This window comes from Prevotella sp. P2-180 (genome assembly GCF_002251435.1).
Taxonomy (GTDB): Bacteria; Bacteroidota; Bacteroidia; order Bacteroidales; family Bacteroidaceae; genus Prevotella.
In genome coordinates this window covers 1-57607 of sequence record NZ_NPJI01000028.1, presented here as the reverse complement: position 1 = coordinate 57607, position 57607 = coordinate 1, and the positions used below count along the sequence as shown (strand labels likewise).

Sequence of the window (57607 nt, the reverse complement as noted above, 5' to 3'; positions counted from 1 at the left end):
GGGGGCCCACCTCTTCCCATTCCGAACAGAGAAGTTAAGCCCGCTTGCGCCGATGGTACTGCAATGCAATGTGGGAGAGTAGGAGGCCGCCTTCTTTTTAACAACAGTCCCGAGGATAGCAATATTCTTGGGACTATTTTTGTCTTATTTCATTAATCCCTGTATTATGTCCTTAAGATTTTTATACCATCTATTTATTAAATGTGCAAGGTTTGGTCGAAGCAAGGGATTTGGTATTCAATCGCCTACGCATTATTCGTTTGTCAGATATGTTATCAATGAACGATATCCTTATTATGCGTATAACGATTTAAAGGATATGTTTCCAGAAGTGTCGAAAATCGACAGAGCACATTTAGAATTGCTATTTAGATTATCCAATTGGAGACAACCAAGTATTGTTACTTTATTAGGTTGTGATACTCACATATACAGAGAATATATACATAGAGGGTGTAATAAATCCTTGATTCATGATTCATTTCAGGATAGAGCTATTTCTGATTATGTTATAATATCAGCAAATGTTTTGGATGTTTGTCTTGACACATTATTATTATATATATCAGATAACTCAATATTGGTGGTTGAAGGTATTAATACCATTCACGCCACTTTATGGAACGATATAACAAAATGTAAAAGAGCGACGGCTTGTTTCGATCTTTACTTTCTTGGAATTGTTTCTTTTTCCAATAGTCCATATAATAAACAATATAAACTTAGTCTACAATTATGAAGATAACGAAAGTATATACTAAAACAGGCGACAAGGGACTGACAAGTCTTGTAGGAGGTGTTAGAATAAGCAAATCTGATGTCAGATTAGATGCCTATGGGGCTATAGATGAACTTAATTCATTTATAGGTTTGCTGCAAGTGTATGTTTCAGATACCAAGGTAACTGAGACCTTAACCCGAATACAGTCGAACTTATTTGTTGTAGGTGCACATTTGGCAACCGACCAAAACGTTACGCCCCTCTACGACTCTGCCAAATTGTCTTCCAATGAAATAGTTTTTATCGAAAAGGAGATAGACACGATGCTATCCGAATTACCGGAAAAATTAGGTTTCGTGCTGCCTGGAGGTGGACATGCTGGTGCAATGGCGCATGTTTGTCGTAGCGTTTGTCGTCGGGCAGAACGATGTATTGTTGGATTGTCCTCAAATTCTATCGTTGGCGATGAAATTATTCAATATGTGAACAGATTATCAGATTATTTCTTTGTTTTGGCAAAAAAATTAAATATTATTGATAATAAAGCAGAAAAAATTTGGTCTAAACCTTGTAAATAAAAAATAATTTATTACTTTTGCGCTCAAAAAATAACAATAATCTCATAATAGTATGTATTGGACACTTGAATTAGCATCAAAATTAGAGGATGCGCCCTGGCCTGCAACCAAAGACGAATTGATAGATTATGCTATTCGTTCGGGCGCTCCATTGGAAGTATTAGAGAATTTGCAGGAGATAGAGGATGAGGGTGATGTTTATGAGAGTATAGAAGATATCTGGCCTGATTATCCTACAAAAGAAGACTTCCTGTTTAACGAAGACGAGTACTAAAAGAAAGCAGAAGAGGGCCGCTCCTATTTATATAGGACGACCCTTTTATTCTTAAATTCTATATTGTGGTTTTACGTAGGTATATTATATTGTTTTTGTCTTTCGTGGCTTCACTTGAGGTCATGGCACAATATGATGCGCATTTTTCACATTATTGGGCTATGGAATCGTCGTTTAATCCTGCAGCAGTGGGCAAGACAGACAAGGTGAATGTGGTGGCAGCTTATTCCATGTCATTGACCAGTTATGAGAATAGTCCGAAAACGATGTTTGCCGGTGGAGATTTGCCTATAAAAATGAATCAATCTGCCCATGGTATAGGATTAACTCTGTTGAATGACGATATCGGATTGTTTTCCCATAAAAATATGGCGGTACAATATTCGTATCGACATAAGTTGTTCGGAGGATTTCTTAGTGGAGGTCTGAAAATAGGCTTTTTAAGTGAAGGGTTCAAAGGTTCTGAAGTGGATTTGGAGACACCCGATGACCCCGCTTTTACCAAGACAGATGTAAATGGAAGTAGCGTGGATTTGGGATTTGGTATTTACTATTATAACAACATATGGTATGCAGGATTGTCTGCCCAACACCTTAACTCTCCAAAGATTGAAATAGGAGAAAAACAAGAATTTGATGTTTCAAGTATATATTATTTTACGGCTGGATACAATATTCGAATGAAAAATCCGTTTCTAACTATACAACCATCGGCACTTTGTCGTACAGATGGAGTGGCCTTCAGGGCTGATATAGGAGGCAGACTTACATATTCTAATGACAATAAACTCTTTTACGCCGGATTGTCGTATAGTCCAAATAACTCTGTTACAATATTGTTAGGAGGGAATTTCCATGGAATATCTGTTGGCTATAGTTACGAGGCATATACATCTGCCATAAGTCTCGGTAATGGAGGACATGAGATATTTATTGGTTATCAGACAGATGTAAATCTTGGCAAGAAAGGAAAGAACTTGCATAAAAGTGTCAGGTTGTTATAGTATCTATTGAGAATTATAAGAAAATATATAATATGCGGAAAAATATATCGATAATCTGCCTATTTGTTCTGGCGATGATTGTCAGTTCTTGTTTAGGAGGAAAGGCAGTGTCTGCCTCAGGCGGAGAAGTAACTGGCGTGTCAGGGAAAGCGTTTACAGAACCCACTCCATACGGGATGGTTATGGTTAAGCGCGGTCACCTTCATATGGGTATTGACAAACCTGACAGCCTATGGGGACGTCCTACGCCGGTAAGGGATATCTCTGTTGAAGGCTTCTGGATGGACGAACGGGAGGTTACTAACTCACAATACCGACAGTTTGTGAACTATGTCAGGGATTCCATACTTAGGGAACGTCTTGCCGACCCCGCTTATGGTGGCGATGAGACATACAAGATAGAGGAAGATAAGAACGGAGAACCTGTAACCCCTCATCTGAATTGGAAGAAACCACTTCCACGTAAACCCAATGAGGATGAGTTGCGAGCTTTTGAGAGTTTGTATGTTACAAATCCGGTGACTGGTGAAAAACTGCTTGATGCAAGCCAGCTTAACTTCCGATATGAGATATACGATTATGCTGAAGCTGCGAAACGTAAGTATAGGATGAATCCGGCAGAACGCAATCTTAACACTGATGTTAATGTTAATCCTAATGAGGAAATATGGATTTCAAAGGACACTGCGTATATTGACGAAGAAGGAACAATAATACGGCAGACTATCAACAGGCAACTCACCGGTCCATGGGATTTTCTTAACACGTATATAGTCAATGTATATCCCGACACCACATGTTGGGTGAATGACTTCCCCAATGCAGACAACGAGGTGTATATGCGCCATTATTTCAGCAATGCAGCCTATAATGATTATCCTGTTGTAGGAGTTACTTGGGAACAGGCCAATGCTTTTTGCGCTTGGCGCACTGACTATTTGCTGAAAGGCCTAGGCTCTGCTGCAAAATATGTGCAGCGCTATCGTCTTCCCACTGAGGCGGAATGGGAATACGCTGCACGTGGAAAAGACCAAAACGAATTTCCGTGGGACAACAACGATGTGTCAACAGGTAATGGTTGCTTCTATGCAAACTTCAAACCAGACAGGGGTAATTATACAAAAGACGGAAACTTGATAACCAGTCGTACAGGAATATACCAGGCAAATTCAAATGGTCTTTATGACATGGCAGGAAATGTGGCTGAATGGACCAGTACTATTTATACTGAAGCTGGTGTTGAGGCCATGAATGATATAAATCCGCAGTTAAAGTATAATGCAGCAAAGGAAGACCCTTACCGATTGAAGAAAAAAAGTGTAAGAGGAGGATCGTGGAAAGACCCAGAGTCGCATATCCGTTCAGCATGGAGGTCGTTTGAATATCAAAACCAACCACGCTCGTATATAGGCTTCAGATGTGTGAGGAGTTTAGCTAACACAACAAGTCAGAAATCTAAAAAATCGAAGAAATAATGACAGAGTATAGTAAATATAATATTGTCTATCGTCTACAGAAATGGATGGACAGCGTCATAGGACAGACGTTCTTGAATTACGCCTACAGTTGGGGCGCTTCTGTCGTGATATTGGGTACGCTTTTCAAACTTACCCACCTTCCGGGAGCAAATCTCATGCTATATCTTGGTATGGGTACTGAGGTGCTTGTTTTCTTTCTGTCGGCTTTCGACCGGCCTTTTGACAAGACAACCATAGGCCTTGATTTAACCACAGGAACAGATGCTGCGAAAGAAACTGAGGTGGATGAGAATATGTCTTCTCAGGGTAATGTCTCGTCTGAATCTTCTGGTAAGGTGATTATTACAGGCAATGTACAACCGATAGCACAAGGAATGCCAATGCAACAAAGCATTGCGGTTGTTGGAGGTTCTGCGGCTGTTGGCGGTTCTGTATCTGCCGAATCAACACAAGAGATGGAAGAGGCGACAAACAATTATGTAGAAGAATTGAAGCGCTTGACAACCATGCTTTCTGCTGTCGCAGACCAAAGCCAGCGTTTGACACGTGATTCTGAAGAGATGGAAAACCTTAACAGGACACTTACCGGTATTAGTCGCGTCTATGAGATGCAACTGAAGAGCGCAAGTGCCCAAATGGGTACCATAGACGAGATTAACGAACAGTCTAAACGTATGGCGGAACAGATAGCCGAACTTAACAAGATCTATGCGCGTATGATAGAAGCGGTGAAGGTCAGGGCATAATTCCCGGTTTTCACTAGTTTTTTAAACTAAATAGGATTAAGAACAATAAATAAGTTGCATTTAAATGGCAATAAAAAAACGTCCTGTATCTCCACGTCAGAAGATGATAAACCTAATGTATGTCGTCTTGATGGCAATGTTGGCACTTAATGTGTCAACAGAGGTACTTAATGGCTTTTCTATTGTTGAGGATAGTATAAACCGGACAACGGCCAATGCCTCAAAGGAAAACCAACGAATATATGACTCTTTTGTGGAACAACTGAAGTCTAATCCGGCCAAAGTACAACAATGGTATGAAAAAGCTCAGGAAGTGAAAATGATGAGCGACTCCTTGTATAATTTTGCAGAGGAACTGAAGATAGCAATAGCAAAAGAGGCCGATGGTGCAGATGCCGATATACATAATATCAGGAATAAGGAAGACCTTGAATCTGCTAACCAAGTTATGCTGGGTCCAGGGCGTGGACGTGGCAAGGAACTCTATGAAGCTATAAATTCATTCCGTGAGCGAATACTTTCCATGACATCTGATGAATCTCAGCGCAAGATAATCTCAAGCAATCTTACTACAGAACTGCCCCAAAATGCATTGTCGATGGGAAAGAATTGGCAGGAGTATATGTTTGAAGACATGCCGGTTGCAGGAGCTGTCACTCTCTTGTCCAAGTTGCAGTCTGACATCAGGTATGCAGAAGGAGAGGTGTTACATTCACTCGTGTCAAATATTGACATGAAAGATATAAGGGTGAATTCTCTCAAGGCATTTGTCATACCAAATGCTCAGACAATAGTAAGAGGCGACAAATTTTCTGCCCATATAGTTATGGCTGCTGTTGACACTACCCAAGTGCCGGACATATATATAGGTAATAGAAAAATGTCGTTGAACGACGGATTGTTTGAGACCATTTGTGGACGTACGGGTGATTTTACACTTGCCGGATATATAGAGATGCTAAACGGAAGCGGTGAAAGAATTAGACGTGACTTTAGTCAGAAATATACTGTTGTAGACCCATCTGCAACAGTGTCAGCCGACCTGATGAATGTCCTTTATGCTGGTTATAACAACCCGATAAGCGTCAGCGTGCCTGGCGTGCCATTAAACAAGGTTCAGGCGACGATGACAGGAGGAACGCTTCAGCCAGTGGGTGCCGGAAAATATATCGCCCGTCCATCTTCGGTAGGAAAGGATGTTACAATCACGGTTTCTTCTACCAATACAGGAAGAGCGCAGCAAATGGGGCAGTTTACTTTCCATGTTAGGAAGCTGCCGGATCCTACCGCATATATTGCCATGAATGATGAACATGGAAATCCTACACGTTATCGTGGCGGAGCAATGTCAAAAGCCAACCTTATGGCCGTTGAGGGCATTGGCGCGGCCATTGATGATGGTATCCTGGATATAGGATTTAAGGTGTTAAGTTTTGAGACGGTATTCTTCGACAATATGGGTAACGCGGTACCTATGGTCAGTGAAGGGGCTCGTTTCTCTGCACGTCAGAAAGATACATTCCGCAAGTTGCAACGTAACAAACGATTCTATATATCCAGAGTCACGGCAATAGGACCTGATGGAATACAGCGAAAGCTAACAACATCAATGGAAGTTATTGTCAAATGACAATCAGTATTGATGACCGGCTAATGAATAATGAATAACGATAGAACAATATGAAGAGAATAGTCCTTTTAATAGCAATCATATTCGCATTCGGTGCCGCTATAGCCCAACCGAAAGCTCGTAAGAACGACACAAAGAAAAAAAGTACGTCAACAAGTGGTATGACATTGAGAGCTCGGGAGATGTTTCCAACGGCCGTTGAAATGCCAGAGAACGTTGTATGGCGACGTGACATTTATCGCGAACTTGACCTTACTAAGGAGGCCAATGCATCATTGTATTATCCTGTAGAGCCCGTAGGCAAAGAGATGAATCTCTTTACGTATGTCTTCAAGTTGGCTCTTTTTGGCTATATCCCGGTTTATGAGTACAGACTTGACGGAAGTGAAGTGTTTAATGATTCATCAAAAGTGAATATTAAAACAATATTGGACAACTATCATATCTTCTATGAAATGAAAGACGGGAAAGTGCGCGTGGATAATAGCGATATCCCGTCTGCGGAGGTTAAACTTTATTATCTGAAGGAAAGCGCATATTTTGATGAGTCAAACTCTACTTTCCGACGTAAGGTACAGGCTTTCTGTCCTATCATGGTGCGTGATGATGACTTCGGTGGAGAGCCTTCGAAATATCCTCTATTTTGGGTGAAATATAGCGATGTGGCATCCTATCTAAGTCGCCAGTCTATTCAGGCAAGTAGCATAAACAATGCGACCACCATGAGTATGGAAGACTATTTCACCCTTTCTCGCTATGAGGGCAAGATATACAAGACGAATAACCTCCTTGGCAGGACTCTTGCACAGTATTGTCCTACCGACGAGGCAATGGCAAAGGAACAGAAAAAAATAGAGGACGAGCTTGCCGCATTCCAGAAAAATCTCTATGGCGACCAAGCTAAGAAAGACTCTTTGGACAGCATAGCGAAGCTCGACCCTAAGGTAATGAAGTCGAAGAAGGCAAAGACCTCTGCCACCAAGACAAAGACCACCAAGGTGAAGAAGGCAAAGACTCCAAAGAGTTCGTCTTCTGGTGGAAGCGGCGCGGCAAGAGTTACCGTAAGAAGGGAAAGACATTGAAAATGAAGAATGAAGAATGAAGAGTGAAGAATAATAAAATAAAAAAGGTATGAAAAATAAAAGACTGATTATTGCGGTTGCTGTCGTGCTTATGATGATGGCAGCCATTCCTTCTATGGCACAGGTTAAATTCGGTGTCAAGGGAGGTCTTAATGTTACGAAAATGAGTGTGTCGTCTGATGTCTATTCTGCCGACAACAACAATGGCTTCTTTATTGGTCCTACTGTGAAGTTCACGCTCCCAATAGTTGGCCTTGGCATTGACGCCGCTGCCCTATACGATGAGCGCAAGGGAACTCTCTATATTGAAGATATGGTTGGTAAGAAAAGTAATGACGTGAAGTTCAAGAGCATTAACGTTCCTGTAAACCTGCGTTGGAATATCGGTCTTGGCAGTCTTGCCGGCATATATCTTGCCGCAGGTCCACAGTTCGGTTTCGCCTTGGGCGACTTCAGCGACGCTTGGGACAGCAGCTTTTACAAGAAGGAGAATATGAATGTGAGCATCAACCTTGGTGCAGGACTCAGCCTGCTGAAACATCTTGAACTCGGTTTCACATATAACATCCAGACTAAGGACAGCTATACCATCACCGAAGACTATGCCGGTGGCAACCTAGGTCGAGAAATTACCAACATAAAAACTAATGCATGGCAGATTTCTGCCGCTTATTACTTCTGATTTAGTTAAATAAATATAAATATTTAGGACTGCAAGGGTATATTCTTTTTCTATTATGTGAAAAGTTTGTACCTTTGCAGTCCGATTATTAGGGGAAGACTTAGAGCCCCACGGATTGTTGTGTTAATAGCTGTGCCTTTGGCCGGACGCAGTGGTTAGTGAATCAGCATCCAAAAAGTAAGAAAATGTTTTTTAGTAGTAAAATTTAAAATTTAAAAATGAACACTTTAAGTTACAAGACTATTTCCGTAAACAAGGAAACAGCTAAGAAAGAGTGGGTAGTTATCGACGCTACCGACCAGATTGTTGGTCGTCTCTGCTCAAAGGTTGCCAAGCTCCTTCGCGGAAAGTACAAGCCAACTTTCACTCCGCATGTTGATTGTGGAGACAACGTAATCATTATCAACGCAGCTAAGGTTGTGTTCTCTGGTAAGAAAGAGACCGATAAGGTTTACACTCGTTATACTGGCTATCCTGGTGGTCAGCGATTTAATACACCTGCCGAACTCCGTAAGCGCGTAGGTGGTGTTGACAAGATCATTCGCCACGCTGTAAAGGGCATGCTGCCAAAGGGCCCTCTCGGACGCAGTTTGATGGACAACCTCTATGTTTTTGAGGGAACTGAGCACAACAAAGAGGCTCAGAAGCCAAAGTCAATAGATATTAACCAGTATAAATAATTAAGGTAGAATGGAAATAGTAAATGCAATTGGTCGCCGCAAGAGTGCTGTAGCACGTGTTTACGTCAGCGAAGGTACTGGCAAGATTACGATCAATAAGAGAGACATAACAGAGTTTTTCCCATCAGCTATCCTTCAGTATGTAGTAAAGCAGCCCCTTGAACTGCTTCAGGTAGCTGAAAAATACGATATTAAGGCAAACCTCGATGGTGGTGGCTTTACCGGACAGAGCCAGGCACTTCGTCTCGCTATCGCTCGCGCATTGGTAAAGATTAACGCAGAGGACAAGAAGGCACTTAAGGTTCAAGGCTTCCTTACCCGTGACTCACGTTCTGTAGAGCGCAAGAAGCCAGGACAGCCAAAGGCACGTCGTCGCTTCCAGTTCAGCAAGCGTTAATATCAGCTATCGTTTAGTATCTAAACTGGAGAGACTCCTTGATATAATCGGGAGAGGACTACTCGCCGGTTGGTTCTAACAAAGAATTAAAAAGAAAGTAAACAACAAATTAAAACATTTAGACATTATGTCAAGAACAAATTTTGATATGCTGCTGCAGGCTGGCTGCCACTTTGGCCACCTTCGCCGCAAGTGGAATCCAGCAATGGCTCCATATATTTATACCGAACGTAATGGTATTCACATCATCGACCTCCACAAGACAGTTGCTAAGATAGATGAGGCTGCAGAAGCTTTGAAGCAAATTGCAAAATCAGGAAAGAAGATACTGTTCGTCGCTACTAAAAAACAGACTAAGGACGTGGTAGCTGAAAAAGCTGCTAGCGTAAATATGCCTTATGTTATCGAGCGTTGGCCAGGCGGAATGCTTACCAACTTCCCTACAATTCGTAAGGCTGTAAAGAAAATGGCGAATATCGACAAACTGATGAACGATGGCACTTATTCTAACCTTTCAAAGCGTGAGTTGCTTCAGGTAACTCGTCAGCGTGCCAAGTTGGAGAAGAACCTTGGTTCTATCGCCGACCTTACCCGTCTGCCTTCAGCCTTGTTCGTAATCGACGTTTGCAAGGAGTCTATTGCAGTGAAGGAGGCCAATCGTCTTGGTATTCCTGTATTTGGAATTGTCGACACTAACTCTAATCCTAAGGATATCGACTTCATCATCCCGGCAAACGATGATGCAAAGGACAGCGTAGAGGTAATCCTTAACGCATGTTGCGCTGCTATAGCCGAGGGTATTGAGGAGCGTAAGGTTGAAAAGGCTGACGATAAGGCTGCCGAGGCTCAGGCTGATGAGGCTGCTGAGGGCAAGAAGCGTAGTGCCCGTAAGGCACGCAAGGACGCTCCTGCCGCAGAAGCAACTGAAGAGTAATATTTTTAAATTTCTTATAAAAGATAATTATGGCTTACAAACCAAATATGGAAGACATCAAGAAACTCCGTACCATGACCGGTGCAGGACTCGCTGATGTCAAGAAAGCTCTTACCGAGAGTGAGGGTGACTTCAACAAGGCAATGGAAATCATCCGTGAGAAGGGTCAGGCTATCGCAGCAAAGCGTTCTGACCGTGAGACTTCTAATGGTTGCGTGCTCGTGAAGGCTGTTGAGGGCTTCGCAGCTATCGTTGCCTTGAAGTGTGAGACTGACTTCGTTGCCAATGGTGCTGACTACATCAAGCTGACTCAGGACATCCTCGACGCAGCTGTTGCAGCAAAGGCTAAGAGCCTCGACGAGGTTAAGGAACTGACAATAGCAGACGGCACCAAGGTACAGGACGCTGTTGTCGCTCGTTCTGGTATCACTGGTGAGAAGATGGAGCTCGATGGCTACAACTTCATCGAAGGTGACAATGTAGAGGTTTACGACCATATGGGCAAGCACACTCTCTGTACAATGGTTCAGACCAACAAGGCTGCTCAGGAGCAGGGTCACGCTATCGCAATGCAGGTAGCAGCCATGAAGCCTGTAGCCCTCAATCAGGAGTCTGTTCCTCAGTCTGTTATTGACGAGGAGATTCGTGTAGCTGTTGAGAAGACCAAGCAGGAGCAGGTACAGAAGGCTGTTGAGGCTGCTTTGAAGAAGGCAGGCATCAACCCAGCTCACGTTGACTCTGAGGACCACATGGAGTCAAACATGGGTAAGGGCTGGATCACCGCTGAGCAGGTTGCCCAGGCAAAGGAGATTATCGCTACCGTATCAGCAGAGAAGGCAGCAAACCTCCCAGAGGCAATGATTCAGAACATCGCCAAGGGTCGTCTGAACAAGTTCTTCAAGGAGTCTTGTCTGCTTAACCAGGAGTTTATCCAGGACAGCAAGCTTTCTGTAGCTGACTATCTGAAGGCTGCCGACAAGGATCTGACAGTGGTTGACTTCAAGCGTTTCACACTTGCAGCTGAGTAATTTATAACACTTGCATATATTTAAGGAGGCTGTGTAATCCATTTCTTTTGGAGTATAGCAGTCTCCTTTATTGTTTCTGTTCACTTTATTACTTTTTTAGCAACTACTTATGATATGGAGCGTTGAGAATTGAGTCAAAAAAGGTCAAATGATAAAAGATGTTAAATATTTGGGGGGGGGGTAGTGCTAACTACTATATTTTTATTACCTTTGTATCCGATATTCTTAAAATGATTAAATAATCAACTGGGATTAATACTTTTCAAGGCGTTGTTGCCCGATTATAACAAATAATATTATGCTACACATAGGAAATAGGATTAAAGAAGTGCTAACATCAAAAGGTGAAAGTGTTAATTGGTTGGCAGAAAGAATACCTTGTGAACGTTCGAATGTATATAATCTCTTTCGGAGGCAAAACATAGGTGTTGATCTATTATTTAAGATTTCACTTGCACTAGACCATGATTTCTTTTTAGATTTATCTAATGACTTGAAAACAAAAGACTGAAGACATTCACCCTCATTCTAAGCAAATATGCCAGGAGTGAGGGTGAATGTTTCTCTATATGTATTCCTTTGTCTGTATTTCACCTTTCAATACGCCAAAGGCATTGTAAGCCAGCGATTCGATTTCGTTTTCTCCAGGCATTATGACAATATTTCCTAAAAAGTCAATCCGTTTTTCCAGTAATGCCATGCAGTATTTGCTATGAGCGATACCGCCAGTGAGGATAATGGCGTCAACATTTCCCTCGAGAGTAACAAACATAGCTCCTATTTGTTTAGCAATGGTATATATCATTGCATTAAGCACGTTGACATACTCCTTTTCGCCATTTTCAGCTATAGATGATATGGTTATCATGTCGTTGTTGCCGAAGTAAGCCGTCATACCTCCCCTTCCATGTATTAGTTTCATAATCTGTTGTTTGCTGTATTTTCCACTGAAGCAGAGGTCGACGAGTTGTCCGGCAGGAATAGTACCGGCTCTTTCAGTAGAGAAAGGTCCTTCTCCGTTCAATGCATTGTTTACGTCCACAACGCGTCCCCTTTTGTGAGCACTAACAGATATGCCACCACCTATGTGAGCCACGATAAGATTAAGGTCCTCATATTTTTTTGCAATGGAAGCAGCATATTTTCTTGAGCATGCTTTACTGTTTAGCGCATGGAAAACCGATATGCGTTTTATTTCAGGTATTCCTGTATACCTTGAGACACAGTCCATTTCATCCACCACGACCGGGTCGGCAATGAATGCCTTGCAACCACACTCTTGAGCAATGGCATCCGCGAGTAGTCCTCCAAGGTTGCATGCATGATCCATGGGAGCGTTTCTCAGGTCTTTTTTCATGTTTTCGTTAACAAGATAGACCCCTCCCTCGAGAGGTTTTAGCAATCCGCCTCGCCCAATTACTGCATCAAAGTCAAACACAATATTTGACTCCGACAGTCTTTTCCTTATGAAATCCATTCTGTAAACATATTGTTCCGAAGAATGGTGGAAAGATGCCAACTCCTTTGCGGGATGATGAGCACCAGACATCCAAATCGGTTTGCCGTCCTCATAGATTGCAAGCTTTGTGGATGTAGAACCAGGATTAATAATTAATACCTTCATAGTATATAGATTATGTTACAGTCAATAGTCATTATTACTTAGAAAGCAAGCTAATGCCAAACTGAAATATTTCGACTCAACAGAGTCAGCCCTTGATGATACGACCACCGGAACGTCAGTGCCTTCCAGCCATCCCGCAGTTGTAGCGTTGGCAAACAGGCTTATTGTTTTATAAAAAGTGTTTCCGCTTTCGATGTTAGGGAATATTATTACGTCAGCATTTCCCGCCACAGGCGAAATGATACCTTTTATTTCACTGCTTTCGGTGTCGCAGGCCGTTTTGACATCCATAGGTCCGTCAACAATACAATTCCCATATTCCCCATTTCCCGCTCTTCGTATTATTTCCTTGTAGCTGATTGTGTGTTCAAATTTTGGATTTGTCTTTTCCGAAAAATGAGTTAGTGCAATACTCGGAGTCTCTATGCCCAGTCTTCTGCAAGCCTCCGCAGTATATCCCACTATGGCATGAAACTGTTCAAGAGTAGGATGAGGTATTACAGCTGCATCAGAAAACATCAGGAGTTTTTTGTATCCTTGTATTTGTGCCATTGCGATGTGTGTCATGACACGTCCTTTTTTCAGTATCCCCGATTGTTTGTCGAGTGCTGCGTGAAGGAGAACGTCAGTGTTGAGTGTTCCCTTCATCAGGATGTCAGCTCTCTTTGCTTTAGCAGTTTCCACCGCCACTCTTGCCGCCTCCTCGTCGTTTCCGCACTCTATCAGTTTCACGTGTTCCTTATGGCGCTCAATGATAAGGCTCAGGTTTTCGTCCACTTGTCTTCCCGCCGTGAGTATAAATTCGGCAATCCCGTTGTCCAGTGCCATGTTGATTACTTTTTGCGTATGACTGTCATGAGGGCATGCAAGCGCAACAATTTTCTTTTTGTCAGTCTGTCTTAAAGTTGTAGTAAGAACAGAAAAATCAGTAAAATGTTTCATGGAAGTATCTTTTTGGTGCAAACTTACATAAATTATTTGAATTAATATAGTTAATTTCTGATAAATCCGTCTTTTTTGGAGGAAAAATCATTAATTTTGCCCATTGATATTAAGATGATCATTAATTATGTCGTGTATTTTACATATAGAAACCAGCACTAATGTGTGTTCAGTAGCTGTCAGTGAAGATGGGCAGTGTATTTTTAGCAAGGAAGATTTTCAAGGCCCTAACCATGCCGTGACGCTTGGAAAGTATGTTGATGAGGCTCTTTCCTTTGCCGATAGTCATGCTATTCCTGTTGATGCTGTTGCTGTAAGCTGTGGTCCTGGTTCTTACACTGGTTTGCGAATAGGAGTGTCTATGGCTAAGGGCATTTGTTATGGTCATTCCATTCCGCTTCTGTCGGTTCATACCTTGAAGTTGATGTGTGTACCTGTTTTGCTTCGCGAACTGGTTTCAGAGGAAAACGCCTTGCTTTGCCCAATGCTCGATGCGCGTCGAATGGAGGTTTATGCTGCATTATACGACCGCAGTTTAAAGGAGGTGAGAGCTACTCAGGCCGACGTAGTGGATGGTGAGACATACTTGCCTTACCTTGAAAGTCGCCCTGTATATTTCTTTGGAAATGGTTCAGACAAATGTCGCGACGTGTTGAGTCATCCCAATGCTCGCTTCATCAGCGACATCCATCCTTTGGCAAAATGGATGATGCCCTTGGCTGAACGCAACATGATGAATGAGGAGTTTGAAGATGTGGCATATTTCGTGCCTTTCTATCTCAAGGATTTTGTTGCCAAGCAACCAAAGAAACTTATTTGAACAATTTTTGGAAGTTAAGGAAGAAGTTTCTTTGAACTCCAATATAATATAAAACAGAAACTTGAATAATATATGGACATAGAAGGATTAGATTATAATACCCAACGAGAGGGACTCGTAATGCCGGAGTATGGCCGTGAGATTCAGAATATGGTTGACTATGCCATTACGATTCCTGACAGGTCAGAACGTTTGAAGTGTGCCAAAACCATTGTAAAGATGATGAGTACCAAAAATACCCAGAATCTTGAAGAGCAAGAATATGAAAAAACTCTTTGGGATCATCTTTACCTGATAGGACGCAAAAAACTCGACATAGACTGGCCCTTCGACGTAAGTGACGCTGAGAAGATGTTAGAGCGACCAGAGCCAATGCCTATCCCGGGCAAAACCCACACTATACGCTTCCGCCATTATGGTCATTTGGTAGAAGAATTGTTAGAGAAACTCAAGACCATGGAACCGGGAGTGGAACGTGACCAGTTGGTAAGCAAGACCGCAAATCAGATGAAGCGCGACCTTGCCCTTTGGGGTCATGGGTCTATTGCCGATGAGAAGGTGGCCGACGACATGGCACGTCTTACCGATGGTGTAATACAGTTGGATCTGAACATGTTCCGTTTCGAGAAGGTACGTGTCGACAATTCAAACGGTACGTCTTCAAAGAAGAAAAAGAAGAAATAAGATACTCAATTCGCATACCTTTTTTATATATTAATATGGCAGCATTTATTATAGAAGGTGGACATCCTCTCAGCGGCACCATTACACCTCAGGGAGCCAAAAACGAAGCTCTTGAGGTTATTTGTGCCTCATTGCTTACTTCCGACGAGGTTGTGATAGAAAATATTCCCGATATTAGAGATGTCAATAATCTTATACTTTTGCTGAAAGATATGGGAGTGAAAGTCACTCGTTTAGAGAAAAACAAGTATTCGTTTTTGGCAGACGAGTTGGATCTCGGATATCTTCAGAGCGACGAGTTTGTAAAGAAGTGCTCGTCGCTACGAGGCAGCGTACTAATGTTCGGTCCGCTTCTCGCCCGTTTTCATAAGGCTGTCATAGCTAAACCCGGTGGCGACAAGATAGGTCGTCGCCGCCTCGACACTCATTTTCTAGGTTTCAAATATTTAGGAGCCAAATTCCGCCATGTTGACGACAGAAACGTCTTTGAGATAGGAGCCGAACGCCTTAAGGGTTGTTATATGCTGCTTGATGAAGCATCTGTAACAGGAACAGCCAATATCGTTATGGCCGCAGTAATGGCAGAAGGCACCACCACGATATACAATGCGGCATGCGAACCATATATCCAGCAGTTGTGTAAGATGCTGAATTCCATGGGCGCACGAATAAGCGGCATAGCCAGCAATCTTCTCGTAATAGAAGGAGTGAAATCGCTGCATGGCACCGTGCACACCATACTTCCAGATATGATAGAGGTGGGGTCGTTCATAGGAATGGCAGCTATGGTTGGCGATGGCATACGCATCAAGGATGTGTCGTTGCAGAATCTTGGAATCATTCCCGATGCTTTTCGCCGTTTAGGTGTTAGGGTAGATGTGGAAGGCGACGACTTGGTCATTCCTCACCAGAGACATTATGTGATAGACTCGTTTATTGATGGTACGATCATGACATTGTCAGATGCCCCATGGCCAGGGCTTACCCCAGACCTTTTGTCTGTTCTGATAGTAGTGGCCACCCAGGCCCGTGGCAGTGTATTGTTCCATCAAAAGATGTTTGAGAGCCGTCTATTCTTTGTAGACAAGCTGATTGATATGGGAGCTCAGATAATTCTTTGCGACCCTCATCGTGCCGTTGTGGTAGGTCACGACCACCAAGTTACCCTAAGAGGCGGCAGAATGGCAAGTCCCGATATCAGGGCAGGTATAGCACTTCTGATAGCAGCCATGAGTGCCAATGGCAAAAGTCGCATTGACAACATTGAGCAAATCGACCGTGGTTATGAGAATATCGAATCTCGCCTAAATGCTCTCGGGGCAAAGATAGAGAGGGTAAACTAAGGTTTATGATAAGACAAGAAGAAGTATTCAAAATAGGAAAGATTGGCAAGCCTCACGGAGTGAAGGGCGAGGTGGCCTTTCGGTTTAGTGACGATGTCTTTGACCGTGTCGACGCAGACTATCTGATACTGGAAGTTGATGGGATACTGGTACCGTTTTTCCTTGAAGAGTATCGTTTCCGAAGTGACGAGGTCGCATTGGTGAAGTTTTCAGGTGTCGACACAGTTGAACGTGCATCAGAACTGACAGGTTGTGACGTATGGTTTCCACGAAGTCTTGCCTCTGTTGATGATGAAGAGTTGACTTGGAGTCAAATAGTGGGCTATGAGCTGCGTGATGTCAACAACCATGGTAATGAGCATATTGTAGGAAGCATAGTAGATGTTGACGAGTCGACGGAGAATGTGCTTTTGACCCTTGATAATGGTATGTTAGTGCCTGCGGCCTACGAACTGATAGTAGACATAGACCATTCGAGGCAATGTCTGTTGATGAACTTGCCTGATGGATTGTTGAATTTATAGACCATTCAAAAAAGAAAATAATGACAGACGGAAGAAAACAGATAGCCATTTTGGGGTCTACAGGCTCCATTGGCACTCAAGCCCTTGAGGTTATCGAGGAACATAGTGACTTGTATGAGGTATATTGCCTCACTGCCAACAACAAGGTGGAGGAACTGGCCGCTCAGGCATTGAAGTTTAAACCTGCCGCAGTGGTAATAGCCAATGAGGCACATTACGACCGGCTAAGGCAAATGCTGGCTACAGAACCTGATATCAAGGTATATGCAGGCGCTCAGGCTATCGACGAGATTGTAGAGTCAGGACCCATCGACATGGTTCTCACTGCCATGGTCGGGTTTGCTGGTCTTTCTCCTACCATTCATGCCATAAAGGCAGGTAAGACCATTTGTCTTGCCAACAAGGAGACACTCGTTGTGGCAGGAGCCTTGATATGTCAGTTGGCACATCAGTATCATACCCCCATTATACCTGTAGATAGTGAGCATTCAGCCATATTCCAATGCTTGACAGGCGAAACTGGCAACGACATAGAGAAGATATTGTTGACTGCCAGTGGCGGCCCCTTCCGCACATTCGACATCACCCGTCTTTCTCAGGTAACAAAGGCAGATGCCCTTCGCCATCCCACATGGAATATGGGTGCAAAAATCACCATCGACTCCGCCACAATGATTAATAAGGGCTTTGAGGTTATCGAGGCAAAATGGCTTTTCGGTGTTGAGGCCGATAATATTGAGGTATTGGTTCATCCGCAGTCTATTGTGCATAGTGCGGTGCAGTTTGCCGACGGAGCGGTGAAAGCTCAGTTAGGCGTGCCCGATATGCGTCTGCCCATCCAATATGCTTTTTCATATCCCGATCGTCTGACGCTTTCTTCCAGTCGTCTTGACCTTTTCGCCCATCCTTTAGAGTTTTTCCGTCCCGACCTGGAGAAGTTCCGTTGTTTGGCGTTGTCGTTTGAGGCAATAAAGAAGGGAGGCAATATGCCTTGTATACTAAATGCAGCCAATGAAGTGGTAAACCGTGCATTCCTCGACGACCGTTGTGGCTTCCTTCAGATAGCAGATACTATTGAGCGCACTATGAATAAGGTTGCGTTCGACCCGAGTCCAGATTACGACATATATATATCCACCGACCGTGAGGCGCGTCGTGTTGCAGCAGAGATACTTTGTTTATGATTATTAATATATTTATTTTTCAACAGTGGAAATATTTCTTATAAGAGCGTTACAGTTTGTGTTGGCCATCTCGATACTAATATTAATTCACGAGGGAGGCCATTTCATGTTTGCCAAGATGTTTGGCATACGAGTAGAGAAATTCTTTATCTTTTTTGACCCATGGTTCCATCTCTTTCAGTTCAAACCGAAGAAGAGCGACACTACATATGGTGTCGGATGGCTGCCCCTTGGCGGCTATTGCAAGATTGCGGGAATGATTGACGAAAGCTTCGACACCGAACAGATGAAGCAACCTGCACAGCCATGGGAGTTCCGTACCAAGCCCGCTTGGCAACGGCTTTTGGTCATGATAGGAGGAGTGCTTTTCAACTTCCTTCTCGCCCTGTTCATCTATGCCATGATCCTCTTCACATGGGGCGACATCTATATTCCCGTGAAGGACATGACCCACGGCATGCGCTTCAACACTGAGGCAAAGCAGCTCGGATTCAAGGACGGCGATATTCTTGTGGGCACCGACAACGGCGCGTTCAAGGACTTTAGCGCTGACCTCTACCGTCAGCTCTCCGAGGCTACCTATGCCGACATCGTTCGCGACGGCAAGCCCATGCGCATCCAGCTCCCGGGCGACATCAATCTCCTCGGAATGTTGAAGAACGACCCGCCTTTTGTGCGTCCGCTCATTCCTTGCAAGGTCGATTCCGTACTCCCCGCATCGCCAGCTTCTAAGGCAGGCATGACAAAGGGTGACCGCATCGTGGCATTTAACGGCAACGTCATCGGCTCGTTCAACGAGTTTACAGAGCAGATAGGACGTCTCAGCGACGTGATTGCCCTGGCGAAGTCACCTGCCGACAGCATGAAGGTACGCAAGGCGACCATTGTCGTCGAGCGTGAAACGACACTGTCTCGCGATACTCTTTCCATTGTACTTACTCCGGAGTTGACGGCAGGTTTCATGACCCCTTCGCTTGGCATGCTCTACAAACCAGTGACCGTCGAATACGGTTTCTTCGAAAGTCTTCCTGCAGGAGTGTCATACGGAATAGGAGTGTTGACCGGCTATGTCGACGACATGAAATACGTCTTCTCTGCAGAAGGGGCAAAGTCTCTTGGAGGCTTCGGTACCATAGGCAACCTGTTCCCCGCCGAGTGGGACTGGTACGTGTTCTGGAAGATGACCGCCTTCATCAGCATCATGCTTGCTTTCATGAATCTCCTTCCTATCCCAGCTCTTGACGGAGGCCACGTGTTGTTCCTCATCTATGAGATTATTACACGTCGCAAGCCAAGTGAGACGTTCATGATACGGGCCGAATACGTAGGCTTCGCCATCCTAATCGTCCTCATGCTTGTGGCTAATCTCAACGACGTCCTGCGTTGGTTAGGCTATATGTAAATTTATTATTCCGATTATGAAACCAACACGGCAGACCATTGAAACATCTCCAGCCCGTAAGGCCTTCATGCAACTCCATCTAAGCGTGTTGCTTGCAGGCTTTACAGGCCTTTTCGGTAAACTGATAACGCTTAACGAGGTAGATATCGTTTGGTATCGTATGTTTTTCACATCAATGATACTTGTTGTCTTCACCGGTCTGCCACGTGTCGGGTGGAAGAAGTTTCTGCAGATAGCAGGTTGTGGAGCTCTCTTGGGTCTTCACTGGATGCTGTTTTATTGTTCCATCAAGGCAAGCAACGTTTCCATTGGTGTTGTCTGCTTTGCTCTGGTAGGCTTTTTCACAGCACTTTTTGAACCTGTGATATTTCGTCGTAAGGTTTCTTGGGCCGAGCTTCTTCTTTCGCTTATCACCGTAGCAGGTCTTCTCTTTATCTTTTCCTTCGATGCCCGTTATCGTTATGGCATTACCATTGGAGTTGTTTCTTCGGCGGTGTGTGCCCTCTATGCCATTTTTAACAAGAAGGTAAGCGTAGGCGTTCGTTCCCGCACCATGCTGATGTATCAAATGAGTGGAGGCATAGTTGTCGTGAGCCTTATCATCCCTTTTTATCTAATGATATTTCCTGCCGGACAGGACGTGATGGTCGTTCCTACAGGTTCCAATCTCTGGTGGATGCTATGCCATGCGTTGTTCTGTACCATAGGCATGTATCTCCTTCAGATACAGGCATTGAAGCAGTTGTCAGCCTTTACTGTAAATCTCACATATAATCTTGAGCCTTGCTATACAATAATCCTTGCATTCCTGTTTTTCGGTGAGGCGCGTGAACTGAATCTCTCTTTTTATATAGGCATAGCCTTGGTTGTTGTTAGCGTCTTATTACAAACTTGGAGAGGAAGAAGATGACCCACATATTAGACAATGAATCATATTTGCCCCTTTTTCATTATTCTTCAACATTAATAGTGATAATCACCTCACTTTATTGTTGTATCGTACGTAATTTCCACTTGTGTCGTCCGTTTGACAAACAAGCCGACTATTTTTATCCGTCACGCAAGATAATCTGCTGGTACTTTTTGGTAATACTCTTCCTCGTGCCATATCTTTTCCATCTTGAAAGTCTCGACACTTGGCTTTTCTTCCGTTGCTTCTATATTCTCTATTTGCCCTCTTTTGGTTCGGTTGTATTGCGCAATTATTTTTTCATCAATGTGCGCCTTCGCATCATCCATTATACCTTATCGATAGGTCTACCCGTATTGTTGCTTTCCCCGCTTTGGATCATTGGTTGTGACGGAGGAGATGTTTTGCGGCCTTATTATGACATTGTTTCCTGTGTTGCGCTCATTCTCTCCATTGCAGTACTTGTCGACCTCGTTCTTGTAACTACCAAGCTGATGCACATCATTCAAGACTATATGTATGGTGAATATTCCAATGAGGAAGACTTCCCTGTCCGTTTTGCTAAATCCGTAGTCTTTATTCCATTGACCCTTTGGTTAGTGTCTGTTTTTGTGTTTTTGACAGATAGTCGTACAGTATACGCTTACTTCTCGTTATTCCTGTCTTTTGTAGGGATTACACTTCTCGTTTTCATCCTTCATCCCCATCGTTCTGCATGTACAAGCATCGAAAAAGACATGCAAAAGTCAGTAAGTAGTGATATCGCAATTGAAGAAATAGGATTATTTCCTTTGGAAAATGTTGAGATAACAGAAGAGTTGGCCAATCAGATAGAACAGCAGATACGTAGCGTGGTTGAAGGCCGACAATTGTACTTGGACCCTCGTTTCAAGCGCGATGACCTTGCAAAGATAGTAGGCACCAACCGTACTTATCTGTCAATAGTCTTTCGTCAGCGCTTCAATTCCTTCTACAACTACATTAATACCCTTCGTATAGAATATTCCATTCGCTTCCAGCAAGACCATCCCGAATGCAGTCGCCTTGAGATTGCCCATGCCAGTGGATTTGGTTCGTTGAGAAGTTATTTTCGTGTAAAAATGCTTTATGATGCCGGAAAACTGTAGTTTTTGTTTCTTACAAGTGTATAAAATGTATCATAAATTCATTTTTTGTCTAATTGTCACTCATTATTGTCTAATTGTCACTTGTCTTTGAAATATTATGTTTAATTTTGCATCGCAAGACAATTATTGTGTATAGCAACGACAATAATGGCCAAAACATAACTATGCTGAAATTTGGAGATTTAGGATTGGAGAGTAGGGATATACCCACCCTCCAATCATATCTCGCTCCTCTCCACCTCTTTTTTTTACATTGCAAATGCGTTGAATCCGCCGTCGACTACAGCAACTGTACCAGTCACAAACTTTGCAGCGTCAGACATGAGGTAGTGGATGGTGCCGCAGAGCTCCTCAGGTTCACCCATGCGTCCGAAAGGAGTCTGGCGTATCACGTCTTGACCACGTTGGGTAAACGAGCCGTCAGGGTTGGTGAGAAGAGAGCGATTCTGTTCGGTGATGAAGAAACCTGGTGCTATAGCGTTCACGCGAATGCCTTCACCAAATTTTTTAGCACACTCAGTTGCCATAAATGCCGTGAAGTTGCTTATGCCGGCTTTTGCAGCAGCATAACCGCATACTCGGGTCATCGGGCGGAAAGCCGCCATCGACGAGAAATTGATGATAGATCCCTTTCCTTGTTTAACCATCGGCTTGAGGAATACCTGTGTGGGTATCACGGTGCCTGTGAGGTTGAGGTTGAGAACAGTTTGGAATTGCGATGCCTCAAGGTCGAAGAAATTCTGGTCGGGAGCTATGGTCGCCCCCTTCATGTTGCCTCCAGCCGCATTGAGCAGAGTGTCAATTCTTCCATATTTCTCAACTATGTAGTCGCAGTTTTTCTGTACTACCTCCTGGTTCATCACGTCAGTCTTAAGGAATTCGCATTGTCCGCCAGCAGCCTCGATGTCAGCCACGACCTGCAGTCCTACCTCTTCCTTGCGTCCGAGAATGATTACTTTTGCACCATTTAGTGCCAGATACTTAGCTATTGCACGTCCGAGAACGCCGGTACCGCCAGTGATAACGGTTACATTGTCTTTAATATCAAATAAGTTTTTCATATTTTATATTCAATCAAAAAATCCAGGTTGTTTGTATTCTATTCCTAATTCACGGTCTACGGTAGCAAGTATGCCTTGAACCTGTCCGAGGGCAAACATTCGTCCGAGGAACGAATATCCGGCATTGTATCCCCTGTTGTCGTCGCCAAGCATGGTCATGCCATGGTCTACGCGCATTGGAAGGTTTGGATTTTCTTTTTCGAAGATGCGTGCCAGTTCGATGATGTCAGCACGACCGCCAAGGTGAGACGCCTCTGTGAAGTCTCCGTTGGGGAATATGTGGCATGAGCGAAGATGTACAAAATGCGTGCGGCTTGCATACTTGCGTGCCAGTTCGACCACCTCGTTTTGTATTCCGGCTGACAATGAACCGGCGCAGAATGTGAGTCCGTTATGAGGATTGTCCACTGCATTGAGAAACCATTCTATGTCCTCGTCAGAGTTTACGATGCGTGGCAGACCGAGCACAGGGATTGGAGGGTCGTCTGGGTGTACACATATGTTGATGCCAGTCTCCTCGCATACTGGCATGATGGCCTCGAGGAAATACTTCATGTTTTCGCGTAGTTTGTCCTTGTCGATGTCCTTGTAGAGGTCGAGGAACTGTCTGAACAGCTCTATTGGGTGCTCGTCGTCCTCATGGAAGTTTCCGCTCACGAAGCCTTGCGTCTTTATCACTATGTTTTCCACCAGTTTGTGGTCCTTTTCCGGTGTCATCTCCTTAGCCAGCTCATCAGCTTCTGCCAGTACGTTTCTTCCAGGGAAACGGTTGAAGGCAGCCCACTCTTCCCTTGCCCCTTCACGCTTTAGAATATAGATGTCGAAATAGGCAAATTCGGCATAAGAGAAATAGAGGTTTGACGAGCCGTTGGGATTTTCGTGCAAGAGGTCTGTTCGTGCCCAGTCGAGCACAGGCATGAAATTGTAGCAAATGCACTTCACCCCTTCAGCTGCAAGGTTTCTCATTGAAGTCTTATAAACCTCAATTTGTTGGTCACGGTCAGGTCCGCCATACTTTATGGTTTCCACCACAGGCAAGCTTTCCACAACCGACCATCTCATTCCGTAAGATTCAATGTACTCACGAAGGTCGCGTATTTTTTCGCGAGTCCATACTTCGCCGAGCGGTACGTCGTGTAATGCTGTTACGATTCCCTCGACGCCGATTTGTTTCAGCATGGCAAGAGTTATTTTGTCGTTCTTGCCAAACCATCTCCAAGTTCTTTCCATAATTTTTTATTTTGGTTCACATTTTTTGGTTGCAAAGATAATGTTTTTTTTGGGTTCCCCAAAGAAAAAAGACATAAACCACCGCGAAAACACAAATAAATCAGCCTCCGTAGTGGTAAAAGCACTTTTCTTAGAACACCACTATCATATTTCCCTTATATTCCACATTTATTATATTCATCATGTTCAGCCCTTCTACTACGCCATTTATGCCATCGGAACGGTTTGCCACGAAATGCACCTTCGTGTCGAGCTGTTCCTGGTGCTGGAATTCCACGTTGCAGTTGAACTCCTTGGCAATGTCGAGCAGGGCGTCTTTCAGTGTCACGTTGTCGAAATAAATGTATCCGTCGCGCCACGATGTGTATGGTGTCATGTCAACCTCCTTCACAGTCAGCTTTCCCTCGGTTGAGAACCCGAGCTGCTGTCCCGGTTTTATAATTCGCCTCTCGTTTCCGACAGCCACCCTCACGCTTCCCGAAACCAACGATACGTTGTCGTCGGGTGTGCCTTCAGCCACGATGTTGAACTCCGTGCCGAGCACCGTTGTCTGCAAAGTTGCAGTGCGCACAACGAAAGGCTTTTCAGGATTCTTTGTCACAACAAAATAAGCCTCTCCCTTCAGTTCCACCAATCGTAGCGAATCGCTGAACCTTGACGGGAACTTAAGGCTGCTGCCTGCATGCATATACACTTTCGACCCGTCGGGCAGGGCTATTGTAAGTTTTTCGCCCTGAGGCACATCAACAACCACACGCTCAGTTTCCTCAGGCAATACTTTCGCCACAAGCAGTTCTTCATTGTTGCTGGGTATAGCTTGCAGTTTCTTTCCCTTCTCTGTCCTCACCATTATGTTTGCCTTGGGCTTTGCGATGTTGAACACTATTGGTTGCTGCTCTTTCATCAGGGTTTCGTCGTCGGCAGTACCTTTCCAGAGCGCGAGAGTCAATATCAGGGCAAGACATGCAGCAGCGGCCATGGTGATGCGCCACAGCCTTGCCTTTGCCTTCTTCGCCTTCTGCTTCCTGTAGAACTGTTGCAGTCGCTGTTCCACGTCGTCGTTTCTGCCCTTCATATCAGCAGCCTGTGCGAGTGCCATAAGGTCTTTCAGATTCTCTATCGTGTCAATGTCTTTTATTTCGTTGTCCATAATAAGCTTGCATTTATATATACTATACAATTAATATGGTGTAAAGGCTACGTTTTTAGCATTTTTTGTCTAAAATCGGCAAGCATTTTCAGTGCTTTACCTATGTGTTTCTTTATCATACTGATGCTGACACCCATTTCCTCCGCCACTTCCTTATATTGTTTTCCGTCGATGTAGCATCTCACGAGAATAGTCCTTGTAGGTTCTTTCAGCGTATCCACCACTTTCATCGCCGCACTCAGTCGTTCCTCGTGTTCGCGCAGTGTGTCGTCGGTCACCGCTTCAGATGCCATGTGTTTGTAGTGGTCGATATATTGCCTGTGGTATTGCTGCTTCCGGAGCACGTTTATGGCGAGGTGGTTCACAGAACTGTAGAGATAGTTCTTCGCTGATGCGGGGTCGATTTTCCCAAGGTTTTTCCACACGCCCTCAAACGCCATCCCTACGATGTCGTGACACTCATCCTCGTTGGCAATCATTGTCCTGACGTAGCTGACGAGTTGTGGGTAAAGGCTTCTGAACGTGTGTTCAAACTCTTCTCTGTTCATCTAATTCAGTCTATTTGAGGTGCAAAATTACGCAATTATTACGAAAAAACAACCAAAATCTAATAATTTCTTCATTTTCCGTAGCCTTTTGTTATGGTTGATTGTAGAAAATAATAGAAAGAAACAACAAAACATAAGAAATATGAAAAGACATTTATCACTTCTGCTCTTGACATTCGTCGTGTGCCTTGGAGCAACGGCTCAGGTAAAGAAGACCAATCTGAAAGTGCTTTACGTTGGCGGACACTCCGACATCGAAACCTTTGGCGTAGCTGCTTACGACACCGCGGCAAACGAAAGAAGCATTGTCGAGCGTACCGCAGCATGGGAAAAATACCTCAACGAGTATTTCACCACAGTAAAAACAGTGAAGGGAAATGATTACAACTATAAGATGTCGTACGACTACGACGTCACCATCATCGACGGAACTCCAAAGCCTATTGAACCCCGTCGTAACATCACCATCAACGGCAATTTTACGAAAAACATCGATGCCCGCTACTTCCCCGACGATTTCGACCGTCCTGTCATCACCATTGCCGAAACAGGCGAGACGGTAGGCCGACGCATAGGAACAAAAAACGACTGGTACTGCCTCTGCCTCGATGCCCACGCCTACGGCATGAAGAAGGAGCACCCCATTTTCAAAGGTCCTTACAAGGTGAAGTTGACCATTACCGACCGCCCTACACCAGAGGGAGCGAAGGAGTATGCTCCGTTGATAGGGCAGACACTGCCTGAGACTACACCGATGTGGCGAGTGCAGAAGAAAGGTTACATGACAAACCGATACTACAAGGTGGGAATGGTGGTGCGTCCTTGGGGATATGAGGATTCACCGGAAGCCGAATGGATTTCGGGCGGCGAGAGCGCGAAAAGCTACGATGCCATGACCATAGGTCGCCACGCCAACTGGTTCCACTGGGGCTTTGCCGCCTCACCTGCCGACATGACCGACGAGGCGAAACCAGTGTTTGCTAATGCCGTGGTGTATATCAGCAAGTTTGCGGGCCAACATATCATCGCACGCAAGCTAAATGAAGGTATTTCAACCAGAACCCGCGCCACGGAAATGAAATATCGTGTAGGCAGGGATGTTTATAATGGCTTTGTGGATTCTATGGAGAAATACAATGCCCAAATGAAGAAAATGGCAGACTCCCTGAAGAACAAGGAGGCGGCAGGCGAGAAACTTACCGACCTTGACAGGCAATACCTCATGATGGCGGAACACCCGCAGCCAAATCCTACCTACGGGCAGTTCATACAGCAACAGGCAGGAGAATTGTTCGCACAGTTTGGCACCGACGTTGCCGCCTACGAGAAATATTTCAAAGAGAACACTCCTTATTTCTACGGTACCCTTGACGGTTACGACCTCATGCTCGACGAGGACGCAAAGAGCCTTGGCATAGCCAACAACGACAAGCGCTTCCTCGACCGTGCCATCAGTCTTTGGGAGAAAGGTGAGGACGTGGAAAAGGCCCGCCGACTGCTCCACCGCTACACCCTTCTGCGCTACGACAACCCGAAGGAATGGCGGGCATGGTACAAAAAATACGAGAAGCAACTCTTCTTCACCGAGAGCGGCGGATGGCTTTGGCTGGTTAACTCGCAAGACCCGACGACTCCCGGCAACGACTATTCGGTGTTGAAATACAACGAGGCTGACGTTGCCGCCATGACACAGGTGAAGGAAGCCACTTCCATCGACAATCCAGTGCAGCTTGCTGCTGCCATTGAGTCGGAAGGCGAAGAGAAAACCCTTGTCGTGAAGATGAAAATCCATCCCGGCTACCATATCTATGCCGTGGTTTCCGACAAAGACCCATATATTGAAAACACTTACGACATAAGCTTCGAGGGCAACGGAAAACTCAGTGGCGAACTGCAGAAGCCTGCCGGCCGACTGCTAAACTCCACAGGTACGGTTGTCTTTGAGGGCGAGCAAGTGTTCAGGCAGAAGTTCACAGCCAAGGACAACGGCACCGTCAGCTTCACCATCAATTTTCAGGCATGCGACAACCACTCCTGCCTGCAACCGATGTCGAAGACCGTGAAAACACAATATTAAAAACATAAAAACGAGATTTAAGTATGAGAGAGAAAAGAATCTTTGGAATGCTCATCGCGCTCCTCGTCTGCCTGACGACAATGGCACAGGGCATTTCCATGAAGTTCAAAAATGAAAGTTTGCCTTCAGTGTTTAAAAAACTTGAAAGGGCAACAAGTTACAAATTTGTGTTTGCCTATAGCGATGTAGATAGTTACACCGTTACGGGAGAGGTGACGGAATCTTCAATTTATGAAGTTATGTCTTACCTGCTTAAAGACAAACCTCTTGAATATTCCGTAAAGGGAAAAATAATCAACGTGAGCAAATCAAGCAGGAAAAGCTCTCAGGGTAAAAAAATTCGCGGTGTCGTATTGGACGCAGAAACAGGTGAGCCAATAATTGGCGCTACAGTGAGGGTTATTGGCGGCAATATGGGTGTTACAACCGACAACAACGGTCAATTCTTCCTCGATTGCAGCCCTAAAAACATTAAGATTAATGTTTCCTACGTTGGTATGGAATCACAGTCACTTGCAGCTTCAGAGTATATGAACATTAAGTTGAAAGGTTCTTTGAAGATACTTAACGATGTGGTTGTAGTAGGCTACGGTACGACAAAACGAAAGGATCTTACAGGTAGCGTTGCGGTGGTCAAGCCTGAAGAACTGATTAACGCCCCGGCTGTTACCATTGACGATGCCCTTGCTGGAAAGGCAGCCGGTGTTCAAGTAACAAAAGCCGATGGTAGCCCAGGTGGTGCAGTAAGGATAAGAGTTCGTGGAGGTTCTTCCTTGACGGGTGGTGTTGATCCTTTGTATATCATCGACGGTATTCCAACCCAGATAGAGAACAACTATATCTCAAGTACCGATATAAATGACCCTAACGAATGGGCAAACTATGGAGAACAGGACATGGGTGCGGTATCAGGTTCGTTTATGCGAGGACTTAATAGTCTTGCAGGTCTTAACATTAACGACATCGAGACAATCACCATCATGAAAGATGCCTCAGCAACTGCTATCTATGGTTCGAAGGCTGCCAACGGTGTGGTTATTATAACGACCAAACGCGGAAGACACGACCAAAAACCTGTGTTCAGTTTCAACTATTCGCTTGGTATTTCCTCACCTGTGAAGGAAAAGGTGCTCAACGGCGAGCAATATCTCTCGGCTCTTGAGTCATCAATAAAAACAGCCAATGCCAACCTACAGAAAAATATAGACTTGGGAGACTTGAGCCTAGCCTCAGCAGGCCGAAAGATTACATCCAACAACGAACTTCTTGAAAAAGTAAAGTCTGTTGGCAATGCCAATACTGATTGGCTTGATGAAGTCCTCAGAACAGGAACAACCCACAACATCGACTTCGCCGTATCAGGTGGCAGCCAGTCGTCAAGATACTACACTTCTTTTTCCTATAACCAGCAGACAGGAACGCTTATCGGTTCCGATTTTCGCCGATTGACTGGAAATATCAGTATGGATAATGACATCTCAAGCAAGTTCCGCACTTTTGTAAAGCTGAATCTTAGCTATTCAAAGAACAATATGTCTTCAGGAATATATTACCAAGCCCTTTCAGCTCCTCCAATCCTTCCGATTTATAATGCCGATGGATCTTATGCTGACTATTCTGCCATAGGTGGAGTGGGTTCTGCATATATGGGTTTCCAGAACCCTGTTGCAGTGTCTTCAAGCACCAATCTCGCCAAAACATATGGTTTCAAAGGCTCAATTGCCGGTGAGTACGACATTCTGAAAGAGCTGAAGTTCAAGACTACAATATCTGTAAATTATAATAACTATAATCAGCTCAACTACATACCAAGCTATGTGTTGACTTCCAGTTATTATGGAGCTGAAGACAATGGCGGTGGTATGGGCACACAAGCGCAGAGCACCTCAACGAACGTCTTTTGGGAAAACACACTTACCTACAATAAGCAGTTTAGCGATTTTCACTCACTAAATGCCGTAATAGGTCATTCATGGGAACAGGACAAGAACGACTATTTCTCAGCAACAGGAAAAGGCTATCCAGATGACAATTTCCTCAATAACCTTAGTTCTGCATCAATAGCAGCTTCTGTCTCCGGCTCAAATCCTCTGTCGAAATCGTCGTTGCTCTCCTTCTACGGCAGGTTCAACTATACTATTCTTGATCGCTATCTCTTTACCTTTACAGGACGTAGCGATACATCCTCAAAATTTGCAAAGGCGCATCGCACTGGTTTCTTCCCTTCTGGTGCGTTTGCCTGGAGATTGTCGGAAGAAAAATGGCTACGCGACGTTAAGTGGATTGACGAGATAAAACTTCGTGCCAGCATAGGAAAGACAGGAACGCAGAACATCTCCGACTGGATGTTCCTCACGCTTTACTCACCAGACGCTTACGGGAATAACAGTGCGTTATATCCTTCCCAACTTGGCAATGACGACATCCGTTGGGAAAGTACCACACAGAAGGATTTAGGTCTTGATTACTCTTTCTTCAACGGAAGACTTAGCGGAACAATTGCCTACTATCATAAGAATACCGATGGTGCTTTGCTTGCTATCACTCCAGCTCCAAGTAGTGGTTTCTCGTCCGTGATTTCAAACATCGCCAATGTACGCAACACTGGTTTTGAATTTGAAATAAATGCCGATTTCATCAGAAACAAGACTTGGAAATGGAGTGGAGCCTTGAATATCTCACACAACGAGTCGAAAGTACTGAAGATTCTCGATGAGCAGTTCTCTTCAGCTACCGATCGAAAAGCATTAAATCTTGGAACAAGCCTGATTCGCGAGGGTGAGTCGCTTGGTCTTCTATGTGGTCGTGTTGTCGAAGGATTAATCCAAAATGAGACAGAACTGGCTGAATATAAGAGCAAGTTCGCATATTGGAAATATTTCCAGCAAGACCTTGGCATAGGTTCTGTGAAATTTGCCTTGGATGAAACAGGTTACTATTATGAGGACGTGATAGGCAATTGTACTCCTGATTTCTATGGTGGCTATACCAATACGCTCAGTTATAAGAACTGGTCGCTATTGGCTTGTTTCACATTCTCCGTAGGAAACGACTTGATTTACCAGAAAGACGTTAACGATATGTGTTTCAGCTCTCTAAGCAACCGCGGAGTTAGGGTTCTTGAGGCAAGCAGTGTCGACAATTTCACAGGTAAACCATTAAGTACCTACAGTTCAACAATGTTCCTCACCAACCTTAACGTCTATGACGCGTCGTACTTGAAGCTTCAGACATTGTCGTTGGCATACACATTCAACCGCTCGCAGCTTAAGCCTCTTGGACTCAATAACCTGCAACTTTATGCAACGGCAAGTAACCTGTTCACCATCACGGGCTATCCCGGTCCTGACCCTGCTGTATCAGACAATCCATACACCATTAGCGGCGGTGGACGTGATATCTCGTCCTATCCAACTGTAAAGAGTTTCACCTTTGGAGTTCGCCTCGGATTCTAACATTAACATAATAATTTTTATAAAGATGAAAGAAACAATTAAAAACATATTGGCGGGAAGCCTTGCGGTTGTGCTTTGCTCTACTGCCGTTTCCTGTAGCGATGAACTGAACGCATTGCCATCACAGTCGAAGGTGGATGGAAACCTTGTCGTTGACCAAAAGAGTGCCATTGCCGCATTAAATGGTATTTACTACACATACGCTATGTGTAAAACAGACTATTATGGCGTGAAATCTACAGGGTGTAGCGAGTTTTACGAGACCCTTCCAGCCGACTTGGCAGGAATGGCTATCTATTATCAAGGTGCTTATATGTTTGAAAATCATGATGCAGCTTCATTGGAGAGATACGGATCATATTATTGGAACAGCTTTTACAGCACCGTAAACGCTTCAAATGCAGTTATCGAACAGGTTGGCAATGCAAGCGACAGCTATTTTCAAGGCAATAGGAAAAAGGAAATTCTCGGTGAGGCATGTTGTATGAGGGCTTTGGCCTATTACAACATATTAAGATATATGTGTTATTCTTGGGATATAAGCAGCCCATACGGCGCTGTGCTGCGTCTTGAGAAAAGCACAGCTTCAAATCTTAACGTTAAGCGAAGCAGCGTGAAGGATACTTATGACCAAATCATTTCCGACCTCGACTTCGCCATAGCTAATGCTCCTGCTATTAACGACAATCATTATGCCTCACAGTGGTTTGCCAAGGGACTGAAAGCAAGAGTGTTGATGATGCGTGGACAATCCGGCGACTTCAACGAGGCAGCTAATCTCTGTACGGACATCATTACGAATAGTCCCTATCAGCTTGAGGACAACTATGAGGACATATTCCACCAGAAAGGACTGTTGAGTAAAGAGGTGATTTTCGGTATTATGCCCAAAGAGAACCAGTGTGATGTCTATGAGGCTTATTACTATCGTGGCTCAGCACAGTATTTCCCAACCGAAAATATGCTTGCACTCTATGAGGGCGATCCAAGAAAAGACAGGATGTTCAGTGGAAAGGAAACACAAATGATAGGTTATAATCCTGATGGAACATATTACATCTACACTGCAATAATGTATGCCATCTGCAAACATCTCAACCCTGATATTATGGCTTTTAACGACATAGAAGAAACACAGTATCAGATGCGACTTTCTGAAATATATCTCATTAAGGCAGAGGCTCTTGCACGAACAGGAAAAATTGCCGAGGCAGGACAATTGCTAAAGACTATTTTGTCAAAGTCCGGAATACAGAATTACGATGCTGTTGATTCTGCCACTACCTCTGAGGCTATGCTTGAGCAGATATTCCGTGAAGATGTCAGAAATCTCTCGTATGAGTGTGGTCTTGAGCACGACATCATGCTACGATTCCCTGAAAGTATAACACTGAAGTTTAATCCTGTATATAAGGAACGTCAATACAACGTGTTTGCAATACCAAAAGACGAATTCAAGTATAACAGCGCATTAACAGATAGTGACCAAAATCCAGGTTATAGTGCAAATTAAACAATAAATCAATATTATGAAACCAAGAATTTTGACGATGCTCATTGCATCAGCCGTTGCCCTCACCATAGGCGCACAGGGCAACTATACCGTTAGCGGAAAGATTGAAAACGCTGAGGGTAAGAAGGCTTATCTTATTGCTGGAAACAGGGGCACGACGATTAATGACAGTATCACGGTGACCAACGGACAGTTTACGTTCAAGGGAACACTTGACCGCCCCTTCGTGGCTGCACGCCTAATTGTTGGACCGTTGACTTATGACAACAAGTGCATGTGGGAAATGGCTCTTGAGCCAACAGCCCTCAACGTCGTTGCCGACTGCAACAATCCGGAGGCTTGCTCCATTTCAGGAGGAAAGCTACAGGAAGAACTGGACGCAATCAATAGCGAGATGGAGGTGTTCCTAAAGCCATTGCGCAAACTGAACGAAGAGGTTCGCCAAACTGCCAATCGCGACTCTCTTATAAACCTTATGGATCCCTACCAAAAGCAATATGCTGAATACTGTAGCAATTTCTATCGTAAGCACACCGACTCCTATTTCGCCACAAGGTTTCTCTATATGGACATGAGCCGAATGCCGTACGACGACCTCAAGGCGGCATGGGGTGCTCTCGACCCGCAGGTGCAGAAATATGGCGACTCCGCCGACGACATAAGAAAAGAACTTGAAGTACTGGCTAAGGTACGCCCCGGCAGTCCGGCTCCCGATTTCACCGCCACCGACATCAATGGCAAACCGTTCACTCTCTCTTCGCTTCGTGGGAAGGTGGTGATACTCGATTTTTGGGCAAGCTGGTGCGGACCTTGCCGAAAGAGCAACCCGCATATGCGTGAGCTTTACGACAAATACCATAGTCGTGGTCTCGACCTCGTTTATGTGTCCGACGACGACAGCAAGCCTGAGGCATGGCACAAGGCTGTGGAGCAGGACAAACTCGTGGGCGAGGGCTACCACCACGTGCTCCGTGGCTTTAAGTGGGACCGCTCAAAAGGTATGGAGGGCATGGACCACACTAACGACATCTCCGACAAGTATGCCATCCACTACCTGCCCACGAAATATCTCATCGACAAGAAGGGAAACATCGTGTGCAAGATTGACGAGAACGAGGATGCCGTGCTTGACTCCCGCTTGGAGACACTGCTTAACGAGTAGATAACGGTGCTACCTACATCATAAGATAAACAAAAGGGTGCGACTACACTTTGTGTGGCCGCACCCTTTTTTTAAAAACATCTGTCACCATAGCGTAAGGCCAATAGGCTGATAACCAAATATTAACTATCCGCAAGCAAAGACGGATTACTTCAACCGTTCTATCTTACAAGTATGCTGTTTCGACTCCTTGTCGTAGTTTATCCCCACAAGCAATATCTCGCCAGTGTATTCGGCCAATTTCGCGGGATATTCCTTACGCTTTATCTGGTCGATGGCGGTATCGGAAGAGTGGTTGAACTTCAACTCGATGACAATGGCGGGCTTTGAGACATTGCGGCGAGGTATCATCACAAGGTCGGCATAGCCCTTGCCTGTGGCATACTCACGATGGATGACATACTCGTTCTTTGCCCAGATATATGCTACGGACAATACACAGGCAAGCGAGTTCTCGTCGTTGTAGGCGAGGATGCTCGTGTGTTCGTCATGGGCAAGGTCTATGGCTTGAGCCACGGCTTGCTCGTTGCCCGATATGGTAGCAGAGAGAAGGTTCTTGGAATTCTGTATCGTCTTTATCAAAGGCTCCCATGATGTGCCCTTGATGGCATTATTCATCTCGTCGGCCACCTCCTTGTTAGGGATATAACACTCCAGGTTGTCATGGTCGTATGCCAAATAGCCGAGATGTATCAATACAGTGAGAACATCATTCTTGCTCCTGACAATATGCATGTCATTCAAGAACTCTGTGGTGTCAACACCTACGTGCTCTCCAGCCAACATACGGATAACATCGTCCTTCAGACCTTCAAAATTCATCTGTATATAAGTAATGACAGAGTCGTAGGCTCCTGTTGTTGTCCAGTAGCTTCGATAACTGTTATCCTCTATTGCCCTCATTACAGAATACGGATTGTAGATATGGGATTCATCTCCTATGCGATAGCCGTCATACCAGCGTTCCATCTCTCTGATATCCATACTATATTGCCTGCACAGATTCTCAACCTCTGTATGTGTAAAACCAAGAGATGTGGCTATCCTGCCAGGATAAATCATCGAGTATTCGCGGAAATTGTTCAACGCCGACTCGGTATTGTATTTCTTTATTGGCAGTATGCCTGTCAGATATGCTCCGGCAAAGACGTCATTTGACCCCGAACCCTTGAAGAGGCGGCGAAGCAGGTCAACGTATGATGTCGTGATGTATTCATCAGTTCCCATCTCGCGCAGTATGGCATCCCACTCGTCTATAATCATCACAAAGCGGTCGCCTGTGCTCTCGTTTATGTTATAGAGGACGTCCATAAGGTCATCCCTCTCTTTTATTTTGGTATCAGGGAAAACTTCCACTATATCATCCATAATTTCATGCTGGATTAGACTCACTATTTCCCGTTCCCCACGGTATTTTGTTGTAAAGTCGGTCATGTCAATGCTAATGACAAGGTATTTGTTAAGACACTTCTCAAACGACTTGTGCTTTTCAGCTTCCAATCCACGGAACAGCTCCCGCGAGTCGCACGACTTGTCGTAATATGCGCATAACATCTTTGCCGCCATCGACTTGCCGAAACGTCGGCAACGGCTGACGCAGCTATAGCGGCGCTCGGTGTTGAGCGTCGAATTAATGAATGGTATCAGTGATGTCTTGTCAACATAATCACTGTTAACAATATCACGAAACGCATTATTACCTTTATTTATATATCTGCCCATATTCTACAAGTCATCACAGGAGAGATAAGCCTGCAACTGATTGCAAAGATACAATTCTTTTGCAGAATATCCAAACATTATACGCTCATATTTGCATAAGTGCAACTTTTTTAACAGATTTACTTTGCACTTTTTAACTAAACTCCATCATCGTCTCTTGCATAGTCTGCAACATAGTCTGTAGATTTCCGTTGTTTCGGCAAACCTTGGCGAAGGCGGTGTTGAGGTCGGTGTCGTCGTCCATTGTCACCGGTGCAGGGTGTAGCAGAGTCTGCATGGAGTCGAGCAGCAGTCTGAATATGTATATCTGGTTTGTGCCCGAAGGCGTCATCGTCTTTGCCGCCTTTCGTCCGGCGAAGAAAGCCCTTACCACCACTTGTGTCAGTGCCTTCACCTCCCGCACCTTGTCTTCTGTGCAGTCGTTAAGATACCCGTCTGGAAAACCGGCATAGAAGTCGTCGAGCGACATTACCTTGCCTCCGAGCAGCGACGCGAAGTTCCGTCGGTATTCTGTCACCATGTCCTCATGAGCTTCCTCTGTTCGGCATACATGGCGGAAGAGGTCAACGGGCGAGTTGAGGGTAGGGGCCACCTCGGGCGATTTCAGTATAGCCACGAGTTCCTCAGCCGTGTCGTAGTGAATGAGTGCGAGAGGGTTGAAAAGTATGTCGAAGAAGTGTTTAGATATTTCCTCATAGTGTTCCAGCATAATCTGTTTCACCCTTTGTGGTGTCAATTCCACTGTCCCCGTCTCCTTTTCTGCGTCAGCCGACAGTATTCCTTCTGCAAACGAGGCGAAGAACGCCCTTATCAGTGCAGGTTGTGCGTTTGTAATGCTCATAGTATATTTATTATTTTGTTATTTTGATATAGGGTCATAGGGACAGGTCGACCCATAAAAAGGTGAGGAACTACAAGTCCCTCACTTCATCTATTGTCAAACCTGTTATGTCGGCTATCATTTCCAATGCCAAGCCATAGGACTTCATCTTGCGGGCATTTGCAATTTTCTCGTCCTTTCGTCCTTCCGCACGTCCTTCCGCACGTCCTTCCGCACGTCCTTCCGCACGTCCTTCCGCACGTCCTTCCGCACGTCCTTCCGCACGTCCTTCCATTCTTGCACCCTCAAACACACTGATGGTGTCGCGGTATTTCTTCAGTGCCTCGTCGTATTGCAGGCGCTCGGCACGGGTCATAGCGCTTACATCGGCTATGCTCTCGAGCTTCTTGAAAACGGCACTCTGAGCCGCCCAGGGCAATCTGTTTAATGTTTCCATATTCTTTAACAAATAAATCCAACGTTCTACTTGATTCTCACATTCATCAGCCTCCTTCTTGAACAAAGGGAGCTGGAGGTATATCATACGCAACTTATCGGAGAACTGCTCCTTTGTATCCTTCTCGGCAAGAACGACATCAGTGCGGAACTGTTTCTTGAAATCCAGGGGGCTGAAATTAAGGAAAGCTACAAGATAAACAGAGTCTATCTCATAGTTCCATGACGAACCCCGCTCGCCCTGGCGGGCTATCGACTCCGACACGTAGTATATGCTCCTGTTCTTGAAGAATGGCTGCGACTTGTTTTGCATCTCAACTATTATCTTCTCTCCCTCGTCGGTCTCGCAATAAATGTCGTAAATCAGCGACCTGTCTTCCTCAAACAGTGCAGGCTGCTCCTTGTCGAGGAATGTAAGGTTTACGATGCGCTTCTCTCCCTCAAACAGGCTGTTGAGGAAGTCGAGCAGCAGCGGTTTCGACAGCTCTTGTCCGAAGATTCTCTTGAAACCAACGTCGGTGAAAGGATTAATATATTTTGCCATATCTCGCTTTTTGATGGCAAAGATAATCCTTTTTGTTGAAACTGCAATATAAAGGATGGAAATGTTACAAATAATTAACGGATAGAACTTGGTTCACTCTTTCGGGACTATGAACATCGGGACACGGACCTGTCCCCTGTCCCGAATCCATCCTTGGGCTGACGGCAACGGACGAACATGCCGGCTGCTGATGAACCTGCTGCAGATGGAATATGGTGTATTACCCACAAAGGTGCTGAAAGAAGATAAGGCAGAATACATACAGGCGCTAATCGACACAAGAGAAGAAGAAAACATAGAGATTTTCCTGAATTGTATGAGCCGCCTGCATTGCAGTCACCTGAAACAGGATATCGACCAATTTATAAAGAATATGGCATCTGAAATGGTCGATAAACATGGTTTTGCGAAGGAAATGGTCGATAAATGGTCGATAAAGCCCTCTTTGGCGGATAAACTGTCCAGCATTCTTGTCTTTATGGCCGATAAAGAAGAAACGACGACAGAAACCATCGTTCAGCAGTTTGGATTTACTGCAACCACCGCAAAACGCTACTTGCGACAACTTACGGAGTTTGGCTATCTCGCAGCGAAGGGAGGTAACAGAAACAGAACGTACACCATGTTGAATCCTTCGCAAATAGAAGGAAAGGACAGGTGACAGGTCACTGTCCCGCAGGAATAGTCAAAAATATAATCTCAAATGTTATAAAATAATTGAGGAGGCAGGACACTGACCTGTCCCCTGTCCCGCCTCTTCCTTATCATCCCATACGGTACGAATATTTCTGTCTTCAAACAATTTGGATATTTCACGCTTTGTCATATTGTCCCATTTTAATTGCCATTTGTTTTCATCTAAAAGCAATGATACTGCAAAAATACGGATTTTATTTTTTTTCTCCAAATTATTCGACGGTTTTTTGAATCGAAAGGGAATATTTGCGAGATAATAGAGGGTTTTATAATGGTGAACCAAGGTACCTGTCCCTGTGACCCGAGAATTATTTGTCGGATTTCGACATTTTTTCAAGAATTATTTGTCGGATTTCGACATTTTTTCAAGAATTATTTGTCGGATTTCGGCATTTTTTATATCTTTGCAGCTGATAATCAGTAAAATATGGCATCAATATGAAATATATCAGCAGAAATATCGACAAAACACTCGAAGACTGGAAAGAAAGCACCACCCACAAACCCCTACTCTTGCGCGGAGCAAGACAAGTGGGCAAATCATCCGCCGTACGTCATTTAGGCACCCAGTTCAAGTATTTTGCAGAGGTAAACTTTGAAAGTGCAAAGTCAATAGCCAACTTTTTCAAGGGCGACCTCGACGTGAAGCTTATTTCCAGCAAAATATCCAATTATATTCAGGTGCCCATTATTCCTGGGCAGACACTTTTGTTCCTCGACGAGATACAGGCATGCCCCGAGGCGATCATGGCATTGAGATTTTTCAAGGAAGACTATCCCGAGCTTCATGTCATAGCAGCAGGCTCACTGTTGGAGTTCGCCCTTCAGAGTCTTCCTACATTTGGTGTAGGCAGAATCCATAGTGTCTTTATGTATCCCATGACCTTCGACGAGTTTCTTGTGGCAATGGATATGGGGGGACTGCTTGCAATGCGCCGTGAGGCAACAGCCACACATCCGCTCGATGTCCCCTTTCACGACAAACTGGTGAATCTGTTTCGCACCTACCTGATAGTAGGCGGAATGCCCGAGGCCGTAGCCACATGGCGGGAAACAACCGACTTTCTGAAATGCCAACAAGTGCATCAAGACATCATACTCACCTATGAGGATGACTTCAACAAATACGGCAGACGCGTCAATCCCGAACTGCTCCGACTCACCCTTCACGGAGTGTGCCATCAGATAGGACAGAAACTCACGTTTTCACGTATTTCAGAGGGATACCGCAGTGCTCAGATTCGAGAGGCACTCAATTTGCTCACACTTGCCGGACTAGTTATACCAGTAGTGGCCACCTCCGCCAACGGAGTACCACTTGATGCCGAATCCGACGAAAAACGCGCAAAATACCTCTTTCTCGATTCTGGCCTATTGCTTGCGATACTTCATCTTGACGGACAATTGGGCCACGACCTCATCAAGCTCATCATGACCGCCACCCCTCAGGACCTTGTCAACAAGGGCAGCATTACCGAGATGGTGGCAGGGCTTGAAATATCCAGATACAAGGCCCCCGTCATGCGGCCACGACTCTTTTATTGGGAAAAGACGGGCAATAGCATTGCTGAGATAGATTATCTCTCGATACGCAGCATGAAGGTATTGCCTATAGAGATAAAGGCTGGCACACAGGGCGGCATGAAGAGTCTGTGGATATTCATGCGCGAGAAACACCTCAACAATGCTGTCCGCTGCTCATTGGAGAACTTCGGTTCATTTGATTACATCGACCATGACGATGACAATGCCATCCGCCACGTGGACATCTGCCCCCTCTACGCCCTCTCTCAACTCTCCTGAACATTGAGAGATAGGGTTCCTGTGACCCGCTGAACATCAGCCGCACCAGTTTTTACAACGTCTACTATTCCCGTCTCCTTCCGAGCCCCGTCGCGCCCCCCTTCCATGATGTAAGACCCATATTTGGCTTTGAAGCATCTACACTTGAAGACGCGATTTCCGCCGCCGTATTGTGAGTGACGGCATAGAGCAATTTGTTTTTACGTTTCCGCAAAAATCTCCAATGAGTAGCAAACGACATTGTATTTCTTGCCGTCAGAGGCAGTTATCAAATAATCCTTGATAACTGAACTTTAGTACAACTCCCTGTCTTTCAGAATATTAGTTATATAACAACTGATGTTTGGCACCGAGGTCCCAAAAAGGTCCGAAATTTTGGGGATTGTTCTCTTGGCAATGGTTGCTTTTTCAAAATCATACGCAACTTGTCGGGTGCGCCGATTTATTCTTCCTTCTCTTCGCCATCTTCTAACTCTTTATTAGGCCTCTGCTCTTCAAAAAACCTCTTTGCCGACAGCGGGGAAACAACATTACGTCCAGTCTTGGCCTCCAATTGATCACGAGCTACCCTTGCCACATCGCCGCCATCAGCAGCACACTTCATATTATCCTCTAACGTCTGAGGATTCTTGGATTTGGAGATGCTGGTCGTAGAGAGTTCCGCAAGCATGTTCAACACCAGTTCCTCGTTGGTCATATTGTCACGCAGGTTTTCTTTCTTCAAACCCTTAAATTCCTTGTATTCCTTGGCTGTTTTGCCTGACCAATGTTGATAAATGATGTCGGTGAGGGTGGCATACTGTATGCCCTCCTCCACATTGTGAAGCTTCCATTGGTCTGTCAAGTCCTTGCGTATCTCGATACTCTTTAGGCGTTGGTTGATCCAATTGTCAGAGTAACCGAGACGCTTGTAGTCCATCATTGCTTGCTGGATGTTCAGCTCGGGGTCTTGCATTTGGTCAATACGCTCTGCTGCCACATGGGCTATCCATTGTTTGATGGGTTCTGTCTTGGGAGAAGGTATGGATTGGATTAAACGGAAAAGTTGCTCAGTATCAGCCACATCTGTCAATCGCATCTTGCCATCGGCAGCACGAAGTTTCAAAGCGTTACAATTTGTAACGGTTTGATTGCCCTCTTTTTTAAGGCGGTTTTTCAATACTCGCCAATAGGTTTGTGGATTCTCACTATCTGTAAGTACAGCCACAACATCAACAATAGAGAAGTACCACTTCTCTTCCTTATCGTCCCATACGGTACGAATCTTTCTGTCTTCAAACAATTTGGATATTTCACGCTTTGTCATATTGTCCCATTTTAATTGCCGTTTGTTTTCGTCTAAAAGCAATGATACTGCAAAAATACGGTTTTTATTTTTTTTCTCCAAATTATTCGACGGTTTTTTGAATCGAAAGGGAATATTTGCGAGCTAATAGAGGGTCTTATAATGGTGAACCAAGATACCTGTCCCTGTGACCAGCTACGCACTCACCGGGGACGCGGGCGACTTCCACAATGGACTTCAAAAATCAAAATTAATAGAGTATGAAGACAATTTTGTCACCGACCGACTCGCTTTTCCCACAAAAAGTTTGGAGATATGAAATGTTATAGTTAACTTTGCTCCCGAAATTGAATAATCTGACAATAAATAAAAAGGTATTGACAATGGATAAGAAAGATAAAGATATTGCACTCTTTGTAGCTTTCTGCATCGAAGAATACGGAGCGGCCAAAGGAATGGCCGGCGAACATGTTCTTGACTTGTTTTCGCAATATGGTGTGACAGATTATCTCTGCAATTGTTTCGAACCATTACATACCCAAGGGCGACAATGGCTCATAGCCGAGATAGATGAATTTATTTCTATAAAGAAGAATAAGGAATGACAAAGGTTTATCACGGAAGTTTAGTCGTGGTGGAGCATCCCAAGATACTTACACCAAGCCGTACGCTCGACTACGGCAATGGTTTCTATACTACAACCTCGGCAAAACAAGCTGAGGATTGGGTGGAAAGGCGTATGATGGAAACACATACTACTTGTGGTTACGTCAATGTGTATGAGTTTGATGAAACTTACCTGGAAGATTTCAAAAGCTTGTTGTTTCCAGAACCAACAGAAGAGTGGGCAGAGTTTGTCATGGCAAACAGAACAAACAAAGACTTCATCCACGATTATGACATTGTGTATGGTCCTGTCGCAGATGATAGAGTGTATCTTCAGTTTGGCCTTTATGAGGCAGGTGCCATCGGCATCGACACACTCATCAGAGAACTCAAAACCTACAAATTGGTTGACCAATATTTATTCCATACAGAGAAGGCTCTTACAGCCCTGCAATTTCTTGAATCAAGAAAAATAGAGAAACAACATGTTCCAGATAAATCAGAGTAACGTCCACCTGTTATTGCCAGGAAAAATCAGCTGGCTGGTGGAATATCTAAATAGCGATTACGGTTTTTCTCTCAAAGAAAGCCTCGACCATATTTATCATTCCACACTTTACAAAAGACTTGCCACGGCAGACACCCTCTATTGGCAGTTAAGCCCTGTGGACTTGTACGAGGAGTTGAAAACTGAGATATCAGCATAAGCATCTGTTTCGGCGACACCCCTCCCATCTCATCCGATGACAAAATTGTCACCGACCGACTCGCTTTTTCCCACAAAAAGTTTGGAGATATGAAATGAGCCCCAAAAAGGTAATAAAGATATCATTAATCCTCTCTCCTATATCGCCAACAGCAACATAAGCATCTGTTTCAGCGATAGACCCTCAGCGGCCATCTTTGCGTCATTATTCACGTATACCACAATCTTGTGCTCCACGAGGAAGTCCATGAGCTTATGGCGGTAGTCCCGATTTTGCGCTATCACCCACAAGTCATCATTAAGGAATGCATAACTCACATGTTTTTTATCCATCCCTCTCCTTGGGCAGGCGTTGTAGTCTCTCCGTTTTTCCATGCCAGTTTACAGAATTCATCTGTCTTCATGTAATACCATGGATAATACATTGGCGTGAGGTTTTCTTGCTGTGCTTGCATAAAGAACTTGCGGAAAGTACCTTCATATATCTGTTTCACGTCGTCATACTCGATATGATTACGAGTAATCTTGCCACAGTCAATCGCCTTCAATACTGCGAGCAGAAGCACAGGTTTTGCCACAATCTTGAGGCGGCTTCTCTTCAGACTTCCCTGTTTCATATTCAAGAGTCTATTTTCTAAATACCTTAATGCCTCGTCGTAGTTATAGTATAACAGTCTGTTGTCCATAACTCATTATATTAAAGAATTATGGCGCAAAAATACAAAATATTGTATTAATGTACAAATAAAAAAATGGAAAATCTGCTTATATCATTGCAGATTTCCCATTTAATTCATTATTTCAATTTCTCTGGTTCATCGTCATCTTCACTTGTATCTTCTTTTTTATTGTTTAAGAAAGATGTAAAGACCCTTAAAAAGGCAGTTTCTTTATAAAAATAGTTTGGATCTTCTTCAAGCTTTTCCTGCATGAAGTTAAAACCGAAGTTAGCGTATTGCTCCATTTTGTCCATCATGGCATCGACAACGCTGCGTGCCGTGATATCTTCCTTGTCGAGAGCTATTAGGTCAATATCAGTTCTTGCTATTAATGCTGCAAAAATATATTTACGCAATTGACCATATGGACGTCTTCCACCCCTTTGCTCTATATTTCCCCAATATATTATAGGTTGGCCAAAAGTCTTTCGTTTGGCCTTATCCTCAACCAAAGGTCTTGTCTGGTTATAATATAACCCGATGAAGAACGCTATAATAAAAATCTCATAGCCCGCACCATATATCTTTCCACGGACTTCTTGGTATTGGTTCACACCTTTACTATAGTCTGTGAAAACATTCAATATTGAATCCTGATATTTTTTCTCCCATTCAGGATTTCTTTTCGCCCAAAGTTCAAATAGTGATTCCATATTACTTGATTCTTTCAATTATTGTACGTATAGTAGCCATGTTATTAGGATCAAATCCCTCTGCTTTCTTAATGCGATAGATTGGACAGTCAAGACTTTCCAAATCTTTGGTTCTTACCTTACCTCCAGTTATAAAGTCCTTTGTCACGATAATACACTGCTTCTTGATATTGTTGATAATATTATAGAAGTCTTTCTCTTTTGAATCGCCGAATGAAGATGTAGCAGCATCAAATATCAAAGGATAATCCTCCTCACGCTTTTGTTGAGTAAAGTCTGAAATAGCAAAGAGCACAGAAATGTACATTACCGTTTTTTGTGAGCCTGATGGCTTTTTGATCTCTGTACCGTTAGAGCTGAACAACTTTATCTCTGTTGAATCCTTAGCTGTCTGAATTAATCTCACTTCACCATGGAAATCGTTGGCACTGAGTTTTTCTACATAAACGTTAGTCCTTTTTTCCAAATCAGCCAAGAAGTTGGCAAGATTATCGTCTTTTGCCTTAATAATTGCTTTTGCAATCTCTTCAAGGGTATGATGCACATCACGAAATAGCCTAACTTGTGAACTTGCAGGATTTAATTCTTCAAGCTTTGATTTCATCTCACTCATTTGAGCCTGTAAATCATTAAGCTCATTGGTGAGGTCTGTTAGTCTAACCTGAGCTTTTTCTTTCTGTTCGAAAAGTCCTTTAATATCATGGAATTGGCTCTCAAGCATATTTTCCGGAATATTACCCACTTGAATCAACAAACGAGCTTTGTCATCTTTTATGTCTTGTATCTTATTTTCAAGTTCTCTTAACCTATTCTTTAACAATTCAACCAAATCCAATCTGTCCTTTATTTCACGGGCAATAGAATATACATGTGCTTCATTTTCTCCGCTCATTGAAACGCTAAGGTTATGCAGTTGCTCTATGTAAGTATTTTTAAATAATACGGCATCATCTATTTCTTTTTCCTTTAGTTGCCTCTCAGCTTTTGCTTCCACATGACGTTTATAGTCTTCAAGTTTCTTCATCATGAAATTATAAGCATCAGTACCTTCCTCTGCTGTTCTACCGCATACTTTACAGATGTGATCGTGCAACATATCTTCCATCGTCTCTTGATTTGGCAGATACCATGGCAATTCAGTGGCGCCATTAATCAAGGCACCTTGGATTTCTTTTATTGTTTCAATTTTTGCTTTTTCAGCTGCTCTACGTTTGTCAAAATCTCTTTCCTGCCTCCTCTTTTCTTTGCTGAAAGAAGAACATTTGTTTTGAAATTCTTTCAAGATGTTAGGGAATGCACACAATATCCATTGGCGGTCAAGCAGACTATGGTTATAATCTACCATACCTATTTGACTGCGAAGCTTTAGCGCATCATTTTCTTTTTGAACTAGCCTTTTCTGGATGTCCTGATATTTTTCACAAGACTCTTGATTCTGTTCTAACTGATTAAGTTTGGTTTCGTAAATTTCAATAGAAGCGCGTTTGTCATTGATATCGCTTTTCTTTTGTTGTATGTCGTTTGCAAGTTTTGTAATTCTGAAGTCTAATGCATTTGCTTCTTTAGATACTTTCTCGTCTGATTTGATCTCTTTCAAATACGCTTTGTTCGAATTCTCCTCAAACAAGTTTGCAGTGTCTACGAGGAAGTCAAATTTTCTAACATCAGAAAATTTGTCTACAAGTACTTTCAAAGCTGTCTTGTCATCAAAAACTTTAAGGTCAGACTCTCCCTTGAACATGCTGAACCTTTGGATAAATGCATCGTAGCAACGATTAATTAGAGATTTACCACTTACAGATTCTCTTTCTGCCCCTTTTGTTTCATAACCACTGTACGAAACATTTCCTGCAATATATGAAGTGGTATCCTTACGTTCAAACTGGAACGACTTTTCAACCTCCATGTCACGATTGTCATGCTCAAACTTGATGCTTACTGACACCTCGTCGTGTTCTCCAATTTCAAGCTTAGACTTACGCATTTCCGATACATGTTCAATCCTGCCTCTGTCGACAGTTGTATCCAAAAGCCATTGGATAGCCTCGAAAAGTGTGGTCTTTCCATCGCCGTTGTCGCCCAATATGAGTGTCAGCCCATCTTTAGAAAACTCAAAACAGTTGTTGTCACCGTAATAGCTTCTAAAATTCTTTATTCTTATTTCCTTAATAATCATAGTTTTCCTTTTAGGTATTCGTTAATTTCTTTCCACAGTTCCTTCTGTAGACTTTCTTTTGACTTGTTGTCTGCCTTAGGGTCCAGGTCATTGATTCGTTTTACAATTCTTGCTACAGTACTGATAACAACATTATCAGATTGCTGCGCTTCGAATATGTTCCCTACTTCAGCAGGAGAATAATCTCCAAACTTCATGAGCCGTTCATTATATAGAATCGCCTCTAACATTTTTCCGTCATTTATCATAAGCTATATAATTAAAATAAATGTAATCCGTAATAATTCAATATATCCTCTAACTCGCTATAAGCGTAATCTGAATTTTCTGATAGCGTAGCAAAGTTTCGCACTCTGAGAAGCTCGTTTTTCAAAAGGTTGCGCTCCATATTATAGCTCTCAGATGTAGGGTCGATAACAGGAGCGACAACCAAGTCGTGAATTATTGCAATGTGTTTGTCTTCATGCTTTCTTAGTATTCTGCCACGGCGTTGAATAAACTGTCGTGGATTTCCTGTACTTGCACAAAATATTGCCATTTCACTACGAGGGACATCGACTCCTTCATCAAGGCATTTCATAGAGGTTAGAACTTCTATCTCACCTTTTGCAAATTGTTCAAGAATGACATCTCTGTCTTTTATTCCTGACATGAACTTTTTTACAGTTGTTGTATTACTGACATTCTTTGCAATTTCAGAATACACATCAATAAGACTGTCAGTATAGTCGTCATCTTTAATTTCATCATTGCAGTCATAAACATCAGCATTATCGTCATCTGTACGAGTTCCCTCAGGGACATAGACAAGAGTATATTTCAGATTCCCTTTTTCCTTATATCTTTCTTCAAGAATTGACTTGAAAACAGTTTCTTTATTCCTTGCCTTATGAATGATTCTCTTTCTCTTCAAAAGCAGTCGAGTCAAGATGTCGTTTGAAGAGGGGAAACTATTTGATTCATAATTGAAGAACTTGGACAGTTGTATTGATATTTTTATATAATCAAGAAGTTCTTCAGATGTGAGAGTTACAAGATGCGGGTAATACTTGTATCTACACAAGTATCCCTTGTCTATAGCTTCTCGCATGTCGAAAGTGAATGTATACCCGTTTTCACATCCGAAAAATTTGTTTATTGCTGCATTCCCTACGTCATCATATTTTCTGTCAGGAGTCGCAGAAAGACCAATACGACGCAGAAATTTTATACCTTCAATTCTGTCCAATATCCTGCCAGCTCCCATATTGTGAGCCTCGTCTGCAATGAAAAGCAGTTGCTTACAGGTTTTCTTGCTGAAAGAAACCAGGTCGTGAAATATTGTATCACGGGCAAAAGAGGCATAGGTAGCTATAATAATATATGAGACTTCACTATTGTCGAAACTTAAATCTTCCTTAAGCTTAATGGCATCTATGTCTGATTTCCATTTGTGGTTCTTAGAACATACTTTTGTGATATTCTTAAAGTTGAATTTTTTACATTCTTCTTCCCATTGGTCGACCAGCGTAACAGTAGGAACAAGGATGATTGCCTTGTAATACTTCAACTGATTGTATATATTCAAAAGGCAATTTAGGGAGGTCAATGTTTTGCCTGTTCCTGTTGCCATAGCAAAAAGACCCTTTTGACGATTGCTTTTCCAATTCTCAAACGCCTTTCTCTGATATGGGCGAGGTTCAGAATAAGGGAAACGAGGTGCATCGTTTGCAATTATATTGCCTGTAGAAACATTATTTTTTTCAATTATTGATGACACTTTGCTTTGAGCTCGCGATAGAATTGCCTTAATCGTGGAAGGTATTTCTTCTGCCATTCGATTGTCAATCAAATGCTTCTCGTCTTCAATAAGATCACATAATTCTTTCTCATCAAACTTAGTCGTAATGTATGTCTCTATTTCTGATGTGTCACGATATATCACCGTTTCATCCTTTCCTTGGAAAGTTACCTCAAAATCTTCTGCAATGTCATTGACTTTATAAATATCGCCTTCTCCGTCCCAATCGCAGAAAGCCGTTATACTCTCAATGTTGGACAATAGAGCAGAACGTGAGAAATTGCATGAACCGTCAAATGCCACACGGTTCAAGCCGTCGCTGAAAATACCACATTTAGAGTGAGCGATTCCATTTCCATATTTTGGAGCAATTATTTTTATCTCTATCTGTTTGTTTCTGATGAGCCAAGATAGACACTCAAAGAAATGTTTGTCGCGATTAGACAACCTGTTTCTTATAGACTCAATATCTTGTAAGTTAAAGAAAGGTAAGTCCAAATCTGACTCTCCTGTCATAATCGCTTCCTTGTCATTTTCAGATAGTATGTCGTTTATGACTAATCGCATTCTTCCTCCATTATAGAGGAAGGCTGCAAATCCGTCAGACAGTACATTTATTGCAGATGAAGAGAAAAAGCCAAGTTTCAAATCAAACTGAGTGGCATTGCACAATGCCTCAGAAAAGAAACCGGCAGGCTCCCATTCTGATTTAGACTTAAATCGTCGGCTTTTAGGCCATAAGACACTGTTCTTCAGCATAACGAATCAATCTAAATAAAACAATTAGTACACATTATATCATCACCAAGGATATCAACAAGAGTTGTGCCTTGTTGCTGCTTTTGGGCTTGTTCTTGGCGCTTGATGATATCAAGCTTTATCTGCCGTACCCTATCAGGTCGGGCCAGTTCTGAGAGACTTTCGCCTTGATTCCACGTATATCCGTCTTTCTCAAATGTCATAGCCTTGGCATAAAGGTCGGGGTGTTGTTCGAGAAGCCATATCCATTCTATCTTCTGCTGGAAAAAGCAGAAATAGCAACCGCTGCGGCTGCGACAGTATGTTCCCGTCTTGCCATCAACCTCGAAAGGTAATTCCTCATAATAGGCTGGGACTCCAACACCACTTTCTCTCAATAGACGGAATATGTCTTCTTTTACAAGAATGTCGGTGTTGTCGAGTAATGGGAATGTGTCTAGCTTTCCTACCGGATAGTCTGTTGTCTTAAGAAACTCAAATACGGCATGGTTGAAGAGCTTTATGTCATAATCGAGCAGGCTATTCATCTTTTTGGAATAGTAGAACTGTTTGGTTATAGGCCGTTTGACTGTTTCCATTATTTCCTCTTTAAGAATTCCGTCAGGACATAGCCTTTCATATATGTCAACTATTTGCTCATGATTGTCTTTGTTGAGAAATTTGTTGATTACATCAATACTCCAAATGTTCTTGCGGAATGGGAATACAGCTTGTATGTTTGGCTTTGACGATATGTAACCATCCCTGTCTTCGTCTCCCCTTATACCTACGTATGATACTGCATAATCGTCTCCTACGTATTGTTCAAACATATCGAGTTTCATCTTCTTCGTACACCATCTGGCTTGTGGTGACGGCAAAAAGCCTCCCATGGTTTTAAGGAAATGCTCAAAAGGGGTAGGCTCAGGACTTCCTTCCGCTGCCCTGAGACGAACCACATTGCCGAGGTAAGCTTCAAGCCGATTGATCAGTATCTCTGTTTCCGCCAGTTCACAACCTGTATCTGAATTGTAATATTCAATTTTATGATATGGATATTTCTGTTTCAGATATATGGCGAGAGCCGCACTGTCCTTGCCTCCCGAAATGCCTAATATGTGTCTTACCTTCATCTCTTAATCTTTTCGTTTATTATTGAAAGAAGCGTGCAAACATCGATATTGATATCTCCTGATAGAAGAGACTCAATCTTTTTCTTAAGTATATCAGACTTCTGCTTGTCATTCTCAGGCAAAACGTAAGTCTGTGTCTTTACATTTGTACCTGTATTGGTTACCATGTCGAAGGAGTAGGCCTCAAACTTGTCACCATCTTTATTGACATGTTTTGAAATGTCGGAGTATTTTTCGCATTCCCGGAACAGGAAAATCAGCTCGTCGGCTAATCTGTCTTCCTGCTCGTCACGAATAGAGTCTAACCTGCATTCTATTGCTGTGAAGCAGATAGACTGATACCAAAGTTCCCTGTTGTCATATTCTGTCATTATATGATGATAGAACTCGCGTAGGCGGTCAGTAAGCAGGTAAACTTTAACATTTGCAAGCCTTTCTCTTATCTCCTTCACGTATTCTTTGTAATCGTACGAGGCAAGACCGATTCCTTCAACTAATCTCTCCTCAATTCTGTCTATAAGGCGTGTGTAGCACGAACGTAATTCCTTTATGGCACGTAGAATAACAGCACCATACTCATCGATTGAACTCTCTTGTTTCAAACGCTCCTTATTGAAACCGAGTGCCTCAGGAAGGTCATCGAAGAATGCCTTTTCCGGGTCTTTTGCTGTTGCTAATATATCACGGAAACGCATTGTTGACTGATGCTCGAATTTCCTTGTGTTTCGAGTATAGGCATTTAACTTCTTATAAAAGAAGAGAAATGGTTTGATGGTTTCTACAAACTTATCGCTTTGTATGTTAAACTCATCGCCAAGATTTACGAATTTCCTATATTGGTTAAAGAAGCCAAGTTTTATTCCATCTACAGCGAAAGCCTTAACGGAGAAGTCTCCAGGATGTTTTTGAAGGAGATCGAAAAATTCTTCGTTGACATTTGGCATATAAGCTCCTTTAGATGAGTCATATAGAGCATAATCCTGTCTTTTGATGTAGAGATATGTAGGTAGCCAGAAATCGATAAACCCTTGTTTAAGTTTGTATGGCTTGTTTGACAGTATCTTGATCAGCTCAGATATTTTGCGCGGTTGACTGACGCTTTTTTCAAGGAACTCCTCTGAAGCTTCCCATAAAGACAAAATGCCGTTGTTGGATGGCTTGTCTGTAAAACAGCCATTGACATGTAGACCTGTATTCTTTAGCAGAGAAAAGTATATTGTCTTTTCTGGCGGGAACTTGTCTATTTCAAAACCCCAATCTTCCTCATTTCCATGAACAAGCATCGCTTCAAGATATTTCGCCTTTGCCTGTGATATCGTGCTGCTTAATCTATGCTTGTTGAACAATTCGTTGTTCATTATGGGTGTTTTGAAATACACCTCATCACATACCTTTGATAAAAGTCTGTTGAAATCCCTTAAAGAGGCAACTTCTTGTTTCTGACCATTGTATATCCATATTACATTCCCTTTATACTGAAAAAGGTTGTCACTGATGGTTTTGTTTAGTTGTTCTTCCTCATATTCTTTAAGCTTCTTTATTTCGTTGATGGCGACACGGTCTGCGCCATCTGCGAGTACGTGTTCGAGAATATAGACGTACTTGTCGATATTGTAAAGATGCTCAACTATTATGTCGGTATTATTAAAATACGCATATATTGTAGATCCTTCGTGTTCCTTGCTAAACTCCATAAGGTCTTGCAATGCGTTCTTCTTTGTTGAGAATATGAGCTGGATATATCCGTCGGTATCACCTGACGGTATCATCTCTATAGCTTCTTCCCTTATTTCATAGTCAAAAAACCTTGGAGTTCCTTTCTGATAATAATGCGCCTTGACAGGTGATATCCTTTTATTAAAGAATACGACAAGTTCTTCAATAAATGTTGTAGGTCTGGAAACAATCAATCCGGCTTTGATTATTTCCTCCTCAAGATTAATGTCGGTTCCCTCAAACAACATTAGCCTCTTTTTGTATTCAGCATATCGAATTATCTTGCATGTCTCAAGCCTTTTGATAATACCATAGGCATCGTCTATTCCCATCGCATACTGTGCGTATGTAGAAAGGCTCTCCCTGTTCAATGTAAATGTAGAGGGACCAAACAGATTGAGAAGGCCTAATGCCTTTACAATATTTACAGCGTGAAGCATTTCTTCGCGAGTATTCCACTGCTGACTTTCAGTCCTGTCTATCGACACCATCATTGAACTCCATGCCATAGAGTCTGTGTTAGCTTCTTTTAGATAACTGTAAAAGTTATAGTACACATAGTCGAAAACCAGTTGCAGGTTGTATGTGAGATTATCCTTGGGAGTAAACTCTGATATTGAGTTACTTCCTTTGGTAGAGAGGAATGTGAATAATGAACGCTCATTCTGTCCATACCTTTGAATGGCAGCAGTTATGGCCAATGCTGACATAGTATCCATAGGATATAGTTTGAGAGCGGTATCAATAGTGAAACTTTTAGACACATATCCCATGTGGACTGCAAGGTCATATATTTTTTTTGCTACTTCTTTGCCTGTTTCATTCTTATCGCCATAAAGTTGACAAGATGCTAAACTTAATATTTGTTCAATAGGCTCCACAAAGGCGATTTCCTTGAATCTGCCCTTTACCTTTGTCCATTCATTTCTTTGCGTTTCTTTTAGTCCTTTGGCGTATGATCTGAAATTCTGATGAAGGGTAGTGAGGAGGAGGATTTTTCGAGACGGCACATTTACAAATTCAGCAAGTTTCTGCATAAAATATAACTCTCTCTCCGGATTGTTCTTCGCTGCGTGTTCCAATACTTTTCCGAATTCATCAATCACTATTACCAAGAAGTGATTTCTTTTTTGAACCTTATTATAGTATGATTTTAATTCGTCAAGCACACTGCTATAGTTTCCCTCATTGTTCATTTTTTTACTTATCAATGTTGACAGCTCTGCATAATCGCCAACAATGTTCATGAACTCAAATCCATCAGAATTTGATAGATTGGATGGAGTCAACAAATATGGTGTTTTCTTTTCTTGAGTAAGATCAGACTCCAAGGCAAGGAGAAAGCTGGACTTGCCTGTTCCGTATGTACCTATAATGGTAAAAGAGTGTATTCCCGACCTATAAGAATCGAGAATACTCTCCATTGACTTCTGTACGTTTGAAGTGACAATATATCGAGTTTCTTTGGCAAATCCTTCTTCAATGTTCGCCGAGAGGCTAAATCTATGTTCCATAATAATTGTCTAATACTTGTTGAATGCTTAATTCCTTAATGAACTGCAACTGCCTTATGCCAGCAACATCACTGTATTGCATATAGTTGACGTATTTTTTTGATAGTTCTTGAAGCATGTGAATTGTCTCCATTTCATTCATGCAGAAAGAAAGACCTACTTTTTCTTGAATGAATTCAAAGGGGATGGTGTTGTCTTCACATTTTACAGTGAGTAAAGAATAAAGGAATATGTCACTGTCTACACTTCTTTTGCCTTCAATATTGAAGTAATACTCTTTGGTTTCCATTGATTGACGTATCAGGTCAAGGTCTATCAGCAGAATAGAATAATCTTCGTTTGACTTTGGCTTTGACGGTAAGGAATAGTTTTGCAGTAATACGCCTACGTCTTTCTTTATAGTGTTGGCGTTAAAGACATTTTGCTTGCCGTCTTCCGCAAAACGTCTTTTAATGTAGGAAATGACATGGTCACGGCTGAAACTTTTCCGCTCTCTTTGGAAACCGCGAAACAGCCAGTTGTAGATGGTTGCCTCAAGGTGATTGATAATGTTGAAATGTAATATCCAAATGGTGCCGAGGTCTTCTATGTATTTGTCTTTTCCAGATTCCTCATCAAAAAGATATTTTCCCAACCAGGATATTTCTCCTGTGGGTTCAATAATATTAAATGCTTTAAGCCAGTATCTTATTGATGCTACCATATTTTTGCCCACACCCAATTCCATTACTGCTTGTGGCGAAGAGAATTGGTTGCCGGCAACTACAAAGTCGTATCCCTTTTTCAGCCATAAAGACTTGCAAGGAAACGACTCATGTCCTGAAAAAATATACTTTGTTGCAGACATTTTTACTGAATGTGGTAGGCAATGTCCCTGTTGCCTTGATGTTCCCGATTAGACATTGAGCCTAAAGAAAAAGAAAGCGTGGGAATCTTGCCAGTTGCCAATCCCACTGTTCGAGGCTCTCGCATTGCCCTAATTGTAAGGATTGGACAACGCAGAAGCCCACGCATAGGTATATATCGAACCATAGTGTGGAATGTCATATATAGATACAACAATCCACGGCTGGCAACAATATACCATCCGTGGGCATTCACCGCTGTCTTGTCCTTTTACAATTATGAGTAATTTGCGAGATTACGAACAGTAAAAGACAAGCGTTTGGTAAACGCCCTTTTCATATAAGCTGCACCCACCCGCTAACCCTCTTCGGGGCTTCTGCAAGCGAATGCAACTGCAAAAATACGGCTTTTATTTGTTTCCTCCAAATTTTTCGAGTTCTTTTTTATTATATATGGACAATTTACAGGATAATGGTCGGAAGATTGAAAGTTGAAGGTCAGAAAATTGAAAGATGAACGGTGAAGGCGGAAATTACAGCCCCCCTCCTCCAGTTGGGGGACTCCCCCTAACTTAGGGGGAGAGTAAAGTTACAACACTGCATGGACTTACATCTATTATTTATTCTTCCTTCTTCCACATTGTGAAGCTTCCATTGGTCGGTCAGGTCCTTGCGTATCTCAATACTCTTTAGGCGTTGGTTGATCCAATTGTCAGAGTATCCGAGACGCTTGTAGTCCATCATTGCTTGCTGGATGCTCAATTCGGGGTCTTGCATTTGATCAATGCGCTCTGCTGCCACATGGGCTATCCATTGTTTGATGGGCTCTGCCTTGGGAGAAGGTATGGATTGGATAACGCGGAAGATACCTGTAGTGTCAGCTGTCATCTCCTTATGTTTTTTGCCATCTTCGCTGACCAACGGAACCAGGGTACAAATTGTACCCCAGTTGGCCTTAAGACCTTCGTCCCTGCTTTTCATTCTTTTTATATACTGTTTGGGGTCAGCACTATCTGTAAGTACACCAACTACATCAACAATAGAGAAGAACCACTTCTCTTCCTTATCGTCCCATACGGTACGAATCTTTCTGTCTTCAAACAATTTGGATATTTCACGCTTTGTCATATTGTCCCATTTAATTGCCGTTTGTTTTCATCTAAAAGCAATGATACTGCAAAAATACGGTTTTTATTTTTTTTCTCCAAATTATTCGACGGTTTTTTGAATCGAAAGGGAATAATTGCGAGCTAATAGAGGGTTTTATAATGGTGAACCAAGGTACCTGTCCCTGTGACACGAGAATTATTTGTCGGATTTCGACATTTTTTATATCTTTTCAGCTGATAATCAGTAAAATATGGCATCAATATGAAATATATCAGCAGAAATATCGACAAAACACTCGAAGACTGGAAAGAAAGCACCTTGGTTCCCTTCCATGATGTAAGACCCATATTTGGCTTTGAAGCATCTGCACGTGAAGACGCGATTTCCGCCGCCGTATTGTGAGTGACGGCATAGAGCAATTTGTTTTTACGTTTCCGCAAAAATCTCCAATGAGTAGCAAACGACATTGTATTTCTTGCCGTCAGAGGCAGTTATCAAATAATCCTTGATAACTGAACCTTAGTACAACTCCCTGTCTTTCAGAATATTAGCTATATGACAACTGATGTTTGGCACCGAGGTCCCACTACAAGCCCTTCACTTCATCTATTGTCAAACCCGTTATATCAGATATCATCTCCAATGTCAAACCATAGGCCTTCATCTTGCGGGCATTTGCAATCGCTCCTTCCTTCAGACCTTCCTCGCGTCCCTCCATGCGTCCTTCCATGCGTCCCTCCATGCGTCCTTCCATGCGTCCTTCCATACGCACACCCTCAAACACGCTGATGGTGTCGCGGTATTTCTTCAGGGCCTCATCGTATTGCAGGCGCTCGGCACGGGTCATGCCGCCAACGTCGGCGATGCTCTCGAGCTTCTTGAAAACGGCACTCTGAGCCGCCCAGGGCAATCTGTTTAATGTTTCCATATTCTTTAATAAATAAATCCAACGTTCTACTTGATTCTCACATTCATCCGCCTCTTTCTTGAACAAAGGGAGCTGTAGGTATATCATACGCAACTTGTCGGAGAACTGCTCCTTTGTATCCTTCTCGGCAAGAACGACATCAGTGCGGAACTGCTTCTTGAAATCCAGGGGGCTGAAATTAAGGAAAGCCACAAGATAAACAGAGTCTATCTCATAGTTCCATGACGAACCCCGCTCGCCCTGGCGGGCTATCGACTCCGACACGTAGTATATGCTCCTGTTCTTGAAGAATGGCTGCGACTTGTTTTGCATCTCAACTATTATCTTCTCTCCCTCGTCGGTCTCGCAATAAATGTCGTAAATCAGCGACCTGTCTTCCTCAAACAGTGCAGGCTGCTCCTTGTCGAGGAATGTAAGGTTTACGATGCGCTTCTCTCCCTCAAACAGGCTGTTGAGGAAGTCGAGCAGCAGCGGTTTCGACAGCTCTTGTCCGAAGATTCTCTTGAAACCGACGTCGGTGAAAGGATTAATATATTTTGCCATATCTCGCTTTTTGATGGCAAAGATAATCCTTTTTGTTGAAACTGCAATATAAAGGATGGAAATGTTACAAATAATTAACGGATAGAACTTGGTTCACTCTTTCGGGACTATGAACATCGGGACACGGACCTGTCCCCTGTCCCGAGCGAAATTCATCTTGAGTAATAATGAATAATGTGTCAAAAAATGGGCTTCAAACTTGCATTTTTCTTATCATTTTCAGAAAAACAACCACAAAATCATTGAAATCTTTCGTAAATGAAATTAATTCCAATAATTCTTGTTATATTTGCACCATAAATACTACGAATATGGAAGAAAGGCAGAGTTCAAACTTGTTTTGAAAATTCTGCCATGGCGATAAAAGGTAGGATGAAATCCAATACATGCAGCGGCTCATCAGAGATGTAGTGACAGGACAAATAAAAGTATGATAAGTATGACGCAAGAGAACAAAGACATATTGCTTAAACTGCTGAAGCAACACAAGGAACTCGGCATCTCGGAGCAGATAGACTATGAGAAGTTCTATCTGTACTCTATCATCACGCACTCTACAGCCATCGAAGGCAGTACGGTGACAGAAGTAGAGGCGCAACTGCTGTTTGATGAAGGTATTACCAGCAGCAAGCGCACTATGGCAGAGCAGATGATGAACCTGGACCTGAAGGTGGCATACGAATATGGTATGCAGTGGATTCGAAAGCATGAACCCATTACCGTTGAGTGGCTTGTTACTCTTGCTTCAAAGGTAATGTACCGCACAGGAAGCGAATATCATTCACTCGGCGGTGACTTCGACGCATCAAAGGGAGAACTGCGCAAACTGAATGTCACAGCGGGCATTGGAGGCCGGTCTTATATGTCGTACCTTAAAGTACCCATGGCGCTACAGGCATTCTGCGAGGAATTGAACAGAAGGCGCAGTGAGATAGATCCGTCAGATATTGCAGCTGTCTATGACCTTAGTTTTTGGGCGCACTTTGAACTCGTCACCATCCATCCTTGGGCTGACGGCAACGGACGAACATGCCGGCTGCTGATGAACCTGCTGCAGATGGAATATGGTGTATTACCCACAAAGGTGCTGAAAGAAGATAAGGCAGAATACATACAGGCGCTAA

52 protein-coding genes, 1 rRNA gene and 3 pseudogenes are annotated in these 57607 nt (G+C 43.3%); 32 read left to right on the top strand and 24 right to left on the bottom strand.

The window, feature by feature from the left end; all coding sequences use genetic code 11:
* The 13 genes from rrf to tsf form a co-directional block, all read left to right on the top strand.
* Positions 1-95 (top strand): 5S ribosomal RNA (rrf, locus tag CIK98_RS04200); the annotation flags it as partial.
* Between the two features lie 640 nt (positions 96-735).
* A complete protein-coding gene (locus CIK98_RS04190) occupies positions 736-1299 on the top strand; it encodes a cob(I)yrinic acid a,c-diamide adenosyltransferase (RefSeq protein WP_141210404.1) in 564 nt (187 codons plus the stop codon).
* A gap of 52 nt (positions 1300-1351) precedes the next feature.
* Positions 1352-1573, top strand: coding sequence for a DUF2795 domain-containing protein (locus CIK98_RS04185; RefSeq protein ID WP_021852076.1), 222 nt, complete (start codon positions 1352-1354; stop codon positions 1571-1573).
* 65 nt (positions 1574-1638) lie between these two features.
* Positions 1639-2577, top strand: a complete 939-nt coding sequence (locus tag CIK98_RS04180; RefSeq protein ID WP_371683239.1) for a type IX secretion system membrane protein PorP/SprF — start codon at positions 1639-1641, stop codon at positions 2575-2577.
* A 32-nt stretch (positions 2578-2609) separates the two neighbouring features.
* Positions 2610-4052 carry an SUMF1/EgtB/PvdO family nonheme iron enzyme gene (locus tag CIK98_RS04175; RefSeq protein ID WP_094383028.1) on the top strand — a complete coding sequence of 481 codons (1443 nt, stop codon included), beginning with the start codon at positions 2610-2612 and terminating at the stop codon, positions 4050-4052.
* A complete protein-coding gene (gene gldL, locus CIK98_RS04170) occupies positions 4052-4801 on the top strand; it encodes a gliding motility protein GldL (RefSeq protein WP_094383027.1) in 750 nt (249 codons plus the stop codon). The genes CIK98_RS04175 and gldL overlap by 1 nt, the downstream gene beginning before the upstream one ends.
* Before the next feature lie 64 nt (positions 4802-4865).
* Positions 4866-6431 (top strand): gliding motility protein GldM, encoded by a 1566-nt coding sequence (gene gldM / locus CIK98_RS04165; protein WP_094383026.1) that lies wholly within the window; start codon positions 4866-4868, stop codon positions 6429-6431.
* Between the two features lie 50 nt (positions 6432-6481).
* The gene (gene gldN, locus CIK98_RS04160; protein WP_094383025.1) at positions 6482-7513 is read left to right on the top strand and encodes a gliding motility protein GldN; all 1032 of its coding nucleotides are present in this window, start codon (positions 6482-6484) and stop codon (positions 7511-7513) included.
* A gap of 49 nt (positions 7514-7562) precedes the next feature.
* Positions 7563-8195 (top strand): porin family protein, encoded by a 633-nt coding sequence (locus CIK98_RS04155; RefSeq protein ID WP_253249640.1) that lies wholly within the window; start codon positions 7563-7565, stop codon positions 8193-8195.
* Positions 8196-8413: 218 nt separating this feature from the next.
* Positions 8414-8875: a 50S ribosomal protein L13 gene (rplM, locus tag CIK98_RS04150; RefSeq protein WP_094383023.1), complete on the top strand. Its 462-nt coding sequence runs from the start codon at positions 8414-8416 to the stop codon at positions 8873-8875.
* A 10-nt stretch (positions 8876-8885) separates the two neighbouring features.
* Positions 8886-9272, top strand: coding sequence for a 30S ribosomal protein S9 (gene rpsI, locus CIK98_RS04145; RefSeq protein ID WP_094383022.1), 387 nt, complete (start codon positions 8886-8888; stop codon positions 9270-9272).
* Positions 9273-9399: 127 nt separating this feature from the next.
* The gene (gene rpsB, locus CIK98_RS04140) at positions 9400-10206 is read left to right on the top strand and encodes a 30S ribosomal protein S2 (RefSeq protein ID WP_094383021.1); all 807 of its coding nucleotides are present in this window, start codon (positions 9400-9402) and stop codon (positions 10204-10206) included.
* 29 nt (positions 10207-10235) lie between these two features.
* A complete protein-coding gene (gene tsf / locus CIK98_RS04135) occupies positions 10236-11234 on the top strand; it encodes a translation elongation factor Ts (RefSeq protein WP_094383020.1) in 999 nt (332 codons plus the stop codon).
* A gap of 565 nt (positions 11235-11799) precedes the next feature.
* Here the strand turns inward: tsf and buk are convergent.
* Both buk and CIK98_RS04120 read right to left on the bottom strand, forming a co-directional pair.
* Complete coding sequence (buk, locus tag CIK98_RS04125) at positions 11800-12858, bottom strand: butyrate kinase (RefSeq protein ID WP_094383018.1); 1059 nt, start codon at positions 12856-12858, stop codon at positions 11800-11802.
* Between the two features lie 21 nt (positions 12859-12879).
* Positions 12880-13686: a phosphate acyltransferase gene (locus CIK98_RS04120; RefSeq protein ID WP_253249639.1), complete on the bottom strand. Its 807-nt coding sequence runs from the start codon at positions 13684-13686 to the stop codon at positions 12880-12882.
* Between the two features lie 241 nt (positions 13687-13927).
* Here CIK98_RS04120 and tsaB point away from each other — a divergent pair, with 241 nt between their 5' ends.
* The 8 genes from tsaB to CIK98_RS17580 all read left to right on the top strand — a co-directional run bounded on the left by tsaB (position 13928) and on the right by CIK98_RS17580 (position 21794).
* The gene (gene tsaB, locus CIK98_RS04115) at positions 13928-14620 is read left to right on the top strand and encodes a tRNA (adenosine(37)-N6)-threonylcarbamoyltransferase complex dimerization subunit type 1 TsaB (RefSeq protein WP_094383016.1); all 693 of its coding nucleotides are present in this window, start codon (positions 13928-13930) and stop codon (positions 14618-14620) included.
* Between the two features lie 72 nt (positions 14621-14692).
* Positions 14693-15304 (top strand): DUF4290 domain-containing protein, encoded by a 612-nt coding sequence (locus tag CIK98_RS04110; RefSeq protein ID WP_094383015.1) that lies wholly within the window; start codon positions 14693-14695, stop codon positions 15302-15304.
* Between the two features lie 35 nt (positions 15305-15339).
* Positions 15340-16647: a UDP-N-acetylglucosamine 1-carboxyvinyltransferase gene (murA, locus tag CIK98_RS04105; RefSeq protein ID WP_094383014.1), complete on the top strand. Its 1308-nt coding sequence runs from the start codon at positions 15340-15342 to the stop codon at positions 16645-16647.
* A gap of 5 nt (positions 16648-16652) precedes the next feature.
* Entirely contained in the window at positions 16653-17171 is a 519-nt protein-coding gene (rimM, locus tag CIK98_RS04100) for a ribosome maturation factor RimM (protein ID WP_094383013.1), read from the top strand.
* 20 nt (positions 17172-17191) lie between these two features.
* On the top strand, positions 17192-18355 hold the full coding sequence (locus CIK98_RS04095; protein WP_094383012.1) for a 1-deoxy-D-xylulose-5-phosphate reductoisomerase: 1164 nt from the start codon (positions 17192-17194) through the stop codon (positions 18353-18355).
* A gap of 25 nt (positions 18356-18380) precedes the next feature.
* The gene (rseP, locus tag CIK98_RS04090) at positions 18381-19757 is read left to right on the top strand and encodes an RIP metalloprotease RseP (protein WP_094383011.1); all 1377 of its coding nucleotides are present in this window, start codon (positions 18381-18383) and stop codon (positions 19755-19757) included.
* Between the two features lie 16 nt (positions 19758-19773).
* Positions 19774-20667, top strand: coding sequence for a DMT family transporter (locus CIK98_RS04085; RefSeq protein ID WP_094383010.1), 894 nt, complete (start codon positions 19774-19776; stop codon positions 20665-20667).
* A complete protein-coding gene (locus CIK98_RS17580; protein ID WP_141210403.1) occupies positions 20664-21794 on the top strand; it encodes a helix-turn-helix domain-containing protein in 1131 nt (376 codons plus the stop codon). The genes CIK98_RS04085 and CIK98_RS17580 overlap by 4 nt, the downstream gene beginning before the upstream one ends.
* 248 nt (positions 21795-22042) lie before the next feature.
* Here the strand turns inward: CIK98_RS17580 and CIK98_RS04070 are convergent, their stop codons facing one another.
* The 4 genes from CIK98_RS04070 to CIK98_RS04055 form a co-directional block, all read right to left on the bottom strand.
* Positions 22043-22855 (bottom strand): SDR family oxidoreductase, encoded by an 813-nt coding sequence (locus tag CIK98_RS04070; protein ID WP_094383007.1) that lies wholly within the window; start codon positions 22853-22855, stop codon positions 22043-22045.
* A 9-nt stretch (positions 22856-22864) separates the two neighbouring features.
* Positions 22865-24085, bottom strand: a complete 1221-nt coding sequence (uxuA, locus tag CIK98_RS04065) for a mannonate dehydratase (protein WP_094383006.1) — start codon at positions 24083-24085, stop codon at positions 22865-22867.
* A 130-nt stretch (positions 24086-24215) separates the two neighbouring features.
* Positions 24216-25235, bottom strand: coding sequence for a FecR family protein (locus CIK98_RS04060; RefSeq protein WP_094383005.1), 1020 nt, complete (start codon positions 25233-25235; stop codon positions 24216-24218).
* 47 nt (positions 25236-25282) lie between these two features.
* Complete coding sequence (locus tag CIK98_RS04055) at positions 25283-25783, bottom strand: RNA polymerase sigma factor (protein WP_094383004.1); 501 nt, start codon at positions 25781-25783, stop codon at positions 25283-25285.
* Between the two features lie 142 nt (positions 25784-25925).
* Here CIK98_RS04055 and CIK98_RS04050 point away from each other — a divergent pair, with 142 nt between their 5' ends.
* The 4 genes from CIK98_RS04050 to CIK98_RS04035 are packed head-to-tail and all read left to right on the top strand — an operon-like array spanning position 25926 to position 33990.
* Positions 25926-27860, top strand: coding sequence for a protein-disulfide reductase DsbD N-terminal domain-containing protein (locus CIK98_RS04050; RefSeq protein ID WP_141210402.1), 1935 nt, complete (start codon positions 25926-25928; stop codon positions 27858-27860).
* A 23-nt stretch (positions 27861-27883) separates the two neighbouring features.
* Complete coding sequence (locus CIK98_RS04045; RefSeq protein ID WP_094383002.1) at positions 27884-31315, top strand: SusC/RagA family TonB-linked outer membrane protein; 3432 nt, start codon at positions 27884-27886, stop codon at positions 31313-31315.
* Positions 31316-31340: 25 nt separating this feature from the next.
* Positions 31341-32828 carry a RagB/SusD family nutrient uptake outer membrane protein gene (locus CIK98_RS04040; protein ID WP_094383001.1) on the top strand — a complete coding sequence of 496 codons (1488 nt, stop codon included), beginning with the start codon at positions 31341-31343 and terminating at the stop codon, positions 32826-32828.
* 16 nt (positions 32829-32844) lie between these two features.
* Positions 32845-33990: a TlpA disulfide reductase family protein gene (locus tag CIK98_RS04035; protein WP_094383000.1), complete on the top strand. Its 1146-nt coding sequence runs from the start codon at positions 32845-32847 to the stop codon at positions 33988-33990.
* A gap of 147 nt (positions 33991-34137) precedes the next feature.
* Here the strand turns inward: CIK98_RS04035 and CIK98_RS04030 are convergent, their stop codons facing one another.
* Positions 34138-35712, bottom strand: a complete 1575-nt coding sequence (locus CIK98_RS04030) for an AAA family ATPase (protein ID WP_094382999.1) — start codon at positions 35710-35712, stop codon at positions 34138-34140.
* 133 nt (positions 35713-35845) lie between these two features.
* Complete coding sequence (locus CIK98_RS04025) at positions 35846-36553, bottom strand: hypothetical protein (protein ID WP_094382998.1); 708 nt, start codon at positions 36551-36553, stop codon at positions 35846-35848.
* A 149-nt stretch (positions 36554-36702) separates the two neighbouring features.
* On the opposite strand from CIK98_RS04025, the pseudogene CIK98_RS19040 reads away from it, so the two are divergent.
* A pseudogene (locus CIK98_RS19040) lies at positions 36703-36783 on the top strand (hypothetical protein); the annotation flags it as partial.
* A 14-nt stretch (positions 36784-36797) separates the two neighbouring features.
* On the opposite strand, the pseudogene CIK98_RS04020 reads toward CIK98_RS19040, so the two are convergent.
* A pseudogene (locus CIK98_RS04020) lies at positions 36798-37532 on the bottom strand (Rpn family recombination-promoting nuclease/putative transposase); the annotation flags it as partial.
* Between the two features lie 109 nt (positions 37533-37641).
* On the opposite strand from CIK98_RS04020, the gene CIK98_RS04015 reads away from it, so the two are divergent.
* Positions 37642-38193 carry a Fic family protein gene (locus tag CIK98_RS04015; protein ID WP_094382996.1) on the top strand — a complete coding sequence of 184 codons (552 nt, stop codon included), beginning with the start codon at positions 37642-37644 and terminating at the stop codon, positions 38191-38193.
* 45 nt (positions 38194-38238) lie between these two features.
* Here CIK98_RS04015 and CIK98_RS17575 read toward each other — a convergent pair whose 3' ends face one another.
* Positions 38239-38439 carry a hypothetical protein gene (locus CIK98_RS17575; RefSeq protein WP_141210401.1) on the bottom strand — a complete coding sequence of 67 codons (201 nt, stop codon included), beginning with the start codon at positions 38437-38439 and terminating at the stop codon, positions 38239-38241.
* Positions 38440-38666: 227 nt separating this feature from the next.
* Here CIK98_RS17575 and CIK98_RS04010 point away from each other — a divergent pair, with 227 nt between their 5' ends.
* Positions 38667-40031, top strand: a complete 1365-nt coding sequence (locus CIK98_RS04010) for an ATP-binding protein (RefSeq protein WP_094382995.1) — start codon at positions 38667-38669, stop codon at positions 40029-40031.
* A gap of 64 nt (positions 40032-40095) precedes the next feature.
* Here CIK98_RS04010 and rhuM (CIK98_RS18645) read toward each other — a convergent pair whose 3' ends face one another.
* Complete coding sequence (gene rhuM / locus CIK98_RS18645) at positions 40096-40272, bottom strand: RhuM family protein (RefSeq protein ID WP_253249638.1); 177 nt, start codon at positions 40270-40272, stop codon at positions 40096-40098.
* A 201-nt stretch (positions 40273-40473) separates the two neighbouring features.
* Complete coding sequence (locus CIK98_RS04000) at positions 40474-41337, bottom strand: Bro-N domain-containing protein (protein WP_094382994.1); 864 nt, start codon at positions 41335-41337, stop codon at positions 40474-40476.
* Between the two features lie 362 nt (positions 41338-41699).
* On the opposite strand from CIK98_RS04000, the gene CIK98_RS03995 reads away from it, so the two are divergent.
* Genes CIK98_RS03995 through CIK98_RS03985 form a run of 3 tightly spaced genes read left to right on the top strand, consistent with a single transcriptional unit; the run spans position 41700 to position 42629 of the window.
* Entirely contained in the window at positions 41700-41921 is a 222-nt protein-coding gene (locus tag CIK98_RS03995) for a DUF3791 domain-containing protein (protein ID WP_094383031.1), read from the top strand.
* The gene (locus CIK98_RS03990; RefSeq protein ID WP_094382993.1) at positions 41918-42430 is read left to right on the top strand and encodes a DUF3990 domain-containing protein; all 513 of its coding nucleotides are present in this window, start codon (positions 41918-41920) and stop codon (positions 42428-42430) included. The genes CIK98_RS03995 and CIK98_RS03990 overlap by 4 nt, the downstream gene beginning before the upstream one ends.
* Positions 42408-42629, top strand: a complete 222-nt coding sequence (locus CIK98_RS03985) for a hypothetical protein (RefSeq protein WP_094382992.1) — start codon at positions 42408-42410, stop codon at positions 42627-42629. Before CIK98_RS03990 ends, CIK98_RS03985 begins: the two co-directional genes overlap by 23 nt.
* 137 nt (positions 42630-42766) lie before the next feature.
* On the opposite strand, the gene CIK98_RS03980 is transcribed toward CIK98_RS03985, so the two are convergent.
* From CIK98_RS03980 to CIK98_RS03925, 12 genes and pseudogenes are all read right to left on the bottom strand, one after another.
* A complete protein-coding gene (locus tag CIK98_RS03980; RefSeq protein WP_094382991.1) occupies positions 42767-42961 on the bottom strand; it encodes a hypothetical protein in 195 nt (64 codons plus the stop codon).
* Complete coding sequence (locus CIK98_RS03975) at positions 42943-43245, bottom strand: hypothetical protein (protein ID WP_172409813.1); 303 nt, start codon at positions 43243-43245, stop codon at positions 42943-42945. Before CIK98_RS03975 ends, CIK98_RS03980 begins: the two co-directional genes overlap by 19 nt.
* Positions 43246-43424: 179 nt before the next feature.
* Positions 43425-44000 carry a glycoside hydrolase family 15 gene (locus CIK98_RS03970; protein ID WP_094382989.1) on the bottom strand — a complete coding sequence of 192 codons (576 nt, stop codon included), beginning with the start codon at positions 43998-44000 and terminating at the stop codon, positions 43425-43427.
* Position 44001: 1 nt separating this feature from the next.
* Positions 44002-46176 (bottom strand): AAA family ATPase, encoded by a 2175-nt coding sequence (locus CIK98_RS03965; RefSeq protein WP_094382988.1) that lies wholly within the window; start codon positions 46174-46176, stop codon positions 44002-44004.
* Positions 46173-46424 (bottom strand): hypothetical protein, encoded by a 252-nt coding sequence (locus CIK98_RS03960; protein WP_094382987.1) that lies wholly within the window; start codon positions 46422-46424, stop codon positions 46173-46175. Before CIK98_RS03960 ends, CIK98_RS03965 begins: the two co-directional genes overlap by 4 nt.
* 11 nt (positions 46425-46435) lie before the next feature.
* Positions 46436-48715: a DEAD/DEAH box helicase family protein gene (locus tag CIK98_RS03955; protein ID WP_094382986.1), complete on the bottom strand. Its 2280-nt coding sequence runs from the start codon at positions 48713-48715 to the stop codon at positions 46436-46438.
* 11 nt (positions 48716-48726) lie between these two features.
* Positions 48727-49827 (bottom strand): phosphoadenosine phosphosulfate reductase, encoded by a 1101-nt coding sequence (locus CIK98_RS03950; RefSeq protein ID WP_094382985.1) that lies wholly within the window; start codon positions 49825-49827, stop codon positions 48727-48729.
* The gene (locus CIK98_RS03945; RefSeq protein WP_253249637.1) at positions 49824-52967 is read right to left on the bottom strand and encodes a hypothetical protein; all 3144 of its coding nucleotides are present in this window, start codon (positions 52965-52967) and stop codon (positions 49824-49826) included. Before CIK98_RS03945 ends, CIK98_RS03950 begins: the two co-directional genes overlap by 4 nt.
* 79 nt (positions 52968-53046) lie before the next feature.
* The gene (locus CIK98_RS03940; RefSeq protein WP_094382983.1) at positions 53047-53904 is read right to left on the bottom strand and encodes a DUF4007 family protein; all 858 of its coding nucleotides are present in this window, start codon (positions 53902-53904) and stop codon (positions 53047-53049) included.
* 625 nt (positions 53905-54529) lie between these two features.
* Positions 54530-55030 (bottom strand): annotated as a pseudogene (locus CIK98_RS03935) (Bro-N domain-containing protein); the annotation flags it as partial.
* Positions 55031-55152: 122 nt separating this feature from the next.
* Positions 55153-55479 (bottom strand): RhuM family protein, encoded by a 327-nt coding sequence (rhuM, locus tag CIK98_RS03930; RefSeq protein ID WP_216358953.1) that lies wholly within the window; start codon positions 55477-55479, stop codon positions 55153-55155.
* A gap of 119 nt (positions 55480-55598) precedes the next feature.
* Positions 55599-56483, bottom strand: a complete 885-nt coding sequence (locus tag CIK98_RS03925; protein ID WP_094382981.1) for an Rpn family recombination-promoting nuclease/putative transposase — start codon at positions 56481-56483, stop codon at positions 55599-55601.
* A 439-nt stretch (positions 56484-56922) separates the two neighbouring features.
* Here CIK98_RS03925 and CIK98_RS03920 point away from each other — a divergent pair.
* Positions 56923-57607 (top strand): Fic family protein (locus tag CIK98_RS03920; RefSeq protein ID WP_094382980.1); only part of this gene is annotated, 685 nt, incomplete at its 3' end.

Excerpts from the sequence above, each read along its gene's own strand:
- rpsB (WP_094383021.1), top strand. The coding sequence starts at position 9,400 with ATGTCAAGAACAAATTTTGATATGCTGCTGCAGGCTGGCTGCCACTTT.
- CIK98_RS17580 (WP_141210403.1), top strand. The coding sequence starts at position 20,664 with ATGACCCACATATTAGACAATGAATCATATTTGCCCCTTTTTCATTAT.
- CIK98_RS03940 (WP_094382983.1), bottom strand. The coding sequence starts at position 53,904 with ATGTCTGCAACAAAGTATATTTTTTCAGGACATGAGTCGTTTCCTTGC.
- CIK98_RS04040 (WP_094383001.1), top strand. The coding sequence starts at position 31,341 with ATGAAAGAAACAATTAAAAACATATTGGCGGGAAGCCTTGCGGTTGTG.
- tsaB (WP_094383016.1), top strand. The coding sequence starts at position 13,928 with ATGTCGTGTATTTTACATATAGAAACCAGCACTAATGTGTGTTCAGTA.
- CIK98_RS04070 (WP_094383007.1), bottom strand. The coding sequence starts at position 22,855 with ATGAAAAACTTATTTGATATTAAAGACAATGTAACCGTTATCACTGGC.
- uxuA (WP_094383006.1), bottom strand. The coding sequence starts at position 24,085 with ATGGAAAGAACTTGGAGATGGTTTGGCAAGAACGACAAAATAACTCTT.
- CIK98_RS04085 (WP_094383010.1), top strand. The coding sequence starts at position 19,774 with ATGAAACCAACACGGCAGACCATTGAAACATCTCCAGCCCGTAAGGCC.
- CIK98_RS03945 (WP_253249637.1), bottom strand. The coding sequence starts at position 52,967 with ATGGAGAGTATTCTCGATTCTTATAGGTCGGGAATACACTCTTTTACC.
- CIK98_RS04000 (WP_094382994.1), bottom strand. The coding sequence starts at position 41,337 with ATGACAAAGCGTGAAATATCCAAATTGTTTGAAGACAGAAAGATTCGT.
- CIK98_RS04175 (WP_094383028.1), top strand. The coding sequence starts at position 2,610 with ATGCGGAAAAATATATCGATAATCTGCCTATTTGTTCTGGCGATGATT.
- CIK98_RS04120 (WP_253249639.1), bottom strand. The coding sequence starts at position 13,686 with ATGGCACTGGACAACGGGATTGCCGAATTTATACTCACGGCGGGAAGA.
- tsf (WP_094383020.1), top strand. The coding sequence starts at position 10,236 with ATGGCTTACAAACCAAATATGGAAGACATCAAGAAACTCCGTACCATG.
- rpsI (WP_094383022.1), top strand. The coding sequence starts at position 8,886 with ATGGAAATAGTAAATGCAATTGGTCGCCGCAAGAGTGCTGTAGCACGT.
- CIK98_RS03965 (WP_094382988.1), bottom strand. The coding sequence starts at position 46,176 with ATGATTATTAAGGAAATAAGAATAAAGAATTTTAGAAGCTATTACGGT.
- CIK98_RS03970 (WP_094382989.1), bottom strand. The coding sequence starts at position 44,000 with ATGGAATCACTATTTGAACTTTGGGCGAAAAGAAATCCTGAATGGGAG.
- CIK98_RS03960 (WP_094382987.1), bottom strand. The coding sequence starts at position 46,424 with ATGATAAATGACGGAAAAATGTTAGAGGCGATTCTATATAATGAACGG.
- CIK98_RS03975 (WP_172409813.1), bottom strand. The coding sequence starts at position 43,245 with ATGAAACAGGGAAGTCTGAAGAGAAGCCGCCTCAAGATTGTGGCAAAA.
- CIK98_RS04050 (WP_141210402.1), top strand. The coding sequence starts at position 25,926 with ATGAAAAGACATTTATCACTTCTGCTCTTGACATTCGTCGTGTGCCTT.
- CIK98_RS04055 (WP_094383004.1), bottom strand. The coding sequence starts at position 25,783 with ATGAACAGAGAAGAGTTTGAACACACGTTCAGAAGCCTTTACCCACAA.
- gldL (WP_094383027.1), top strand. The coding sequence starts at position 4,052 with ATGACAGAGTATAGTAAATATAATATTGTCTATCGTCTACAGAAATGG.
- CIK98_RS04045 (WP_094383002.1), top strand. The coding sequence starts at position 27,884 with ATGAGAGAGAAAAGAATCTTTGGAATGCTCATCGCGCTCCTCGTCTGC.
- CIK98_RS04035 (WP_094383000.1), top strand. The coding sequence starts at position 32,845 with ATGAAACCAAGAATTTTGACGATGCTCATTGCATCAGCCGTTGCCCTC.
- CIK98_RS03985 (WP_094382992.1), top strand. The coding sequence starts at position 42,408 with ATGTTCCAGATAAATCAGAGTAACGTCCACCTGTTATTGCCAGGAAAA.
- rhuM (WP_216358953.1), bottom strand. The coding sequence starts at position 55,479 with ATGTCGTTTGCTACTCATTGGAGATTTTTGCGGAAACGTAAAAACAAA.
- CIK98_RS03995 (WP_094383031.1), top strand. The coding sequence starts at position 41,700 with ATGGATAAGAAAGATAAAGATATTGCACTCTTTGTAGCTTTCTGCATC.
- murA (WP_094383014.1), top strand. The coding sequence starts at position 15,340 with ATGGCAGCATTTATTATAGAAGGTGGACATCCTCTCAGCGGCACCATT.
- CIK98_RS04025 (WP_094382998.1), bottom strand. The coding sequence starts at position 36,553 with ATGAGCATTACAAACGCACAACCTGCACTGATAAGGGCGTTCTTCGCC.
- CIK98_RS03980 (WP_094382991.1), bottom strand. The coding sequence starts at position 42,961 with ATGGATAAAAAACATGTGAGTTATGCATTCCTTAATGATGACTTGTGG.
- buk (WP_094383018.1), bottom strand. The coding sequence starts at position 12,858 with ATGAAGGTATTAATTATTAATCCTGGTTCTACATCCACAAAGCTTGCA.
- CIK98_RS04010 (WP_094382995.1), top strand. The coding sequence starts at position 38,667 with ATGAAATATATCAGCAGAAATATCGACAAAACACTCGAAGACTGGAAA.
- rimM (WP_094383013.1), top strand. The coding sequence starts at position 16,653 with ATGATAAGACAAGAAGAAGTATTCAAAATAGGAAAGATTGGCAAGCCT.
- CIK98_RS03955 (WP_094382986.1), bottom strand. The coding sequence starts at position 48,715 with ATGCTGAAGAACAGTGTCTTATGGCCTAAAAGCCGACGATTTAAGTCT.
- CIK98_RS04015 (WP_094382996.1), top strand. The coding sequence starts at position 37,642 with ATGAACATCGGGACACGGACCTGTCCCCTGTCCCGAATCCATCCTTGG.
- CIK98_RS03950 (WP_094382985.1), bottom strand. The coding sequence starts at position 49,827 with ATGAAGGTAAGACACATATTAGGCATTTCGGGAGGCAAGGACAGTGCG.
- CIK98_RS04190 (WP_141210404.1), top strand. The coding sequence starts at position 736 with ATGAAGATAACGAAAGTATATACTAAAACAGGCGACAAGGGACTGACA.
- gldM (WP_094383026.1), top strand. The coding sequence starts at position 4,866 with ATGGCAATAAAAAAACGTCCTGTATCTCCACGTCAGAAGATGATAAAC.
- CIK98_RS04030 (WP_094382999.1), bottom strand. The coding sequence starts at position 35,712 with ATGGGCAGATATATAAATAAAGGTAATAATGCGTTTCGTGATATTGTT.
- CIK98_RS04155 (WP_253249640.1), top strand. The coding sequence starts at position 7,563 with ATGAAAAATAAAAGACTGATTATTGCGGTTGCTGTCGTGCTTATGATG.
- CIK98_RS04060 (WP_094383005.1), bottom strand. The coding sequence starts at position 25,235 with ATGGACAACGAAATAAAAGACATTGACACGATAGAGAATCTGAAAGAC.
- CIK98_RS04185 (WP_021852076.1), top strand. The coding sequence starts at position 1,352 with ATGTATTGGACACTTGAATTAGCATCAAAATTAGAGGATGCGCCCTGG.
- gldN (WP_094383025.1), top strand. The coding sequence starts at position 6,482 with ATGAAGAGAATAGTCCTTTTAATAGCAATCATATTCGCATTCGGTGCC.
- rhuM (WP_253249638.1), bottom strand. The coding sequence starts at position 40,272 with ATGTCGTTTGCTACTCATTGGAGATTTTTGCGGAAACGTAAAAACAAA.
- CIK98_RS04095 (WP_094383012.1), top strand. The coding sequence starts at position 17,192 with ATGACAGACGGAAGAAAACAGATAGCCATTTTGGGGTCTACAGGCTCC.
- CIK98_RS03990 (WP_094382993.1), top strand. The coding sequence starts at position 41,918 with ATGACAAAGGTTTATCACGGAAGTTTAGTCGTGGTGGAGCATCCCAAG.
- CIK98_RS03925 (WP_094382981.1), bottom strand. The coding sequence starts at position 56,483 with ATGGCAAAATATATTAATCCTTTCACCGACGTCGGTTTCAAGAGAATC.
- rplM (WP_094383023.1), top strand. The coding sequence starts at position 8,414 with ATGAACACTTTAAGTTACAAGACTATTTCCGTAAACAAGGAAACAGCT.
- CIK98_RS04110 (WP_094383015.1), top strand. The coding sequence starts at position 14,693 with ATGGACATAGAAGGATTAGATTATAATACCCAACGAGAGGGACTCGTA.